At 68.1% G+C, this 47,466-nt stretch carries 30 protein-coding genes (1 of these 30 only partly in view); 22 read left to right on the plus strand and 8 right to left on the minus strand.

The genetic code is table 11. The features are described from left to right. From AC1DKN_RS18090 to AC1DKN_RS18150, 13 genes are all read left to right on the plus strand, one after another. Positions 1 to 678 carry the 3' portion of a 2,3-butanediol dehydrogenase gene (locus AC1DKN_RS18090; RefSeq protein WP_476872092.1) on the plus strand. Its footprint begins 378 nt before the window's first position, so the window shows 678 of its 1,056 coding nt (coding positions 379-1,056); its start codon lies beyond the left edge, outside the window; the stop codon is at positions 676 to 678. 82 nt (positions 679 to 760) lie between these two features. Further along, complete coding sequence (locus AC1DKN_RS18095) at positions 761 to 1,831, plus strand: alkene reductase (RefSeq protein ID WP_230008495.1); 1,071 nt, start codon at positions 761 to 763, stop codon at positions 1,829 to 1,831. A 594-nt stretch (positions 1,832 to 2,425) separates the two neighbouring features. Further along, the gene (locus AC1DKN_RS18100; protein WP_476872093.1) at positions 2,426 to 3,136 is read left to right on the plus strand and encodes a GntR family transcriptional regulator; all 711 of its coding nucleotides are present in this window, start codon (positions 2,426 to 2,428) and stop codon (positions 3,134 to 3,136) included. 170 nt (positions 3,137 to 3,306) lie between these two features. Further along, entirely contained in the window at positions 3,307 to 4,647 is a 1,341-nt protein-coding gene (locus tag AC1DKN_RS18105; RefSeq protein WP_476851393.1) for an MFS transporter, read from the plus strand. Then, complete coding sequence (locus AC1DKN_RS18110) at positions 4,644 to 5,753, plus strand: 2-hydroxyacid dehydrogenase (protein WP_476872094.1); 1,110 nt, start codon at positions 4,644 to 4,646, stop codon at positions 5,751 to 5,753. Before AC1DKN_RS18105 ends, AC1DKN_RS18110 begins: the two co-directional genes overlap by 4 nt. A 78-nt stretch (positions 5,754 to 5,831) precedes the next feature. Further along, a complete protein-coding gene (locus tag AC1DKN_RS18115) occupies positions 5,832 to 6,836 on the plus strand; it encodes a sugar phosphate isomerase/epimerase family protein (RefSeq protein ID WP_476872095.1) in 1,005 nt (334 codons plus the stop codon). A gap of 114 nt (positions 6,837 to 6,950) precedes the next feature. After that, on the plus strand, positions 6,951 to 8,723 hold the full coding sequence (gene dhaL / locus AC1DKN_RS18120) for a dihydroxyacetone kinase subunit DhaL (protein WP_476872096.1): 1,773 nt from the start codon (positions 6,951 to 6,953) through the stop codon (positions 8,721 to 8,723). Next, a complete protein-coding gene (locus tag AC1DKN_RS18125; RefSeq protein ID WP_018775886.1) occupies positions 8,720 to 9,202 on the plus strand; it encodes a ribose-5-phosphate isomerase in 483 nt (160 codons plus the stop codon). The genes dhaL and AC1DKN_RS18125 overlap by 4 nt, the downstream gene beginning before the upstream one ends. 2 nt (positions 9,203 to 9,204) lie before the next feature. Next, positions 9,205 to 10,191 (plus strand): 3-hydroxyacyl-CoA dehydrogenase family protein, encoded by a 987-nt coding sequence (locus AC1DKN_RS18130; protein WP_476851397.1) that lies wholly within the window; start codon positions 9,205 to 9,207, stop codon positions 10,189 to 10,191. A gap of 36 nt (positions 10,192 to 10,227) precedes the next feature. Beyond that, on the plus strand, positions 10,228 to 10,995 hold the full coding sequence (locus tag AC1DKN_RS18135) for an SDR family NAD(P)-dependent oxidoreductase (protein ID WP_476872097.1): 768 nt from the start codon (positions 10,228 to 10,230) through the stop codon (positions 10,993 to 10,995). Between the two features lie 12 nt (positions 10,996 to 11,007). Beyond that, the gene (locus AC1DKN_RS18140) at positions 11,008 to 11,133 is read left to right on the plus strand and encodes a hypothetical protein (RefSeq protein WP_290370395.1); all 126 of its coding nucleotides are present in this window, start codon (positions 11,008 to 11,010) and stop codon (positions 11,131 to 11,133) included. 116 nt (positions 11,134 to 11,249) lie between these two features. Further along, positions 11,250 to 12,599 (plus strand): MFS transporter, encoded by a 1,350-nt coding sequence (locus tag AC1DKN_RS18145; protein WP_476851399.1) that lies wholly within the window; start codon positions 11,250 to 11,252, stop codon positions 12,597 to 12,599. Positions 12,600 to 12,669: 70 nt separating this feature from the next. Next, positions 12,670 to 13,497: a triose-phosphate isomerase family protein gene (locus AC1DKN_RS18150; RefSeq protein WP_476872098.1), complete on the plus strand. Its 828-nt coding sequence runs from the start codon at positions 12,670 to 12,672 to the stop codon at positions 13,495 to 13,497. 732 nt (positions 13,498 to 14,229) lie between these two features. On the opposite strand, the gene AC1DKN_RS18155 is transcribed toward AC1DKN_RS18150, so the two are convergent. Further along, positions 14,230 to 17,847 (minus strand): TM0106 family RecB-like putative nuclease, encoded by a 3,618-nt coding sequence (locus AC1DKN_RS18155; RefSeq protein WP_476872099.1) that lies wholly within the window; start codon positions 17,845 to 17,847, stop codon positions 14,230 to 14,232. A 140-nt stretch (positions 17,848 to 17,987) separates the two neighbouring features. On the opposite strand from AC1DKN_RS18155, the gene AC1DKN_RS18160 reads away from it, so the two are divergent. The 5 genes from AC1DKN_RS18160 to AC1DKN_RS18180 all read left to right on the plus strand — a co-directional run bounded on the left by AC1DKN_RS18160 (position 17,988) and on the right by AC1DKN_RS18180 (position 24,761). Beyond that, entirely contained in the window at positions 17,988 to 18,593 is a 606-nt protein-coding gene (locus AC1DKN_RS18160; protein ID WP_476857137.1) for an SOUL family heme-binding protein, read from the plus strand. 23 nt (positions 18,594 to 18,616) lie between these two features. Then, positions 18,617 to 21,175, plus strand: coding sequence for a helix-hairpin-helix domain-containing protein (locus tag AC1DKN_RS18165; RefSeq protein ID WP_476872100.1), 2,559 nt, complete (start codon positions 18,617 to 18,619; stop codon positions 21,173 to 21,175). A gap of 200 nt (positions 21,176 to 21,375) precedes the next feature. After that, positions 21,376 to 22,770 (plus strand): OFA family MFS transporter, encoded by a 1,395-nt coding sequence (locus tag AC1DKN_RS18170; RefSeq protein ID WP_223915547.1) that lies wholly within the window; start codon positions 21,376 to 21,378, stop codon positions 22,768 to 22,770. A gap of 1 nt (position 22,771) precedes the next feature. Further along, positions 22,772 to 22,900, plus strand: coding sequence for an MFS transporter small subunit (locus AC1DKN_RS18175; protein WP_263407449.1), 129 nt, complete (start codon positions 22,772 to 22,774; stop codon positions 22,898 to 22,900). A gap of 106 nt (positions 22,901 to 23,006) precedes the next feature. Then, on the plus strand, positions 23,007 to 24,761 hold the full coding sequence (locus AC1DKN_RS18180; protein WP_476872111.1) for a gamma-glutamyltransferase family protein: 1,755 nt from the start codon (positions 23,007 to 23,009) through the stop codon (positions 24,759 to 24,761). A gap of 43 nt (positions 24,762 to 24,804) precedes the next feature. Here AC1DKN_RS18180 and AC1DKN_RS18185 read toward each other — a convergent pair whose 3' ends face one another. The 6 genes from AC1DKN_RS18185 to AC1DKN_RS18210 form a co-directional block, all read right to left on the minus strand. Continuing rightward, positions 24,805 to 25,857, minus strand: coding sequence for an alpha/beta hydrolase (locus tag AC1DKN_RS18185; RefSeq protein WP_476872101.1), 1,053 nt, complete (start codon positions 25,855 to 25,857; stop codon positions 24,805 to 24,807). 70 nt (positions 25,858 to 25,927) lie between these two features. After that, positions 25,928 to 27,637, minus strand: a complete 1,710-nt coding sequence (locus AC1DKN_RS18190; RefSeq protein ID WP_476872102.1) for an ABC1 kinase family protein — start codon at positions 27,635 to 27,637, stop codon at positions 25,928 to 25,930. Positions 27,638 to 27,645: 8 nt separating this feature from the next. Next, a complete protein-coding gene (locus tag AC1DKN_RS18195) occupies positions 27,646 to 28,188 on the minus strand; it encodes a PadR family transcriptional regulator (RefSeq protein ID WP_223915556.1) in 543 nt (180 codons plus the stop codon). Positions 28,189 to 28,841: 653 nt separating this feature from the next. Next, positions 28,842 to 29,612 (minus strand): hypothetical protein, encoded by a 771-nt coding sequence (locus AC1DKN_RS18200; RefSeq protein WP_476872112.1) that lies wholly within the window; start codon positions 29,610 to 29,612, stop codon positions 28,842 to 28,844. Positions 29,613 to 29,642: 30 nt separating this feature from the next. Continuing rightward, on the minus strand, positions 29,643 to 35,246 hold the full coding sequence (locus tag AC1DKN_RS18205; RefSeq protein ID WP_476872103.1) for a DUF6531 domain-containing protein: 5,604 nt from the start codon (positions 35,244 to 35,246) through the stop codon (positions 29,643 to 29,645). A 126-nt stretch (positions 35,247 to 35,372) separates the two neighbouring features. Continuing rightward, positions 35,373 to 35,654: a hypothetical protein gene (locus AC1DKN_RS18210; RefSeq protein ID WP_028275663.1), complete on the minus strand. Its 282-nt coding sequence runs from the start codon at positions 35,652 to 35,654 to the stop codon at positions 35,373 to 35,375. Positions 35,655 to 35,885: 231 nt separating this feature from the next. Here AC1DKN_RS18210 and AC1DKN_RS18215 point away from each other — a divergent pair, with 231 nt between their 5' ends. The 4 genes from AC1DKN_RS18215 to AC1DKN_RS18230 all read left to right on the plus strand — a co-directional run bounded on the left by AC1DKN_RS18215 (position 35,886) and on the right by AC1DKN_RS18230 (position 46,525). Then, positions 35,886 to 38,744 (plus strand): hypothetical protein, encoded by a 2,859-nt coding sequence (locus AC1DKN_RS18215; protein ID WP_476872104.1) that lies wholly within the window; start codon positions 35,886 to 35,888, stop codon positions 38,742 to 38,744. Further along, positions 38,741 to 40,087 carry a hypothetical protein gene (locus AC1DKN_RS18220; protein ID WP_476872105.1) on the plus strand — a complete coding sequence of 449 codons (1,347 nt, stop codon included), beginning with the start codon at positions 38,741 to 38,743 and terminating at the stop codon, positions 40,085 to 40,087. The genes AC1DKN_RS18215 and AC1DKN_RS18220 overlap by 4 nt, the downstream gene beginning before the upstream one ends. Positions 40,088 to 40,149: 62 nt before the next feature. After that, entirely contained in the window at positions 40,150 to 44,469 is a 4,320-nt protein-coding gene (locus AC1DKN_RS18225) for an FtsK/SpoIIIE domain-containing protein (protein WP_476872106.1), read from the plus strand. A gap of 82 nt (positions 44,470 to 44,551) precedes the next feature. Then, positions 44,552 to 46,525 (plus strand): serine/threonine-protein kinase, encoded by a 1,974-nt coding sequence (locus AC1DKN_RS18230; protein ID WP_476872107.1) that lies wholly within the window; start codon positions 44,552 to 44,554, stop codon positions 46,523 to 46,525. Positions 46,526 to 47,037: 512 nt separating this feature from the next. Here AC1DKN_RS18230 and AC1DKN_RS18235 read toward each other — a convergent pair. Further along, on the minus strand, positions 47,038 to 47,466 hold a 429-nt coding region (locus AC1DKN_RS18235), incomplete at its 5' end, for an HNH endonuclease (RefSeq protein WP_476870533.1).

The following is a 47,466-nucleotide window of genomic DNA, read 5'->3' on the forward strand; positions in this document are numbered from 1 at the left end:
GGTGGCGGCTTGAGCGAGAAGATCGTCGTCGACACCCGGTGGGTGCACCCTGTCGGCGACATCCCCCTGGACGAGGCCGCACTGATCGAACCCCTTGCGGTGGCGTATCACGCCGTCGGCCGGAGCGGCGTCAAAGCCGGGGACGTCGCCGTCGTCGGGGGTGCCGGACCCATCGGCCTGCTGACCGCCGCGGTCCTCAAAGGCATCGGCGTCACCACGATCGTTACCGAGCTGTCTGCAGCCCGCAAAGACAAGGCGACTTCGTCCGGGGTCGCGGATCACGTGCTCGATCCGAGTGCTCAGGACGTCAAGGCGCGCGTGCTGGAACTGACCAACGGTGCCGGGGCCGATGCGGCGTTTGAATGTGCCGGTGTGAATGCGGTGCTGGACACTATGCTCGACGTCGTGAGGCCCGCCGGCGTCGTCGTCAACGTCTCGATCTGGGGGCACCCGGCCACGGTCGACATGCAGAAAGTGGTGCTGAAGGAAATCGACCTGCGCGGCACCATCGCCTACTGCGGCGACCACGAAGCCGCCATCAAGCTCGTCCAGGAAGGAAAAGTCGACCTGAAACCCTTCATTACGGGGCGGATCGCCTTGGACGACTTGGTGGACAAGGGGTTCGACACGCTGATCAACCACAACGACACCGCGGTGAAGATCATCGTCCACCCGTAGTGATCCGAGTCTCACGCGGGAATAGTTGCAGACGCCTCGCAGTTGCCGCCAATGAACCAACCCCTTGCGAAAGGAACTGCGCATGCTGTTTTCCCCGATGACCCTAGGCGAGCTGGAACTACCCAACCGGCTCGTCATGGCGCCGCTTACCCGCGTCCGCTCCGGCAAAGAAGGAATCCCCGGCCCGTTGGTGGTCGAACACTACCGTCAGCGCGCCTCGCTCGGCCTGATCGTCAGTGAAGGCACATACCCCAGCCACACAGGCCGCGGCTTCCCGGGCCAGCCCGGCCTCGTGACCGACGAGCAGCTCGCGGGCTGGGCCAACGTCACAGCCGCCGTGCACGCCGAGGGCGGCCGCATTTTCGCCCAGGTCATGCACGCCGGCCGCGTCACTCACCAGGACACTACCGGTGGCTACGAAGTAGTCGCACCCAGCGCCATTGCCATCGACGGCGAGACCCGCACGTATGAGGGCAAGCAGGCGTTCCCCGTCCCGCGCGCCCTGACCACAGAGGAACTGCCGGGCATTGTCGACGAATTCGTGACGGCATCCCGCAAGGCGGTTGAGGCAGGATTCGACGGCGTCGAACTTCACTCGGCCAACGGTTACCTGCTGCACGAATTCCTCACTCCGGCCGCCAACCAGCGCGACGACGTCTACGGCGGCTCTCCGGAGAACCGGGCTCGTTTCGTGATTGAAGTTACCCAGGCAGTGGTGGACGCCGTCGGCGCGGACCGTGTTGGCATCCGCATCTCGCCGGAGCACAATGTCCAGGGTGCCCTCGAACTCGATGCGGCTGACGTCCGGGCCACCTACGCCCACCTCGTGGACGCGCTGGCTCCGCTGAAGCTGGCCTACCTCAGCATCCTGCACAAGGACCCCACCAGCGAGCTTGTCCAGGACCTGCGCGCACGGTTCAACGGGACATTCCTGATCAACACGGGCTTCGGCATCGTCACCACGCGCGACGAAGCCAAGGCGCTGGTCGCGGACGGCCACGCTGACGCCGTCGTCGTCGGACGCCCCGCCATCGCCAACCCGGACCTGGTCCGCCGCTGGCGCGAAGGCCTGCCGGTCAACGAGGCGAATCCGGCCACGTTCTACACCGACGGCGCCGAGGGCTACACCGACTACCCGGCCTACCAGAACTAGGACCAACTGCGGTGCGGTGACTCCCGCGGCGCCGCACGCGCCGCGCAGGTCACGCTCGGTTGGACATGCTCAGCCGCAGCCACGATCAGTGGGCAGAATGCCATTCTGCCCACTGATCGCATTTAACAATGAGCATGTCCCTCGCAGGGCAGGTCCGAGACCGGGTGCGCGAGTCACAGGGCCGCACCCGCTGCCGGACATGTGCCGCGATGATCTGCACGAGAGAGCATGTTCCTCGCGGCGCATCATGGCCATGGGACATGCCCAGCGGCCGCCACGACCAGTGGGCAGAATGCCATTCTGCCCACTGGTCGCATCTAACAATGAGCATGTCCCTCGCAGGGCAGGTCCGAGACTGAACATGCTCCGCGGTGACATGTGTGGCTGGGCATGTCCCGTCCTGCACATCGGAGCCGCCGGGACATGTTCCCTCTACGAATTGGCCACTGGACATGTCCCGTGGCTGGCGCCGGGATTGGGCATGTCCCCCGTGGGCCCATGGTGCGGAGCGAGGTGCATGTCCAGCGGTGGGGGCGGCAAATGGGCATGTCCCGGAGGGGGGCCTCGCCGTGCCTAGTCCTATAGGATCTGAAGATGCAATTAGCTTCCACCGGCAGCCATTCTGAGGGGCGCCCCGCCGGCCGCGCAGTCAGCCGGCAGGTCCTGGCGGACCACGTTTATGAAGAACTTCTGGCGTCGCTGATGGATGGCCGGCTGGAACCCGGAACCGCGGTCAGCATCGACGGGACCGCCCGTGAACTCGACGTCTCGCCCACCCCCGTGCGGGAGGCGCTCGCCAGGCTGGAACACACCGGGATGGTGCGCCGCGTGGCCCTCAAGGGCTACCGGGTTGCTCCGGTGTTCACCCGGGAAGACTTCGCCGAGCTCATGGAAGCCCGGCTCGCGATCGAGCCCGTGAACGCCCGCCTGGCGTGTGCACGGCTGACGCCCGGCCACCTGGCCGAACTGGAACGGGCAGTCGCCGATCTCAAGGACGCGCCGCGCGGGCCCTCCTTCGCCGAGTTCCGCGGCTACCTCGAGGCCGACGAGCGGTTCCACCGGCTGATCGCGGAGCAGACGGGCAACCAGTTCATGGTGGCCGCCTACGCCGCCCTCGGCGGACAGATTCAGCGCTTCCGCCTGTTCGGGGGAGTGGGGATCACCGACGCCGACCACGCGATCGCCGAACATCAGGCCGTCCTGGATGCCTTGGCGACGGGCGATCCGGAGAAGGCCGCAGCCGCCATGGCCGAGCACGTGCAAAAGGTGCGCGGCCGCGCCATCGCGGACGCTCCCGCGGAATGAGGCTCACTTCCCAGGCTGACGCACGCGGGCCCAACACCGCGTAACAGCGCGCCACGCCCGGCTTCTGAGCCCTCTTTTTGTGACCCCCTTCACAGCTGATCGAAGACCCTATAGGATCTTCGATTGTGACGGCTACGGTGCCGGCATGGGGAGTCACAAGGGAGTGAAGAGTGCAAACAGAAACTTTGGCCGCAGGGCCCAAGGAGTCCGCAACACGCCGCACCATCAAAAATCTGCGGTGGTGGATTCTCGGCTGGGCGCTGGCCGCCGGCATCATCAACTACATGGACCGCAGTGCGATCTCCATCGCCGCGCCGCAACTGATCAAAGACTTCGGCATGACCCGGACGGACATTGGCCTCCTGGGCACCGTGTTCTCCTGGACCTACGCTTTTGCCCAGCTGCCCGCTGGCTGGCTCGTGGACAAGCTGGGCGCCCGACGGATGTACTTCCTCGCAATCGCGGGCTGGAGCATCGCGACCGCGCTGATGGCCGTCGGCACCAAGATGTGGCAATTCGTCACCTTCCGCGTCCTGCTCGGCATCACCGAGGCCCCCAACGGGCCGGCGTCGGCAAAGCTCACCGCTGACTGGTTCCCCCGGGCCGAGCGCGGACAGGCCACCGCCATCTGGGACAGCGGTTCCAAGTGGGGACCCGCCATCGCGCCGCCCGTCCTGACCGCCATCATGCTCGCGTTCGGCTGGCAGGCCATCTTCCTCTTCCTCGGCGTCGCAGGCATCGTGCTGGCATTGGCCTTCTTCCTTTACTACCGCGCTCCCGAAGAGCACAAGCGCATCAGCGCGAAGGAACTGGATTACATTGAAAGCCAGCGCACCACCCAGCTCCTGACTGCCAAGAAGGTTTCGTGGCTCGGACTCTTTAAGCACCGCCAAATCTGGGGCATGATGGCCGGATTCTTCTGCGTCATCTGGATCTGGAACATCTTCATCGTCTTCCTGCCGCTCTACCTGCAGGAAGAACGCGGTGCCAGCATCGCCAGCTCCGGCTGGCTTGCGGCTGTTCCGTACCTCGGCGCAGCCATCCTCGGCATCACCGGCGGCTGGGTCATGACGCGCTACGCGAAGAAGGCCGGCCGCGATCCGTTGCTGGCCAAGCGCCACGTGATGTCCATTGCAGCGATTGCCGCCGGCATCTTGATCTGCCTCATCCCGTTCGTAGATTCCCTCCCGCTCGCCATCGCTGTCATGACCGTGGCACTGGGCTTCGTCGCCACCATGCAGGCGGCCGCGTGGGCCATGCCCGGCGACATCGTGGACAACTCACAGGTTGCCTCCGTCGGTGCCATCCAGAACTTCGGCGGCTACTTCGGCGGCGCCTTTGCCCCTCTGCTGACCGGTGTGATCGCCGATGCCACCGGCTCCTACGCGCCGTCGTTCGTGATCGGCGGCGTCATCGCCGCCCTGGCCGCAGTGGCATACACCGTGCTGGTCCGCGAACCCATCAAGGACAAGGCCGCAGCAACGCAGACAGAAAGCCGAACCGACGCATGAGCACAGCAACAAATGCATTGACGACGACGGCGGTCGCCCTCACGGCGGCCGCCCCGGCGGCGGGAACCACCACTGCGGGCACCGCCCGCTCGCCGTTCACCGTGGCCGTCACGGCCGACGCCGCGCGGCCGGACGGAAGCTCCATTCACGGGGATCTGGGGCTGCAGCGGCTCAGCGAGCATGGCATCAGCTGGAGCGTCCTGCCCAGTTACACAGACCCGGTTCCGCTGGCCGACCTCGCCGGGGTCCGGGCCGTGCTGTCCCTGGGGCACATCGCCTTCGATTCACGCACCGTGGACCACGCCCCGGACCTGAGGCTGATTGCCCGGTTCGGGGCCGGCTACGAAACCATCGACTTGGACGCCTGCACCCGCGCCGGCATCGTTGTCACCAACACCCCGGATGCCATCCGGCGGCCGTTGGCGGTGGCGGGACTGACGCTGCTCCTGGCGCTCTCGCACAAGCTCCTGGCCAAGGACAGGCTGACCAGGACCTCTGACTGGGCGCAGCGCGAGCATTACCGCGGCGCGCCGCTGGTGGGCCAGACGGTCGGCATCGTGGGCTTCGGCAGCGTGGGCGCTGAGCTCGCCCGCCTCCTGGCCCCGCTCGGGGTGAAGGTCGTGGGCAACAACCGCAGCGGCCGCCACGCGGAGGCCGCCGGACTCGGCGTCAAGCTGCTGGGCCTGAACGAGCTCCTGGAGCGCTCGGATTACGTTGTGCTCTGCGCCGCGCTGACACCGGCGACCGAAAAATTGATCGGCGCGGCCGCGTTGGCGCGGATGAAGCCAAGCGCCTACCTGATCAATATCGGCCGCGGAAAGCTCGTGGACACGGATGCCCTCCGGGACGCCCTGCGGGACGCCCGGATCGCCGGTGCCGGCCTGGACGTCTTTGAGCCGGAACCCCTGCTTCCCGACGACGAGCTCCTGACCTTGGACAACGTGGTGCTTTCCCCGCATTCCCTGTGCTGGACCGAGGACTTCACGCGGGACGTCGCTGCCAGCGCCATTGGGTCAATCCTGGCGGTCGCGGCAGGGGAGCGCCCTGCCAACGTCCTGAATCCGGAGGTCTTCGCGACCGCGGCCTTCGCCGCGAAGCGCCCGTAACCCGGGGGTGTGACCTTGACAACATCCCTATAGATAGTAAATCCTATAGGAAACAGGATTCCACGAAGGAGTGAACCCATGGCCTATACAGCCGAAAACTGGCCCATCACCGCAGCGCTCCTGCAGTTCCCGGGGACCGACGCGCAGGGCAGCCACATCAACGACGCCGACGCCTCCGCCTGGGCCGAGGTCCTCAGTGAGGTCAAGGACGCCGGCTTTGCCAATGCCGACCTCACGGACAGCTGGGTCCGCCCCGGCGACCTGAGCTCTCCGCGGCTTGCCGAGTTCAAGCAGACCGCGGACAACGTCGGCATCGGCATCCCCGTCATCTCGGCCATCCGCCGCAGCGTGATCGAGGAAGGCAACTGGGAAGCCAACCTGGCGTACAGCCACCGCACCATCGACGCCGCCGCCGAGCTGGGCTGCGAGGTCGTCTCGTTCGGACTGCACCAGGCCATCACCGCCGAGCAGCAGAAGCAGCTCTGGTTCTGGACCGTCGAAGGGTACAAGGACCCGGTAGGGGACAAGGAAACGTGGGGCAAGGCTGTGAGCCGCCTGCGCGAACTCGGCCAGCACGCGGCCGAGGTCGGCGTCCTGCTCTCGCTCGAAATGTACGAGGACACGTACCTCGGCACCGCGGATTCCTCCGTTCAGCTGGTCCAGGACATCGGCCTGGCCAACGTCGGCATCAACCCGGACATCGGCAACCTCATCCGGCTGCACCGCCCGATCGAGGACTGGCGCGAGATGGTCGCCAAGACTCTCCCGTACTCCAACTACTGGCACATGAAGAACTACATCCGCGACGAGGACGTCGCCCGGGACACCTACGTGGCGATGCCGGCCCCGATGGAAAGCGGCCTCATCAACTACCGCGAGGCGTTCAAGACCGCGCTCTCCGTCGGCTTCCAGGGCATCCTGTGCACCGAGCACTACGGCGGCGACGGCCTCAGCGTCACGGCCAGCAACCAGGACTACCTCCGCCGCCAGGTCCTGCCGAAGACCGACGGCTACGCCCTCGGCAGGAGCCAGGTGGCCCAGGGCCGACAGCTGCCGGCAGCCACGGTACTCGCCAGCGCCTGACCGGGCGCCGACACCGGCGCGTGGTGCGGCCGTCAAGCCACTTGGGGGGCGGCCGCACCACCCCACCTCTCTACCCACAGCATCAGTTCTCCAACACGGATTCAATGAGGAACCATGACCCAGATCTTCGACAATCCCGCTGATTTCGCGGATGAGGCACTGGACGGCTTCGTTGCGGCCAACCGCGGCTACGTGGCCCGAGTCGACGGCGGCGTCGTCCGCTCCACCGAAGTCGCCTCCGGGCAGGTGGCCCTGGTGGTCGGCGGCGGCTCCGGGCACTACCCGGCCTTCGCCGGCCTCGTCGGGCCCGGACTGGCCACCGCCTCGGCCTGCGGCAACATGTTCGCCTCGCCCGCGGCCGGCCAGGTCTACCGCGTGGCCAAGACGGCCAACGCCGGCGGCGGCGTGCTGCTGAGCTACGGCAACTACGCCGGCGACGTCCTGCACTTCGGCCAGGCCCAGCTGCGCCTCAACGCCGAAGGCATCGAAACCCGCACTGTCCTGGTCACCGACGACATCGCCAGCGCCCCGCTGGAGCAGATCGAGAAGCGCCGCGGCATCGCCGGGGACCTGACGGTCTTCAAGATCGCCGGCGCCGCCGCAGAGGCGGGACTGAGCCTGGACGACGTCGAACGGCTGGCCATCCGGACCAACTACCGCACCCGGTCCCTCGGCGTGGCCTTCGACGGCTGCACGCTGCCCGGCGCGGAGGCCCCGCTGTTCTCTGTCCCCGCGGGGCACATGTCCCTGGGCCTGGGCATCCACGGCGAACCGGGCATCTCCGACCACCCCATGCCCACCGCCTCCGAACTGGCCGAACTCCTGGTCAGCCGGCTCCTGGCCGACAAACCGGACGACGCCGGCACCCGCGTGGTCGCAATCGTCAACGGCCTTGGCACGGTCAAGTACGACGAACTCTTCCTGCTGTTCGGCAAGATCGAGAAGCTCCTCACCGCCGCCGGGCTCACCGTCGTCGAACCCGAATGCGGCGAGCTCGTCACGAGCCTGGACATGTCCGGCCTGTCCCTGACCCTGCTGTGGCTGGACGAGGAACTCGAGCAGTACTGGGCCGCCCCGGCCGACACCCCGGCGTTCCGCAAGGGAAACCTGGCACCCCGTGCCCGCCGCGAACTCGCCGGTCCGGACGCCGAAGAGACCGCCGACGTCGAACGGCCCACCGCCGCGGCGGCAGCCCTCGGCCGGATGGCCGCCGACTTCCTCGGCCAGGCGCGGGACGTGGTGGTCGAGCATGAGGAAGAACTGGGCCGCCTGGACGCCGTCGCCGGCGACGGCGACCACGGGATCGGCATGCGCCGCGGCGTGGACGCGGCAGTCACCGCGGCCGAACAGGCTGCCGCGAACGACGGCGGCGCCTCGCCGTCGCGGGTCCTGACCGCTGCGGGGGAGGCCTGGAGCGAACGCGCCGGCGGCACCTCGGGTGCGCTCTGGGGCTCGGCGATCATCGCCGCCGGACAGGCCCTGGGCAACCAGGACAGCTACAGCGGCGAGGACGCGGCCGCCGCGGTCACGGCCTTCGTGGATGCCATCACCGCGCTCGGCAAGGCCGAGCCGGGGGACAAGACCATGGTGGACGCACTCTTGCCGTTCCAGGACGCTTTCCTCACCGCGTTCGACGCCGGCACACCAGTGGCCGGTTCCCTCGCGGCGGCGGCGGCCGCCGCCACAGCCGCCGCAGAGCGGACCGCCGGGCTGCGTCCGCTCAAAGGCCGGGCCCGCCCGCTCGCCGAGAAGAGCCTCGGCCACCCCGACCCCGGAGCGGTGTCCTTCGCCCTCATCGCGACCCGGATATCCACCCACACCGACACCGCAGACACAGGATCCCGGCCCGGCACCCCCGAGCCGGCGGAACAAGGAGCACAAGCATGAGCACAGCAACAGGCTGGCGCGTGGTCATCGGCAACGATGAGGCCGGCGTCGAATACAAGAACGCGCTGAAGGCGCTCCTCGAAGCCGACCCCCGCGTGGCGTCCGTGCAGGACGTGGGAGTCGGCGCCAATGACTCCACCGCCTATCCGCACGTCGCCGTCGACGCGGCCCGCAAGATCGCCGACGGCGACGCCGACCGGGCGCTGCTGATCTGCGGCACCGGCCTGGGCGTGGCGATCGCGGCCAATAAGGTCCCCGGCATCCGCGCCGTCACGGCCCACGACAGCTACTCGGTGGAGCGGTCTGTCCTGAGCAACAACGCCCAGGTGCTCACGCTGGGGCAGCGCGTCATCGGGCTGGAACTGGCCAAGAAGCTCGTGGGCGAATGGCTGAGCCACCGCTTCGACGAAAACTCCTCCTCCGCCGCGAAGGTGGACGCCATCTGCTCGTACGAACCCGAATACACGAAGGCAGTCTGAACATGACCGAATCAACAGCAACCGCAGCCGCCATCAACGCCGCCCGCAAGATCGCCGTCGTCGGCTCCGGCTACATGGGTGGCGGGATCGCACAGGTCCTGGCACTCGGTGGCGCCCGGGTGGCGCTCGCGGATGTGTCAGCGGAAGTGGCCCAGAAGAATTACGAGCGGCTCCTGGCCGAATCCGACGAATTCGTTGCCGCCGGGCTCTTCCCGGAAGGCGCCACCGCAATCCTGAAGGAAAACCTCTGGCCCGCCAAGGACATCGAGGAGGCCGTGGCGGACGCCGACTTCATCGAAGAAGCCGTCCCCGAGGTCATCGAGATCAAGCACCAGACCCTCGCCCGCATCAGCGCGGCCGCCCGCCCGGACGCCATCATCGGGTCCAACACGTCTACGATCTCCATCGCGGACCTGTCCGAGCCGGTCACCAACCCGGAACGCTTCCTGGGCGTGCACTTCTCCAACCCGTCCCCGTTCATCCCGGGCGTGGAAATCATCCCCCATGCCGGCACCTCGGCCGCGACGGTCGGCACCGTCCGCGACCTCGTGCACGCGGCCAACAAGCAGACCGCCGTCGTCAAGGACGTCACCGGCTTCGTGCTCAACCGGCTCCAGTACGCGCTGTTCCACGAGGCCGCCCAGCTGGTGGAGCAGGAGATCGCGACCGCGGAGGACGTCGACACCCTGGTCCGCACCACATTCGGCTTCCGGCTGCCGTTCTTCGGGCCCTTCGCGATCGCCGACATGGCAGGGTTGGACGTCTACAACTTCTGCTACAAGTCCCTCCAGACCGATTTCCCGGAACGGTTCGCCACCCCGAAGATCCTCACCGACCTGGTGGAGGCCGGAAAGCTGGGCACCAAGACCGGAGCTGGCTTCCTGAACGTCCCGGCGGAGCGCACGCCGGAACTGATCGCCTACCGGAACAAGGCGTACGTGGCCATGCAGAAGCTCATCGACGAGCTCGGCCCCGCCCCCATCAGCTGATTCCGCATCTTCCTCTTTCACTTCAGGAGCCTTCCCATGAGCACTTTCCCCACAGAACGCACCGCCATCATCACCGGCGCCGTGTCCGAGCGCGGCATCGGCCGCGCCACCGCCAGCTACCTGGCCGCACAGGGCTGGAACATCGGCATCATCGACCTCGATGACGCACTCTGCAAGGCGGCGGCCAAGGAACTGGCAGCCGAGCACGGCGTCAAGGCCTTCGGCGCCGGCGCCAACGTTTCCGACGAAGGCTCGGTCCGCGCGGCAATCGACGCCATCGAGGCGGAACTGCCGCAGATCGTTGCCCTCGCCAACGTGGCCGGCGTCAGCTCTCCGGTGCCCTACCTGGAACTCGACGCCGCCGAATGGGACCGGGTGCTGAACATCAACCTCAACGGCGTCCACTACGCCACCCGCCGCGTCGCGGAATCCATGGTGAAGAACAGGATCGGGCGCATCGTGAACATCTCCTCTGTCTCCGCGCAGCGTGGCGGCGGCACCTTCTCCAAGACGCCGTACTCCGTGGCGAAAGCCGGCGTGATCGGCCTGACCCGGGCCACGGCCCGTGAACTGGGCGAATACGACATCACGGTCAACGCCATCTCACCCGGGCCAATCGACACCGACATCATGGGCGGCACCCTCAGCAAGGAACGCAAGGACGAACTCACCAAAGACCTCGTGGTCAACCGGGTCGGCTCCACCCGGGACATCGCAGCAGCCATCGCCTTCCTCATCAGCGAGGACGCCGGCTACATCTCCGGCCAGACGCTGAATGTGGATGGCGGACTCTACATGCACTAAGGAAGAAGCCTCGTGGCACAACACAGCCAAACCCGCGCGTCCGGATTCGCAGCCTGGAGCAAAGGACGGAAGATCTACCTCGCCGTCGGGATCCTGGCCTGCGTGGCCGGCGTCCTGATGATGGTTTTTTCGCGCTAGTTTTCTCCGGCCGGAGCCGGCCTGGCTCGTTTTGGACTGGCCTTATCCGGCCACTTTCATGCAACTGATTCACCCCCCTGAGTTACACCACTGATTGCTCGACGAGGAGTTTTTTGATGACCGTAACAACAACGTCCACCCGGGACCTACTGGAGACACCGGTCCTAAAATCGGCCATCTCCAAGGCCTCCCGCCGGCTGATGCCCATGCTGGTGATCCTGTATGTGGTGGCCTTCCTGGACCGCACCAACGTCGGCTTCTCCGAAGCTGCCCTGGGTGTGGACAAGGGCATTAGCGCCGGCGCCTTCGCCCTGGGCGCCGGGATCTTCTTCATCGGCTACGCCCTGTTCGAGATCCCGAGCAACCTGCTCCTGACCAAATTCGGCGCCAAGGTATGGCTGGCCCGCATCGCCATCACGTGGGGCATCGTCTCGGCCTGCTTCGCGTTCGTGCAGGGTGAGACGTCCTTCATCATCCTGCGGTTCCTGCTGGGTGTCACCGAAGCCGGGCTGTTCCCCGGCGTCATCATGTTCCTGGCCGCGTGGTTCCCCAACAAGGTCCGCGTCAAGATGTTCGCCATCTTCTACCTGGCCCAGCCGTTCTCCCAGATGCTGGGCGCCCCGCTGTCCGGCTGGCTGATCAACATCGGCGACCAGGTCCCCGGCGTCCAGGGCTGGCAGGTCATGTTCTTCGTCGAGGGAATGCTGGCGGTCGTCGCCGGCGTCGCCGCGTACTTCTTCCTGATCAACAGCCCGCAGGACGCCAAGTTCCTGGACAAGGACGAGAAGAACGCGCTCCTGGAGGTCATGGCGCTCGAGGACACCGTCAAGGAAGAGTCCGGGCCGCGCGGCGTCCTGGCGGCCATGAAGAACGGCAAGGTCTGGTACTTCACCGTCATCTACTTCTGCCTGCAGATCGCCGTCTACGGCGTCACGTTCTACCTGCCGCAGCAGGTCGCCCAGCTGACCGGCCAGAAGGTGGGCATCGCCGTCGGCCTGATGGCAGCCATCCCGTGGTTCTTCGGCATCTTCGCCTGCTACTTCATCGGCAAGGCCGCGAACACCGTGATCCGCCGCCGGGTCTGGGGCACCGGGCTGTTCATCTCCACCGGACTCTGCATCTTCGGCTCCGCGTGGGCCGGCGCCAACCACATTCCGGCGCTCGGCATCATCTTCATCACCCTCGCCGTGTGCTCGTTCCTCTCCATCGGCCCCATCGCGTGGTCCTACCCGACGGCGTTCCTCACCGGAACCGCCGCGGCCGCGGGGATCGGCCTGATCAACTCGCTCGGAAACCTCGGCGGCTTCGTCGCGCCGATCCTGCGCACCTCGGTCAACCAGATGACCGCCTCGGAGACCGGGACCATGGGCGTCTATGCCCTCGGCGTGCTCCCGTTCCTGGCAGCGGCCATGATGTTCGCGACCCGCCGCTTCAAGAACAAGGCCGACGAGCTGCTGGAGCAGTAAAGGCCCCCGGCCTCACTTCCAGCGCGACGTCCAGCGCCCATCCACTGGATCCAGCAGAAAGCACCAACACATGCAGCAGCGCCCCGGCAGCCAGACCTCCAACACCCGCATCCTGGTGGGGGTCAGCACGAAGATGTACCTCGGCTACCGGGACAGCCTGGACTGGCTCGAGCGGCTGCAACACGAAGTGGACACCCGCCCGGCCCTCGCGGCCGGGCGGGTTGTCCCGTTTGTCATCCCGTCCTTCCCAGTCCTGCCCGCGGCGGCCCGGCTCCTGGCGGGTTCACCGCTGCTGCTCGGTGCGCAGAACTGCGGCTGGTCGGACGGGCCATGGACCGGGGAAGTAGCCCCGTCCATGCTCGCGGAACTCGGCGTCCGGCTCGTGGAGATCGGCCATGCCGAACGCCGGCAGCACTTCGGCGAGGACGACGCCATGGTGGCCCTCAAGGTCCGGGCCGCGGACGACGCCGGGCTCACCCCGCTGCTGTGCGTGGGGGAGCGCGACGGCGGGCAGGCGGCGGCCGCGGCGGACTTTGTGTTCCGCCAGATCGAGTCGGCCGTCGACGGCGACTGGGACCTCGCCGGCCGCCTGGTGGTGGCCTACGAACCGGTCTGGGCCATCGGCGCGGCCGAGCCCGCCGCCGCCGCGTACGTGTCCGACGTCGTCAGCCGGCTCCGGGACCAGCTCACCGCCGCCGGCGTGCCGGGGTTGCCGGTCATTTACGGCGGATCGGCGAAGCCCGGACTGCTGCCCACGCTTGAGGGTCTCTCGGGCCTGTTCCTGGGCCGGTTTGCACACGAGCCCGTGAATTTCGGCGCCGTGCTGGATGAGGCACTCCTGCTGGCCGAGGGCCTCACTGCACCGGACCCCGCCACCGCGGGACATGTCCAGCCCTGACCGCGTGCGACGGGCATGATGCCTAGATGTCCCTTGGTCGAGGGCAAGAATGAGCATGTCCCGTGGGGTGGCTGGCGAGGAATGGACATGTTCCGTTGGGTGGGTGGCGAAGAGTGGACATGTCCGGCCTTGGCCGCGTGCGACGGGCATGATGCCTAGATGTCCCTTGGTCGAGGGCAAGAATGAGCATGTCCCGTGGGGTGGCCAGCGAAGAATGGGCATGTTCCGTGGAGTGGGCAGCGAAGAGTGGACATGTCCGGCCTTGGCCGCGTGCGACGGGCATGATGYCTAGATGTCCCTTGGTCGARGGCAAGAATGAGCATGTCCCGTGGGGTGGCTGGCGAGGAATGGACATGTTCCGTTGGGTGGGTGGAGAAGAGTGGACATGTCCGGCCTTGGCCGCGTGCGACGGGCATGATGTCTAGATGTCCCTTGGTCGAAGGCAAGAATGAGCATGTCCCATGCTGTGGCCATCGAAGAATGGGCATGTTCCGTGGGGTGGCTGGCGAGGAATGGGCATGTTCCGTGGGGTGGCTGGCGAGGAATGGGCATGTTCCGTGGAGTGGTCAGCGAAGAGTGGACATGTCCGGCCTTGGCAGCGTGCGACGGGCATGATGCCTAGATGTCCGCTGGTCGAGGCGAAGAATGAGCATGTCCCGCGTGCCACGGAAGAATGAGCATGTCCCGCATGCCACGGAAGAATGAGCACTTCCCCTTACTCGGCAAGGAAAGCTAGGCGCGGACTGACCTCTGGCACAGGCCGATGAAGCCGCCCAGCTGCTCCAGACCCTCGGGGTGGGCGGGGAGGTAGTTGGTCAGTTCGGGCGCGCGGACGATCACGGCACGCCATTGGCCGCGGGACACCGCCACATTGATCCGGTTCCGCGAGAGCAGGAACTCCGTACCCCGCGGAGCCTCGGCCACCGCAGAACATGCCATGGACACAATCACGACCGCGGCCTCCTGTCCCTGGAACTTATCCACGGTCCCCACCCGCACGCCGGAGAGATTCGCGGCGTCCAGCGCATCGCGGATGACGTTGACCTGTGCGTTGTAGGCAGCCACCACCAGGATGTCGGCCGCCTCCAATGGCCGGGCTCCGTCTGCGGTGTGCCAGGAAAGGCCCAAATGGCGGCGCACCTGCCCGACGACCTCGGCAGCCTCCTCGGCCGACGACGTCGTGTTCCCGCTGTGCGGCACCATCACCGTCTCAATCCCCGCGGGCACACCCTCCAGACGGCGCAGATCCGCGGGCGGGGCGGAACGTAACCGGCCTTCGTAGGACAACTCCGAGACGGCCAGGCACAGCTCTGAGTTCATCCGCCACGAGTCGGCCAAGAAGTAGCCAAGCTCGGGCGGCAACGTGGCGTGGCCTGCGGAAATCCAGCCCAGGGCAGAGTCGTCGACCGGCTCGGGGTGCCTGCCCTGGCTGACCTGCGGCAGCTGCTGCGGGTCGCCGAGCAAGAGCAGCCGGCTGCTGGCCTGGGCCACGGCAAGGGTGTTGGCCAGCGAGAACTGGCCGGCCTCGTCAATCACCAGGAGGTCCAGGGAGCCGGCCGGGACGGTGGCGCCGGTCATGGTCCACGCCGTGCCACCGACGAGGGCGCCTCCAGGCGCACCCAACAGCTCCGCAACGTCCTTGCCGGTGCGCCGGGCCCACGGCAGGGCGTCGTTGTGCTTCACGTCTTTGGCCACCCGCGCCGGTTCGACCCCGGCCTTCGTGACAGCGGTCTTCAGCAGGTTCTCCACCACCGCATGCGACTGGCCGACGACGCCGACTTTCCAGCCGCGGGCCACGAGCCGGGCGATGACGTGGGACCCCACATGGGTCTTGCCCGTTCCGGGCGGACCCTGCACCGCCAGGTAGGAGTGGTCAAGGGCCAGCACGGCCGCCGTGATGGCTTCAATGAAGCGGTCCGGTCCGGCACCAGGCTGCGGCAGTGAAGCTCCGGCGGCCAGCCTCGGCGGCTGACGCCGGACGAGGTCAAGCGCAGGATGGCGGGGGAGGGAACCGGACCCCAGGCCGGCGACCACCGTGTCAGCGAGGGCTGCCAGTGCTTGCTCGAGGCTCTTGGTCGCGAGGGGCTGGTCTTCCGTCAGCGCAATGGGGAGGTCATTGTAGGGCGGTATCTTCCGGTGCAGCCGGTCCCGGATGATGACGGTGTCCTTGCCGTCCTCACGCCCCAGCTCCAGGACCTCCGTGCCGAACCATCCGCTCCGCCCGGTTCCGTTCTTGCCGGTACCCTCCAGCCCGGCGGGAAGAGGCAGCTCGTACATGCGGAACCACTTGCTGCCCTCGCGGAGGTCCGACCCGGGACTCACGGAGCCGGTCAGCTTGACCCGCCGCTCCGGAAGTTTGGTCCCCGTCTGTTGCCAGTCGTCGAGGAGTTCCGCGGATTCGACGAGGAAAACGTTCCGGTCCCGTTCGTGCGTGTCGGGACCGTGCTCACACCGGTCGAAGTGCGACCACCAGAACGACTTGCGCTCCCGGCGGTGGTAGCTCACGGCCGCGGCCAGCATGGCGACGGCCTTACGGTCGTCCTCGGACAAGCCGCTGCCCGGCTCAGCAAATTCCATCAGTGCCAGCTCAGCCGGGGCCAGCGCGGCATCGGCTCGTGCCGAGCCGTCGTCGTCGGGGCCGTCCTCTAAGCCCGCCTCCGCGCCGGACGCCGCGCCCGCCTCCGCGCCGTGCGGCTCCAGCCGGCGTTCCTTGGCCAGCCCGAGCAGCCAGTTCCGGAGCTCCAGCGTGGAGAGGCAGTCGTATTCGTTGTAGTCGGAGATCCCGGCGAGGATTGTGGCCGCTTCGTCGGGCCGCTCATTGTCCCTCGCGTCGCAGAACCGTGCATAGGCAATCACGGAGGCGCCGGCATCCTTCACTTCGCCAGTTCGAAGGTTCGCCCCCATGTAGAGCGGCTCGAGCTTCTTGATGCTGTAAGAGTTCTCGGAGATCCTGATGCTGTTCCGGACCGTTTGGTACAGGTCCACCAGCAGGCCTTCGCGGAGCCACTCGTCCACGATGTCCTCCCCGGCAACGTGCATCACCGAGAGTTTCCGAAGCGCCGTTTTTTCATACGGTGCGTAGTGGTAGACGTGCATGTCCGGGTGGTCCCGCCGGCGTTTCTCGACATAGTCAAGGAAATCGAGGAACGCCTGCTTCTCCGCCTCCCGGCTGTGGGCCCAGAATGGCCGGAAAATCCCCGGACTGCCGGGCTCGGTGGGCGCCTCAATCACGCCGAACAGGTACTCGAGCCCCCACACTCCCGTGGCGCGGTCCTGCCACAGCGGATCGCCTTCGAAGTCGAAGAAAATATCGCCCCGGCTCGGTGGGGGCAGCTCGGCCAAGGTGTTCCCGGGCAGGACGCCGTAGCGGATGGTGTGCTCTTCGCCGTCCTTGCGGTAGCAGACTTCGCCGTCGGCAGGGCCAACGCCGCTCTGCATCCGCGCCTGTTCCTGCAGGCGCAGGAGCGTAGGGGTGGGCTTGGTGAGGGTCGCTTGCGCCAGGTCAGTGACTGAACGAATCCCACGTTCGTGGAGGTTCTTGCGCTGCACGGAGTTCATCCGGGCCACGAGGAGGAGATCGTCGGTGGCTTTGACTTGCTCCTGGCAGTAATCGCAGCGGCCACAGGCGGTGAGCCCGGGGGCGCCCCAGCCCACTGGTCCCGGCTGTGCGATGTGCGCGGCGGTCAGCGCGAGGAAACGCTCGCGGCGCTCGCGGAAAACCGGCAGGATCTCGGAGAGTTTGTGGTGGCTTCGCACGTAGTCGAATCCGCCGCCGGGCAGCTGCACCGTCGAGCCGAGGACGAGTGTCACCGCCGGGTCCACCGGGATCCCGGCCTTCAGCAGCTGGTCGCCGTAGGCGGCCAGCTGGAGCAGGGCCGTCACTTTTGCGTGGCGGGCGAGTTTGGTGTCGAACACGGCGTAGCTACCGTCGGCGTGCCGCACGAGGAAGTCGGAGCGGCCGTGGAACTGGCCGTCGAAGAAGGCGGCCTGGAAGACGACGTCGGCTCCCTCACGCAGCGCGCCAATGGACTCGGCGTGCTTGGCCGCCAGCGTGGCACGGTCCATGGCCTCGGCCGGGACGACGTCGTACACGCCGTGCCCGGTGGCCGGATCCCAGTGGCCAAACTCCGCCACGAAACCGCCGAGGACCTTGCGCTCGTGGAGGTCACCCAACACCGCTGCATGCTTGAGCATCTCGTCGTCTTCGAACGTAGCCCTGGGGGACCGGCCCAGCTTCTCGTCGAGTTTGCGCAGCAGCTGATACTCGCAACTCGCTGCCACCACGAGGTCGCTCGCGGAGTAGACCAGATCCGGTGATGAGCCCGGTACCTCTGGTTCAAGAAAAAACACTGTGCCCCCGTTGCTGGTGCCCCGTTGTTGGTGCCTCCGCTATTCAAGCTATCAAAGCCCTCTGACAGTCAAACACGGGACAGGAACCAGGCAATGCCCCTCTGGTTCCTGTCGCAGGACCGGCGTAGGGTCTGAGGACTATGACCGAACAGCAACCGTATGAGCTGGTCCAGCGCTACGCGCACTTCGAGCTGCGCCGCTATCCCGCGTACGCTGTGGCGGAAATAGAGGTCAAAGCGACCTTCGACCGCGCCGGGAATGCTGCCTTCCGGCACCTGTTCAACTACATCAGCGGCAGCAACACGGCGCAACGGAAGCTGGCGATGACGGCCCCGGTGATCCAGGGGCCCGGGCCGTCGCAAAAGCTGGCGATGACCGCGCCGGTATTGCAAAGCGGCCCGCTGCCGGGAAGCGCAGAGCCCGCTGATTTCATCGTGGCCTTTGTGCTCCCCGCTGGGGTGACGGCGGAGACGGCGCCGGTCCCGGCGAACCCAGACGTTAGAGTCCGGGCCCAGCCAGGTTCCCTGGCAGCCGCCCTTCGGTTCTCCGGCAGCGGGTCGGAGGCGGCCTTTGTACGGCGAAACGATGGCCTCCAGGAGGCACTGAAGCTAGCCGGGCTGAAGCCTGTGGGGCCGCCACGATTCGCCCGTTTTGATCCGCCGTTCAAGCCGTGGTTCCTGCGCCGCAACGAGGTTGTTCAGGACGTGCAGGAGCCCTTTACTCCTCCGGGCGAGCCCGGCCGCTGACCGGGGTAAGGCAAAATGGTTTGGTGACCCAACACCCGCAGCGCCCCGCCTCACCCGCCTCGCCCGCCTCCGGCCCGTCCGCGAAGACCGGCTCACCACAGACCGGCACGCCGCACACCCAGGAGTCCGGCATCGCCGCCCAGATCGCCGGCGAGCTCGGCGTTCTGCCGTGGCAGGTCAAGGCCGCCGTGGATCTGCTCGACGCCGGGTCCACCGTGCCCTTCATCGCCCGCTACCGGAAGGAAGCGACCGGCACCCTGGACGATACCCAGCTCCGCGAGCTGGAGGAGCGGCTGCGCTACCTGCGCGAGCTTGAGGACCGCCGCCGGAGTATCCTCGAGGCGATTGCCGCCCAGGGCGCGCTGACCCCGGAACTGCAGGCCGCCGTCGTCGGCGCCGACACGAAATCGCGGCTGGAGGACATCTACCTCCCGTTCAAAACCAAGCGGCGCACCAAGGCGCAGATCGCCCGCGAAGCCGGACTGGAGCCGCTCGCCGACGCCCTGCTCAAGCGCCCCGAACTGGACCCGGAGCGCGAGGCGGCCAAGTACCTCAACGCCGAACACTCGATCGGGGACCCGGCCGCGGCGCTCGCCGGTGCCCGCTCCATCCTGGTGGAACGCGTAGCGCAGGACGCCGACCTGGCCGCCACGCTCCGGGAACGGCTATGGACCCAGGGCCGGATGGTGTCCCGGGTGAAGAAAGGCAAGGAATCCGAGGGCCAGAAATTCAAGGACTACTTCGAGTTCTCCCAGCAGCCGGCCGGAATGCCCTCGCACCGTGTCCTGGCGCTGCTGCGCGGAGAAAAGGACGGCGCGCTGGAGCTGGACCTCGCCGAGGCTGATCCGAACGACGACGCCGCCCTCACCGCCGCCCGCGGCCGGTACGAGGCAGCCGTCGCCAGGTTCCTCGGGGTTGCCGACCGCGGCCGGCCCGCCGATGCCTGGCTGCTGCAGACCGCGCAGCTGGCCTGGCGCTCGCGCGTCCTGGCGCGGCTGACGGCAGACCTGCGCAGCCGGATGTTCGCCGCCGCCGAGGACGAGGCCGTGCGTGTGTTCGCCGCGAACCTGCGCGATGTGCTGCTCGCCGCGCCGGCGGGGAACCGCGCCACCCTGGGCCTGGACCCGGGACTGCGCACCGGCGTCAAGGTCGCCGTGGTGGATGGCACCGGCAAGGTGGTCGCGACGGACACCGTCTACCCGCACGCCCCGGCCCGGAAATGGGACGAGGCGCTGCGGACCCTCGTGGGCCTCGCCACGAAGCACGGGGTCGAACTCGTCGCGATCGGCAACGGCACCGCGTCGAGGGAGACGGACAAGCTCGCCGCCGAACTGCTCAAGCAGCTCTCCTCCGGGCCGGAAAACAAGCCGCAGAAAATTGTGGTGTCCGAGGCCGGGGCGTCGGTGTATTCGGCGTCGGCGCTCGCCGCGGCGGAGCTGCCCGGCATGGATGTGTCCCTGCGCGGCGCCGTCTCGATCGCCCGGCGGCTGCAGGACCCGCTCGCGGAGCTGGTGAAGATTGAGCCGAAGTCGATCGGCGTCGGACAGTACCAGCACGACGTCACGGCCGCGAAGCTGGACCGCAGCCTGGACGCGGTGGTCGAGGACTGCGTGAACGCGGTGGGCGTGGACGTCAACACCGCCTCGCCCGCACTGTTGAGCCGGGTGGCCGGGGTCGGGCCGCTGCTGAGCGAGAACATTGTGGCGTACCGGAACGAGCACGGGCCCTTCGCCAAGCGCAGCGAGCTGAAGAAGGTCCCGCGGCTGGGCGCCAAGGCGTTTGAGCAGTGCGCCGGCTTCCTGCGGATCACCGGGGGAGCGGAGCCGCTGGACGCCTCCAGCGTGCATCCGGAGGCCTACCCCGTGGCCCGGAAAATCAAGGCGGCCGCCGGTAAAGCGCCCGCTGCGGGAAGCTTTGCGGCGCTGAACCCGCAGGACTTCGTGGACGGCTCCTTCGGCCTGCCCACCGTGCAGGACATCATCGCCGAGCTCGAGAAGCCCGGCCGTGACCCGCGTCCGGCCTTCGCGGCGGCAGCGTTTTCTGAAGGCATCGAGAAGATCTCGGACCTCAGGCCCGGCATGGTGCTGGAGGGAACGGTGACCAACGTGGCCGCGTTCGGCGCGTTCGTCGACGTCGGGGTGCACCAGGACGGGCTTGTGCACGTCTCGGCCCTGGCCAACCGCTTTGTCTCCGATCCCCGTGAGGTGGTGAAGTCCGGGCAGGTGGTCCGGGTCAAGGTGCTGGAGGCGGATCCGGAGCGGAAGCGCATCTCGCTCACCCTCAGGCTCGACGACGAACCGGCCTCCGGCGGTCGTGCGGCGGGCGGCCGCAGTGCCGGAGATCGCCCGGCTGGCGGTCGTGCGGACTCGCGGCCGGAACGTCCGCGGCAGCCGGCGTCGCAGCCTGCCTCGCAGGCGCCGTCGACCCAGCCGTCGGATCAACCGTCCGGAAGGCAGCCGTCCGGGAAACCGGCAGCCGACCGGCGGACGCCGGGTAGGCAACCGCAGAAGCCGGCCCCCACGCCGTCGCCGGTCAACACCGCGATGGCCGAGGCACTCCGGAAGGCCGGCCTGGGCAAGTAGCGCCCGGTGCGGCTGCCGCACCACCGTTCGTCGCGGATTCCCTACCGCTTGGCGCATAACTAGTACGTTTGCTGACGATCTGCACCATGATTGCCGGAGGCAACGGCCCTCTACCGGAAGCTCGGTCAGAGGCCCTGGCAGAGGGCCGTTTCCGCAATGTGCTGGACACCGATGTCCGTTGACGAGCAGGGGGAGTACTTATGGGTTGGCTGGACCGCGAACGAACCATCGCCCCGCCGGGATTTAACCGGTGGCTCGTCCCCCCGGCAGCCCTCGCGGTGCACTTGTGCATCGGCCAGGCCTACGCGACGAGCGTCTACAAGACCGCGCTGGTGAAGCACTTCGGCGCGAGCCTGACCGAGATCGGCGTGATCTTCTCCGTTGCGATCGTGATGCTGGGCCTCTCGGCCGCCATCATGGGCACCTGGGTGGACAGGAACGGGCCCCGCAAGGCGATGTTCACCTCCGCCGCGTTCTGGGCGAGCGGCTTCCTGATCGGCTCCCTGGGCATCTTCAGCCACCAGCTCTGGCTCGTCTACCTCGGCTACGGCGTCGTCGGCGGCATCGGACTGGGGATCGGTTACATCTCCCCGGTCTCCACCCTGATCAAATGGTTCCCGGACCGGCCCGGACTGGCCACGGGCATGGCGATCATGGGGTTCGGCGGCGGCGCCCTGATCGCCAGCCCGGTCTCCACGGCCCTGCTGAAAATGTACGATCCCAACTCCGGGGCCAAGGGCTGGGTGGCCAGTGGTGAGTCGGTGGGCAAGCTCTTCCTGACCCTCGCCGTCGTCTATCTGGCCTACATGATGTTCGGCGCGTTCACCATCAGAGTTCCGGCCGAGGGCTGGAAACCGGCAGGTTTCGACCCCGCAAAGGTCAAGGCCGCCTCGCTGGTCACCACGGACAACGTCTCCGCCCGGAACGCGGTCAAGACCAGGCAGTTCTGGCTCGTCTGGATCGCCCTGTTCTGCAATGTCACGGCAGGGATCGGCATCCTTGAGCAGGCCGCTCCGATGATCCAGGACTTCTTCCGCCAGCCCGACGGCACGTCCCTGGCCAGCGCCGCAGTGGCCGCGGGCTTCGTGGGGCTGCTCTCGATCGGCAACATGTCCGGCCGCTTTGCCTGGTCCGCCACCTCCGATGTCACAGGCCGCAAGCGCATCTACATGGTCTACCTCGGCGTCGGCGCCGTGCTCTACACCGTGCTGGCGCTGGCCGGCTCTACGTCCACCGTCCTCTACGTGGCCCTCGCGTTCGTCATCATCTCCTTCTACGGCGGCGGGTTCGCGACGGCCCCCGCCTACCTGCGCGACCTCTTCGGCACGTTCCAGGTCGGAGCCATCCACGGCCGGCTCCTGACGGCCTGGTCCGCGGCGGGCATCGCCGGGCCGCTGATCGTCAACGCTTTCCTGGACGCGCAGGGCAAGCCCGGCGCGCTCAACGCCGCGTCCTACCAGCCCGCCTTGCTGACCATGGTGGGGCTGCTGGTGATCGGTTTCGTGGCGAACCTCTTGGTCACGCCGGTGGACGCACGATTCCACGAACCACGTCCTGGCCGCGTCCGGGCCGAAGAACCTGCCTTGGAGGGCTGAAATGAGTACTGCACAGAGTTCGGTCACACCGTCCACTGGGAGGTTGGTCATCGCTTGGGGGCTTGTCGGCGTGCCGCTCGCGTATGGCGTCTATGAGACCCTCACCCGCGTGGCGGCCCTGTTTGGCTGACACCGTGGTGGCAGAAGTCTTCGGTGGTAGTTCGCGCGCGGTGAGTGTGCCGTTCACACGCCCGGAGGCGTTCACCACCCGCCCCACGCTGCAGGGCACGTTCGGGATGAGCGCGTCCACGCATTGGCTTGCGACGGCGGCGGCCCAGTCCGTGTTGGAGCGCGGCGGGAACGCCTTCGACGCCGCGGTGGCGGGAGCGTTCGTGCTCCATGTGGTGGAGCCGCACCTCAACGGGCCCGGCGGAGATATGACCGGGATCTTCGTCACCGCGGACCGGCCGGAGCAGCCCATAGTCCTGATGGGGCAGGGCCCGGCGCCGGCCGGGGCCACCGTGCAGCACTACGTGGCCGAAGGCCTGGACCTCGTTCCGGGATCGGGTGCCCTGGCCGCCGCGGTGCCTGCCGCCGTCGACGCCTGGCTCCTGCTGCTGCGTGACCACGGGACGTGGGAGCTGGACGCGGTCCTGGACTTCGCGATCGGCTACGCGCGGGACGGGCACCCGATGCTCGGCCGGGTCGGAACCACCATCGCGGCCGTGTCCGCGCTGTTCGAGGCGCACTGGCCCACGTCCGCTGAGCTGTGGATGCCGGGCGGCCGAATCCCGGTTGAGGGCGAGCTGGTGTGGAACCCGGCCTATGCCCGCACCCTGGAACGGCTCGTGCAGGCCGGAGTCAGGGAATCCACCCGCGAGGCGGGAATTGAGGCGGCCCGCCGCGAGTGGCGGGAGGGGTTCGTGGCCCGCGCCATGGTGGAGTCGGTTCAGTCCCTGCACCGGCATTCCTCGGGCACGGATCACCGCGGAGTGCTCGCCCTGGACGATCTCGCGGGATTCGAAGCCGGGTATGAGGCGGCCGCCACTGTGGAGTTCCGGGGCCACACGATCGCCAAGACCGGGCCGTGGGGCCAGGGACCGGCGCTGCTGCAGACCCTGGCCATCCTGTCCGGCTTCGAGGACCGGTTCCTTGATCCGTCCACCGAGCTGGGGGCGCACACCATCCTGGAGGCGCAGAAGCTCGCGCTCGCGGACCGGGAGGCGTACTACGGCGACACGGACGTGCCGCTCGATTACCTGCTCTCGGAGGACTACTGCGCCGGCCGCCGTGCCTTGATCACGGAGCGGGCGTCCCACGACTTCCGGCCTGGCACCGTGCCCGGGCGGGAGCCGTACAGGCCACCACTGCGCACCAATTACACGCCGCCGGCGCTCGCGGGCCATGCCTCCGCGGCCGGACTCGGCGTCGGCGAGCCCACCGTGACACCCGCGGGGGTGACCCGCGGCGATACCTGCCATATCGACGTCGTGGACCGCTGGGGCAACATGGTCTCCGCCACACCGTCCGGCGGCTGGCTGCAGTCCTCCCCGGCGATCCCGGAGCTGGGCTTCTGCCTGGGCACCCGGCTGCAGATGACCTGGCTGGAGCCCGGCACGCCGTCCACGCTGACGCCAGGCAAACGCCCGCGCACCACCTTGACGCCCACGCTCGTGCTGCGGGACGGCCACGCCGTGACCGCGCTGGGGTCGCCCGGCGGCGACCAGCAGGACCAGTGGCAGCTGCCGTACCTGCTGCGGACCATCGTGGGCGGGTACTCGCCGCAGCAGGCCATCGACGCACCGACGTTCCATACGACGTCGGTGCCCGGGTCCTTCTGGCCGCGCACCTGGGAGCCCGGTGGCGCCGTCGTCGAGGACCGGCTCGGTGAGGACGTCATCGCGGGGCTGGAACGCCGCGGGCATGTGGTCAGCCGGGCTGGTGACTGGGCGCTGGGGCGGTTGTCCGCCGTCGTGCGGGATCCTGAGACCGGGATCCTGCAGGCTGCCGCAAATCCGCGCGGTGCGCAAGGGTACGCCGCGGGCCGGTAGCGGTTGGCGGTGCGTAGCGGTGGAGCTGAGGAATGCTCGCTTCCTAGCCGGAAGCCTTGAGCCGGTCCATGAAGCGGAGCGACTCGGCAACTATCTGCTGCTGCGCCTCGTTGCGGCTGATGCCCGGCTCGCCGTCCCCGGGCTGCCCACCGTAGTCACCGAAGAACGCGTGCACGCCGCCCACAACCGTTGCGTAGGTGGTGGTTGGCGGGAGCAGGGACCTTGACGCCGCGATCTTGTCCGGCGTGCTCAGGCCATCGTTTGAGCCGGAGATGGAGAGCACCGAGAGGCCCTGCGCGTCCGCCATGTTCTCTGCGGGGTACGAAGCAAAGAGCAGCAGCCCGGCGACGTCGTGATTCGCCGCCGCGAAGGATGATGCGCTCACGCCGCCCAACGAATGACCACCGACGGCCCAGGAAGTGATTTCGGGATGCCGGTCCATGGCTGCACGGGACTGGGTGGTGTCCAGCAGGGAGACGCCAAGGGGTGGTTTCAGGATGACGACTAGATGACCCGCGTCCGCGAGCGGCTGCAGCAGCTCCTGATAGGCGTGCGCGTCGACCCTGGCGCCGGGGTAGAAGACGAGACCCGTGGTGGCTTTGCCCGCCGGGGCAAGGGTGATCGAAGTGGCGTCTTCTGCAGCCTTTGGCCCGGCTGGCGCGGTCGCGGTGGGTCCATTGGCCGGGACCGCCTTCTCCCGGTCGGGTTGGTGGGGGAACGGGCTAAGCCACATCAGCGCCGCCACGAAACCGAGGACCGTGAGCCTGCCTGCGATCCCGCGGACCAACTGCCAGGTGGAAATGTCACCGCTACGCTGCTGTTTGCCGCCGAACCACCAGCGTCTGACCAGAATCAGCGCCCAAAGTATCCCCAGTGCGACGGCGGCCACCAGGAGAGTTGGCAGGGCGGGGTGGCCGCCGAGGACGGCCGGGTTGCTGAGCAGCATCCAGAGCGGGACCACTATCAGGGCGGCCGCCGCGAGAGCGCCGCTCCCGTTCAGGATCGAGGACTTCCAGGAAGTGGGGTGGGGCTCTGTGGGGCCGGGGCCGGGGGTTTCGGTGGGGTTCGCAGGACGAAAAGGCTGGCCTTCCTTCACGGTTTGATGATAACCCCCGGCAGCGGAACCCATAGGGGTCCGGCGCGACAAAACCCCGTCACCGGCTCGATCAGCGGCCGCTGCGCCCCACCCAGAGCCCATGCAGCAGCGGAAGCACCGATGCGATCATCAGGACATTGCCGAGCACCATGTCATCCGCGCGGACCACGGAGCCGGATACCAGCAGGGCGCCGAAGATCAGCGCCGATGCCGATCGCTGCGCCGTGCGGTCAAGCCGTCCCAGCTGCCGCTCAAGGCGCGGATTTGCTACCGACAGTGAACCGTCCTCGAGCCGGGTTAGCAGCCCATCAAGACGCTTCGGCAGACCCAGCGCCATCCCGGCGGCATCGAGCGCCTGCTGGGCAACGTCCTGCACGATGTTGCCGCGCTCGTCGCGCAGCAGCTGCGCCGCATAGGGTTCGACCGAGTCCCACAGATTGAACCGGGCGTCCAGCGAGCTGCACACCCCCGACGTCAGTGACATCGCCCGGATAATGAGCAGGAAGTTCTCCGGCATCTGGAACGGCAACGAGCGGACCACGTCACCGAACTCCACCGCAAAATCACGGAACTCCCGGGGGTCAACCTCGCGAAGCTCGGCGAAGCCCATCCCGCCAAAGCGGGCAAAGAGGTGCGTCATCGCCCGCTCAAGCTCGACCGTGTCGGCTGAAGGCACCAACACCCCCACGTCGCTGATCGCGGTCATCAACCCCTTGCCGTCACGCGAAGCGGCAGCGATGAGCAGCTTCCGCAGACCGCTGCGTGTGCTCGCCGGAACCTCGCCCATCATGCCGAAGTCGATGAATGTCAGCTTCCATGGGTGCTCCGTGGATGGATCGGTAACCGGCGTGACAAAGATGTTCCCAGGGTGCGGATCGGCATGAAAAAAGCCGCTCGTAAAAATCTGGTCGAACATGACCGAGGCAAAAACAGGGGCGACCTGGGCCGGATCGATGCCCGCCGCCAGCAGTGCCTCCGAGTCCGTGATCTTGATCGCCGTGACGTCTTCGAGGGTGAGCACGCGGCGGGTGCTCCGTTCCCAGACGACGTCGGGCACCTCCACCCGGACGTCGTCGGCGAAATCGGCGGCGAACCGCCCCGAATTCGCCGCCTCATTCAGGTAGTCGATCTCCTCAAGACTGGTCTGCGCAAACTCCTCGACCAGGGCGGGCATGTCGGCACGATCGGACACCAGGCGCACGTGGCTGAGCCAGCCGCCCACTTTGCGCAGTGCCGCCAGGTCGACGTCGACAATGGCCTTGATGCCCGGCCGCTGCACCTTCAGCACCACGCGGTCGAGCCCGGTGTCGGCGGCGTCGCCCGGGCCAAGCCTCGCCCGGTGCGCCTGCCCGAGGGACGCTGCTGCGATCGGTGTCTCCTCGACCGAGGCGAACAACTGCTCCAGCGGCGCGCCCAGCTCAGCTTCGGCGAGGGCGCGGATCGCGGGGAACGAAACCGGAGGCACCTCGTCCTGCAGCCCCTCGAGTTCCTTGGTGATCTCGGGCGGCAGCACGTCGAGCCTGGAGGACAGGAACTGTCCGACTTTGATCATGAGGCCGCCGAGGTCCACCGCCAGCGCATGGAAGCGTTGCGCGAAGCGCCGCATCCTCTTCGCCCTGGTGCGCTCGGCAATCCGCACCAGCCCGATGCGGGGGAGGAACAGCTCGAACCACCAGGTCACCGCGAGATGCCATGCGGCGAAGCGCAGGATGCGGCGGTAACGGGCCCGGTGGCCCCGGGCGCCGGGTCCCGGAGCTGCCCGGTCCCGGCGAACCGACATCACCCCGGTCAGCCCTGGGCGAGGATCGCGTACAGCCGGCGGCGCGCGTCATCGAGCACCGCCACGGCTTCCTGCACCTGCTCCGGCGTGCCGGTACGTCCCACCTGGGAGGCGGCCTGCGCGAGCTCGACGCCCGCCTTGGGCAGCGCCGCGAATCCCGAGCCCGACGCCGGACCCGTCGACTCCCAGGGCGCTGACGTACCGGCACCCGCCATCTCCTCGCGGCCCGCGTCCGTCAGGGAATAGATCTTGCGGCCGTTGGATTCCTCAGCACGGATAAGGCCCTCGTCGGCCAGCAGCTGGAGGGTCGGATAGACGGAGCCGGCGCTGGGCTTCCAGGTGCCGCCGCTGCGCTCCTCGATTTCACGAATAATCTGATAGCCGTGCATCGGCCGCTCGGCGAGCAGTGCCAGCACAGCCGAGCGCACCTCGCCACGCCCCGCCCGGGAACCCGAGCGCTTCTCGAACCTCGAACGCAACTCCTCTACGGCCTGCCACATGCCGTCGACATTGTTGCCGCGAAATCCGCCTGCCGGGTAAGAACTGCGCATCATGCTCTCCTCTGGACGACCGTGAACGATATACAACGATAGCCAACGATACACGCGCAAATTTGCGAAACCAAGAGCGCCGACGATCCACATCTTGCATCGTGATCCGACAGCCGTCAGCGTTCCTTTTTTGCGGTTTCCCGGGCCTGCTGAGCGGGCTCACGGCGCTTACTTGCATGCTGCCAGGCTAGTCCTGCCTGAGTGCCCAAAATAAATCCGCCGAACCATACGCTTTTCCTACTTCAGGATTGGTCGCCACGGTCGATCTGGAGATTTCGCGACGTGCAAATCACTAGCGCCGTTGAGCGCGGCGGCCGGCCTTTTGTCCTCGGAGCATTGCTGAGTATTCCCCCAACGCCTAACCCGGCACGACGATGGCCGTTGAGTACTCAACCTGATCCTCCCTCCGGCCCTCCCGAAAAAGGCGATCGGCAATCCGCTGATACTCCTGCAAGTCGCTCCAGGGGCTCCACTGATTCAGCATTGTGGTCAAAGGCCCATGTGGTTCAGAACGACTCCAACTTATGTCTGTAACTCGGAATCGCTGATTACTAATCCAGTGGGATACTCGACCCATTTTTCCAACTCGCCGTCCCGGAACAAGCGGGCCGCGACGATCTCACATTCCTGCCAATCGCGACACCATTTAGTGGTTAGAAAGTGGTCAGGCGAGTGGCTTCTGCGTCGTTACCCGTCATCCATTCCGGGCCCAACGACGCTGATCCCGGGTTCCCGAGGAAATCTGTCAGTGCCGCCTCGACAGGTCCGAGGTCGTTGACGAACCGAGAAGGAATGAAGCCCGTCGCATCACCCATCGGCACATCCACCGATTCATCCTTCGCTTGTCCGGGCCGCAACAACACCGCCCAGGAACTCTCCTGGTCAGCATCAGCATTCCGGTGACAGACCATCCCCAGCCCAACATCACCGGCCACCTCAAAACGTGCCGACCCATGCTCAACAGCCAGCCGTCCACGCAACTTCCCGTCCAAGGAATGCAGCGCAGCACCAGCCGCCTCACGTGCCTCCGCGACGGTGCTAAGGCCCCGCCCATCAACAAGCCACTCCGCCTTATTTGTGGTTTCCCGGCTCGGCTTAGCGGGCTGACGGCTCCGCTTATTCGCATGCTGCCAGGCCAGTCCTGCCTGAGTGCCCGAAATAAACCCACCGAACCACGCGATACCGGCTGGGCCCAACACCAAACAGAGAACGAGGGAAAGCACCAAAACCAACATGGCTAGCCATCGCCAGGGCGGCGAGAAACGCAGCAACCACACACCCACGGCCAGGCCGGCGAGTAGTGCCACGACCTCCTGTGACACGTGGTCCTGAGGTCCTGCCAGGATCACCGCGACCGTTGCGCTCAATAACACGCCACTAAGGATCAGAGCATTCCTTACCGGATGTTCAGCTTTTCTTCCCACAACAACCAACCCTTTCTAGGCCTGTTTTGCTCACCATCCGAGTGCGCTCTGGAGTTGGTCGCCACCGAAGCCGACAGTGCCACCTCCAAAGGCGCCTCCCCACAGTCCCACGGTATTCGTCTGGTTGTAGTTAAACATGCCGTTCACAGTCCGAGGCGCAAAGTACGGCATCTGGCTTAGCGTGCTAACGCCTGTCTGGTTGAACGCCGGTATGCGCCCCACAGGTATCGCGGCAGCACCCGCTCCAAACAGGCCTGTTGCCCCGGCCTTCGCGGGGTCAATGGGATCCCCGGCGACGACGTTCTCCAGCATCGAACCTGTTCCCGCACCAACGCCACTGATGGCCATCGTTCCGGCCTTGGCAACCACGCCGGTCGACGACAATGACATCCCTCTGGCGAGGCTGCCACCGGCCGGCCCCGCGAGGCCGCCTACGGCACCGGCGAAGCCACCACCAGCGATCTTGCCCGCAAAGTCCCAGCCGTTATTGATGCGCCCGCCTTTCTGATAAAGGTAGCTCGCGGCGCTTGCACCCGCACCGACGACCCCGTTGGCGCCAGCACTTACTCCGAGCGCTGCTGCAGCCTGTCCGGCCGGCGCACCCGCGAGGACGCCCCTAGTCCACATGGCCGCGCCGCCACCTGCAGCACCGGTAGCCGCGCCTATCGCGGTGTTGCCGAGGACCGACCACCAGTCGACCGAACCCTTCTGCGATTTCTGGGAAAAGACCGAGAGGCCACCCGAGCTCAATGCCCCAGCGATAGCTCCTGCCGCGATGATGTTGAGCCCCGGCACGAACAATGCAGCAACGCCAGCGGCCACGGCGAGTCCCGCAACGACGTACTCCCAGTGGCTCCCGGCCGATTTGTCGTAGGCCTTCAGCTCCTCATCAGTGAGCGGACGCAGCCCGGAGGGGTCGGTGGTGTTGAGGGGGTTATTGCCGGCGTAGGCGTAGGGGTTGCCGTCCCAGCCCGCGCCGAGGACGGGGGAGAGAGGATCGGTGGAGAGGAAACCACGAGTAGCGGGGTCGTACGCACGTGCCCCGAGCCACTCCAGGCCAGCGATGTCCAGGCCGCCGTTGCCGGTCAGAGTGATCCCGGCGGGCAGCACACCGGCCAGCCCGGACACCGAACCCAAACCAGCGGCACCACCAACGGCAGTGCCACCCGGACCCGGGCCAGGGACTGCCGGCGCGCCGATGACGGCCCAGGGGTCGGACTGGTCGGTGGGGCGGGCGGCCCGCCAGCCCGGCGCGATCCAGGCGTCCTCGATACCGGTGACACCACCAGGCAACGAAAGGACCTGTTCACCGCCGAAGCCGGCCAGGGTGGGGATGGGGGTGGCGGTGTCCCACCACAGCTCCGACCCATCGATAGCAGCCAGCTCGCCGAGGGCGTCCACCCACAGCTCATGCCGGGAGGTTTCCATGCCGTCGGGCGTGCGGTCGGCAACGCTCTTCAGCTGGCCGCTCTGACCCCACGAGTACTCGGTCCAGGACCCGTCCGGGTGGATCAGCCGGGTACGGCGGCCCAGGCCGTCATGAGCATACTCAGTCCGTGAATCGTCAGCGTCCGTGACGGCGAGGAGCTGTCCAGCGGCGTCGTACTCATAGACCCGGGAGCCACCCGGCGTGGATTCCCGGATAAGGCGCCCGCCGACGTCGTACATCCACTCGGAGGCCGCAGAGGGAAGCCACGGCTCCCCGTTCCGGGTGGTGGCGGCCGAGACCATTTGGCCGGCCCCGTCATACCCGTACTGGGTCACAGTACCGGCGCGGGTCAGGGCCGTGATCCGGCCGTCCTCGTCCCGGCCGATCAGGGTGACATCGGTCGAAAGCGGGTCAGAACGGTCCGTGCGGCTGTGCTCGGACAGGCTCCCGTAGCGGTAGGCCCATTCCTGGACCAGGTTCCCGGCAGTGGCTGCGGTGATACGCCCCGACGCATCGTGGGAGAACACGGCCTCCCCGAGCCGGGGGTTGCTGACAGCGGTCACCCGGCCTGCGGCATCCCGGACATAAGTGGTGGTGGTTCCGTGCGCGTCGGTGAAACCGGTGCGGTTCCCGTCGGCGTCGTACTTCCACGACATTCCCCGGCCGCCGCGGGTGCGGGACGCCAGCCGCCCGCAGCGGTCATACGCGAGCTCGTGCTCGACTGCCAGCCCGTCAGCGCCCGTGTAATCGGTAATGATTACGCGGCGGCGGATCAGGTCGCGTTCGACGCCGGCAATGAGCTTCCCGTCGAACGAGGTGGAGGATTCCCGGCCGGCCCGGTCATACGTCCAGGTTGTGGTGTGTCCGTCCGGGTCGGTCTGGGACAGTTGCCGCCCGGCGGGATCGTAGGTGGCGGTGCTCATCCGCCCGAGCGGATCGGTGACGGAATCAACTTGGTCCGTGGCCGTGTAGGTGCGGGTGGTCACCCCGCCCAGGGGATCGGTGATCCGGACCAGGCGCCCGCGGACGTCGTACTCGAACAGGGTCCGGCCGCCCACGCCGTTGACGGTCTCGGTCAGTTCCCCGGCGGTGTTGTATTTGAACCGGCGCGTGCCGTACCAGGAGTCCTGGCTGAACGTCAGCCGCCCGGCCTTGTCGTAGCCGTACCGGGAAACGCCCTGGCCGGGGGTGCGGCGCAGCACAAGCCGTCCGCACGGGTCGTACTCGAAGGTCTCGACCTCGCCCGTGGGCAGCGTCCGGGAAGTGACGCGCTGATCGGCGTCGTAGGCCAGTTCCGTGACCGCGCCGAGCGGGTCCGTGGTTTTCCAAGGCCGCCCGCACACGTCGTACTCGTACCGGGTAACGGCACCGCTGGGGGAGGTGATCGACGTGATCTTCCCGGCCACGTCCCGGCCCAGGACCGTCAGGCCGCCGTCGCCGTCGACGAGCTCCACCGGGTTGCCCGCCGCGTCATAGGAGATGAGCTCCGCGGAGCCGTCCACCCCCTGGACCTGCCTGGGGCGCCCGTACGCGTCAAAGCTGTACGTCGAGGATGCGAACGCGTCCGTCAGCGTCGCCGTCCCGGCCTTGCGGTCCGCGGTCGCGTCTGTGCGGACCCCGGTGGGGTCGACGACGGCGGTCAGGGCGCCGATCTTGTCGTACTCCCGTACCCAGTCATGGCCGGCGGGGTCCGTGATCCCGACCAGCCGGGAAAGCGTGTCATGGACGAAGCCCCAGCGGGCACCGTCGGGCAGCACCGCGGCGGTGACGTTGCCGAGCTCATCGAAGGCCCGCTCAATGGCCCGGCCCAACGGATCGATTGTCCGGACCAGTTCACCGTTGACGGCGTATTCGAGTTCGGTCCGCCCGCCGTCCGGGGCGACGAACGCCGTCGTCCGCCCCGCCGAATCGTGTTCGAAGGCCCAGGCGGCGCCGTCCGGGTCCTCGCGCCGCACCAGCAGGCCCGCGGCGTCGTAGCTGAAACGGGTCTCAGCGCCCGACGGGCTGATGGCCGTGACCGGGCGGCCCGCATGGTCACGGACGATCCTTGCGATGTCTCCTACAGCGTTCCGGGTCGCGACCAGGTCCCCGAACCCGTCGTACTCAAAGCCGACCGTCACTCCGGCCGGATCCACTACTTGGGCCAGTTGCCCGTTCCGCCACTGAAGCTCGGTGCGCCCGCCCAGCGGGTCCAGGATCGCCGAGGGATCCCGCGACACCTCATCGGCATACTCATACGAGACGACCGACCCGGACTCCGTCACCAGCGTGGTGATGCGGTCTTGCTCATCCCAGCCGTAGGTGAGGTCCGCGCCTTCCGGGGTCACGGTCCGGGTCTTCCGGCCCCGCCCGTCGTAGGCGTGCACCGTGACCGTCCCGTCGCGCTCCGTGAACGACACCAGATTTCCGTGGCCGTCATACGCCATGGACTGACGCTGGTCATGGGAATCAAGCACCCCGACCAGGCGGCCCTTCGCATCGGCGATCCACGAGTTTGAGCGGGTACCGTCCTCATCCGAAACCACCGTGACCCGGCCCGGCAGATACGCGAACCTGGTCCGGCGCCCATGCTGGGAGGTCTGCAGGACAACCCTGCCGTGTTCGTCGTAGGTGTTCTCTGCCTCGAGAACGCCCGCAGCCGAGACCACGGCCTCGATCAGGCCCTGCTCATTCCACCGGTAGGTGCGCGTCCCCAGCCCGGTCTCCACACGCGTCAGCCTGCCAGCGGCGTCGTACGCGTACTCCACCCGGCGCCCGTCCGAGGCCCTCACCACGGCAACAAGCCCGTCCACGTACTCGACGTCGAGGAAACGGCCCCGCACATGCGCCAGCCGGGTCACCAGTCCGGCACTGCCGGCGTCAGCTGGCCCTTCCCGGAGAACGGACGCCGTCCGGCCAGGCCCGGACCCGGCACCGAGCCACACGCCGGCCAGGCTGTAAGCCCACCACGCGCCCTGGTTGTCCCGGACTACCAGGAGCTCGACCGTACCGTCAGGCAGGGAGCCCAGCTCCGCCAGGTCAGCAGCTTTTGCATGCTCGCGGGCCAGCCAGTAATTCTCTCCCACACCCCTGCCCCAGCCGGTGCCCTCCCGGGGGAAGTCCACGGCGCGGCCGTCGGCCATCACCCACCGGCAGCCCTCATCCGAGACCGCGAGGTACTGATCCAGAACCGAGGCCCACCCAGGACCAAACACCCCGGGCATCTCCAAACCTGACGCCAGCGAGTTGTACATCCGAGACAGCACCACGTTTGAGGCAACCCCGGCGAACCCCAGATCCGTTTCCGGCTCGATGAAGTTTCCCGTTGAGGTGTTCACGGGATCATTGGCGTACCCGCTGGTCGGCATCGCACCGGCCGCCGTGGGCGGATCAATCGCCAACGAGGACCGGGTCGCACTCACCCCCGCCGCAGCGAGCGCCTCGTTCACCGCCGCGTCTGAAACACTCGACACGGCCCCCTCGCCGCCGGCGGCGGCAAATGCATCCGCAACCGTCACCGCCCATTTCGCGTCGTTCTCGTTCGCCTGCAAGTACCGCCGGTATGCGGTGATCACTCCGGACGCGTCTATTGAACCCCAGTAGCAAGCAGACGCGAACGAGGACATTTGCCCGTGCAACGAGCCCGGCTCGGCCGCCAAACCGTCGTCCAGGCCCCGCGACCCTGCCGCGAAGGACCGCAGATCAGCCGGCCGCGCCGAGGACGTCCCGCCTCCATACCCGCCACCGGGCGCCGGGGTTTCCCGTGAGCCCAGGGCCGCCGAGGCCGGAGCAAACGACGGGGCCGGACCCGGATCCGCTTTCGGCCGCTCCGACTCACCAAAAAACCAGTCCCTGGCCTGTTCGAAGCCGTTCCGGTCGTTGTGCTCCCGGACCCACTCGTTGTTCCGCCGGCGCCGATCATCCTCATCACGCCCGGCCTCGATCATCTGCCCCACATAGCCGGCGACCGTCCGCAATGCTGAGGCCAGGGCCTCCGCGTCGCCCGCAGCCGTTACTGCGTTCGCCGCGAACAGGTCCGAGAAATGGCCCTGGAAGTCCGTCTTCGCCGTGGAAACATACGAAGCCCGCGACCCCGCCTGCCCCTCAACCCGCGACGCCGCCGATTCAAATACCGACTGCACCGCCTCGGCCACGGCATAACTGAACCGCCCGCCATGAGAAGCATCCGACGCCGGCAACAGCGGCACCTCAACGAAATCGGTCACAACCAAAGCCCCCCACAGAACAAGAACTGGAACAGAAAGACAAACCACCAAACGTGCATCGGCCAGGTAACCGCCCACTCACCAGAGCGGCGCGACTACCTGGCCCTCACGCAATCACATACAGGCTCAGGCGCCGCCGCCAGCAGAGAAGATGTCCTGCGAAATCTTCTGCAGCTGCCCCCGCAACTGCTCGAGTTCCTCCTTGGCCTTGTCCAAAGCAGCCTTCGTCTCCGGCCACGTAGAACCTCGGAACTGCGCAGCCAGGGGACCATCCCAAATATTCGGATCTGACAAAACTCGTCCCTGCGCATCCAGCGCCGAGATCTGATCCGTGAAACCACCGTTAATGATCGACTGCACCTGCCCAATCGCAGCCTTCGCTTGCTCAGTAGACAACACACGCGACATAGAAATTCCTCCCAAGAGACAAGCGCTTCTCCGCCGGACACGTAACCGCCGACGACCAGACGGTGCCGACGCTACCAACACACGTCAATAAATCCAACAAAAAGAAAAACTAGGACGGCGGGACATGACCGCCCAAGTCATGCGCATGACACAGGCAAACCGCGATTAGTCCATTCGTGAGTGAAACCCCGTATCATGCTGAAGGCACCATGAACGGAAGAGGGGACGATCATGTCCAGACGGACTACCACGCACCAGCACATCCCGGGGCGCCGCATCGCGCCCGGCCGGGCGCTGGGCGCTTTCCTTGCCGGCCTGGGGCTGATCGCGACGACGTCGTGCGGCCCGGCCCCCGAGCCGGAGTCGGTGTCCAATCCGGTCAAGCTCCTGCAGAGCGTGCGCGTGGGCATGTCCCCGGCCGCCGGGGTCGAGACGATCGAAGGCACCACCATCTCTGTGTCCGCGGCCGGCGACTCTTCTGCAGCGGACACGAAGTACGACGCCGCCCAGGCGGTGGGCGAACTGCCGGTGCGAGTGAGCCTGCAGTACCGGGCCGGCGACAAGTCCGGCTCCGACCTCACCGAGCTTCAAGGCCACACCGGGCCGGTCGAGATCGACCTGACACTGGAGAACCTCACGGTTAAGCCGCGGGTCATCGAATACGATGCCGCGGGCCAAACCCGCTCCGATACCGCCCTCGTGGGCGCCCCGCTGACTATCGCCGCCTCAACGAAGCTCACCGGTGTACGGGCCGACGACGTCACCGCCGGCTCTGCGGACGGCGGAACGGGCACCAACGGCGTCTTGAGCAGCACCGAGGACGGTGCCACCGTGGTGCAGTGGGCCACCGTGCTGGCCCCACCCCGTTCGGGTGCGAGCACCACGCTGCGCCTCGTTGCTGAGGTCAAGGACTTTCAGGTCCCTGCTTTCGACGTGGCGGTCCAGCCGGGCCTTAACACCGACCTCAGCGCGGACGGCGTGCTCGCTGGCGCGTTCTCCTCCGGTGCGGGCTCCGAGATGGGGCTGCAACGCCGCACCATCTCGCTGGTCTCGGACGTCAACACCGTGTTGACCAAGGCCGGATCCACCATCACCGAGGTCCGGCAGAACCTGCAGGAGACCTCTCAGACCCTGGGTGCGAAGACCGCGGGCGAGCTGCGCGATAACTCCACGGCCCTGGCCGCAACCATGGTGGACCTGAAGGAGCAACTGAAGACTCTCGGCGCGGACCTGGAGGCCGCGACGAAGTCAACGCAGTCCACCACCGCGTCCCAGCTGAAGCTGACCGTCGCCGCCGTGGACGCGATGCTGGGCGACACCTCGGCCGTGCCCGCGACGGCTCCCATCAACGGTGACGGCTGCACCGCGGAGGTGCCCAAATCGGGGAAGGCGGCCACGGTCTATTCCAGCATCCAGACCATGGCCTCGCAGCTCGACGCCTACGCGAAGGTGAGTGCGGGCTGCCGGGATATCGTGGCGGGCGCCATCAAGGCCACCATGGGCCCCGAGGACCCCACCGCGGAGGAATGCGCGGAGCAGGGCTCGATGACATGCTCCCTTTACGGCTCTGCCGTGACCGTCACCGGCGCGTTGCTGGGCCTGGTGAAGAAGGGCGACGAGCTCGTGGCGGACCTGCAGCCGCAGATGGTCGAGGGCGCGATCAAGGATCAGGAGGCTGCCGCCGTCACGCTGGAGAAGGTGCGCGCCGATTTCGTTGCGGTCCTCGACGGCGCCGAGACCACGGAAGACTACAAGACTGCCCTCGCAAACGTGGAAGAAGCGATCAAGTCCGCCCGGGGCTCCGTCGCCGCGACCCGGGACGCGGCCGCTGCGGTCCGCGGCAGCATCGACGGCCTGCGGCAGAAGCTGGGCGACATCAAGAAGACTGCGCAGGACGCCCGGGGCGAGTTGGGTGACCGCTCGCTGCTGAACGGCTCGATGACGCAGCAAACGCAGCGGCTCGCCGACGAGTTGTGCAAGATGGCCGACGGGGCCTTGCCCCGCGAGGGCCGACTGTCCGCCGAGCAAGCGGAGCGGCTGCGTTCCTACCTGACGTCCGCACCGTGCGAGCCCACGGATGAAAGCGGAAACCCGGCGCAGGAACTGCGCCCGCCGCTGGGGTTCAAGGACCCTCTGGACGATCGGATCCAGGCCCAGACGGCCGCCTGGGACGCGGTCCTGGCGGCCACCGACACCACCGCCCCGGACGAGGAGATCGGCCAGGCGTTCACCACTTTGGGGACGACGATCGACGACATCGACGCCAAGCTGGACGCCATCAAAGAAGCCACGAAGGCGCTCGACGGCGCCGCCACGGGCGACGTCAACAGCAACAAGCGCGAACTCGTTGCCCTGGACGCCGCGCTTGGTAAGGCGATCGACTCCTCCGGCCGGGTCGGCTCGACGCTCGCGAAGCTCAAGGAGCAGCAGGACGGGCTCGGCGACAAGATCAAGAAGTCCCTCCGCGAGGTTTCGGCGGAGACCGCCGCCGAGGTCTACAAGACCGTGGACGAGCAAGTGCGCCGGGTCGCCGAGATCGGCGACGCGGGCTCCGACGCCGTGATCACGGCCTTCAACCGCTCTATCTCCGGTTTGAAGTCCACCTCGGACGAGGTGGTGAACGACGCCGAGGGCACGGTGAATAAGCAGCGGGACGAACTGCGCGGGCAGAGCGACGCGCTGGCCGCATCCCTGGACAAGGGCACGCAGTCCTCGCTCGCGAACATCGCCTCCAGCACGTCCGGCTCAACCCGTGACGTCGAGGGCGCCAGCGCCCTCCTGTCCTCAAGCCTCACCAAGGTGATGCTCGACCTGGGCGACCGTTCGGTGAACGGATCCGGCCTGCTCGGCTCCATGGCCACAAGCGCCGCCAAAGCCGACACCGCTGACTATCAGCTGGCACTGGCATCGCAGAACGCTGAGGGCTATGCCAATATCCGCTCCAGGGACGTGGCGGGACTGCTCCTGCGCCAGGCGCAGTTCAAGGCTTCACTCACCGCGGTCGACGAACTGCCACCGTTCCACCTCGAGGTGCCGGCCGGCGCCACGTCGCAGACCCTGTACACACTGAAGATCGGCGGCACCGCATGAGCTCCCGCACCGGGCTCACGACCCTGATCGTCGCGGGCATCACTGTCGTCCTCGCGGCTGCGATCGCCCTGACGACCGTGGCGCTGAGCCGTCCCAAGGAGGCTTCACGGCCCGATCCGGTAGCCGCGACGGTTCCCGTTGCGCTGCAGGCCGAGGGCCTGCCGAAGGACTTCTCCATCGGCGTCGTCCTCACCCTGGGCCAGTCCGGCGAGCCCGGCTCCGAGTACAACCGGGCGGCACAGGGCGCAATCGTCGCCGCACAGCGCTTTGCCAAGGGCGGCGCCACCGTCGCCCTCGCAGCCCAGAACGACCGCGGCACGGAGGATGGCGCCCGCGCCGCCGTCCACGCGCTCGCCGCGCAGGGAGCATCGGGTGTCGTCGTGGCGACTACGGGTGCGCCGGCCCGGGCCGCGGCAAAGACCGCCGAGGAGCTCGGCCTCCCGGCGATCCTGCCCTACGCCGAACCATCGGACCCCGCGCAGACCACCTGGACAACGAGGCCGTCGGGCGCATCCGTCGCGGCCGCCCTTCGCACCGCGCTGAACGGCAAAAACAGGGTGCTGCTCGTCGGGGACGGCGGCGAGGTCCCTGCCTCCGTCGGGATCTCACAGACGCTGAATCTCGATGGCTTCGACGCGGTGACGGACCTGGCCCAGGAGGCCGCCATCCGAACAGGGGACCAGCTGCGCCCTCCTGCCGAGGACGCCCCAGCAGGCGCCGGGTCCACGAGGATCGCCGAGCCCGCGGACGCCGTGGTTGTCTCGGCCGCCACCCCGCAGCGGCTGGCCCGGCTGGTCCAGGCCCTGCAGGCCCGCGACGTGTCCGTCCCCGTCGTCATACCGGACGGCGCCACCGCCCCGGCCTTCGCCTCCACGCTCGCCGAACTCGACGGCGCCGCCTCCGGGCAGCTGGTCAGCGTTGCCCCGGCCGGCGGCGATGCCACGGCGCTCCAGCAGGACGCCCAGGGGCGCGGGATGTCCGCATTCCTGTCCGCCGTGCGCCTGGCCTCCGGCGACCCGAAGGTCAAGAACCTGACGGGCGATGCCGCGTTCTCCGCCGACGCATGGGCGGCGGACTCTCGCAGCCACGACGCTGTCGTCGCCCTCGTACGGGCGGCCGCGTCGGCTGGAAGCGGCGAGCCGTCCAAGGTCGGCGCGGCGTTGCGCACCATGTCCTTCGGTCCTGGTGAGGGCCTCGCCGGGCCGGCGCTGGATTTCTCGCGCTCCGCGGCGCTGACCGCGGGGGCAATCCCGGTCTACGCTTCCCCTCAGGACCTGGGCCTGCGCCCGCCGGATGAGGCCGCTCCGCGGCTCGTCTGGGTGCCGGCGCCGGCAAACCCCTGACCACCTGCCCCCGGCTCGCCCCTGAGCGGGCGGGAACCATCCACCACTGAAGGAGCGCCCCGGTGCGTGTGCTGATCGACCTGGACGAGCGTCGCTTTGAGTGCGACGTGGCTCACGCCGCGCCCGCCACGACGCTGACAGACCTCGTAGAGGCCGCCGGTGGCCCGCGCCTGGCACCCGATGAGGCGGTGTTCGTGAACGAGGCCGAGGTGCGTGGTTCCACCCCCGTCTCAGAGCTGATCTTCCTGGAGGGCAGCCGCATCTCGCGGGCGCCGTGGCAGATTCCGCAGCGCGTGGGCGGCTGGAGCGTGACGCTCGCCGGCGGCCAGAGCACCGGCGGCGTGATTGACGTTCCGCACGGGCGAGAGATGCTCATCGGCCGGTCCCCTCACGCCGATCTGAGCCTTCCTACCGAAAGCGCGTCATGGGACCACTGCCGCCTGCGCCGGGAGGAGGACGGGCTGCGGGTGTTCGATGGCGGGTCCACGAACGGCACCCTCGTCAATGGCGAGCCGGTGGGGGAGGAAGGGGTCCTGGTGACAGAAACCGCCACGATCACGGCGGGCGGCGCCGTGCTCCTCCTGCGCCGGTCCCTGGACGAGACGCCCGCCCCGCCGCCTGGCAGCCTGCACAACCTCACGCCGGCGGCGACAGCGCCCTTCAACCGGCCTCCCCGCCCCGGGCAGGCCCCGGCGGGCGAGCCCCTGGTCCCGCCGGGCCGCAAGGACGTGCCGCCGGCCAGCAAATTCAGCTACATCACGGTGCTCGCGCCCCTCGTGATGGCGGCGGCGATGGTGTTGATCCTGCGGGACTTGCGCTTCGCGATGTTCGCCATGCTCAGCCCGGTCATGGCCGTCGGCATGTGGTTCGAACAAAAGCGTCGTCACGCCCGGGGCCTCAAAGAAGAGGACGAGCGCTTCGCCGGGGCGCTCCAGGGATTCGAGCGGCAGATCCGCGAAGCCGCAGCGACGGAGACCGCACGACGCCATCGGATGATCCCCGATCCCGCGACCGTAGTCCGGCGCCCCGCACTCCCCGCCACGTCCTTGTGGCAGCGCCGCGCCGACGCGGACGACTTCCTGGCCCTGCACGCCGGCACAGGTGACGTCCCCTGGAAGCCCGAGGTGGACCGCACAGCCGGGTCGCGGCTGGATGAGAAGGTGAAGGACTCCCTCGCGGCCGCGCGCCTTCAGGCCGCGCCCGTGCTCGTGGACCTGACCGACGCCGGTGTGGTGGGTATCGTCGGGCCGCGGGAGGGGACTCTGGCGCTCGCGCGATCCCTCCTGGCCCAGGCCGCGGTGCACGTCGGCCCAGCCGACCTGACCATCGGCGTCTTCTGCGACGCCGGACGCGCTGACGAGTGGGAGTGGGCTTCATGGCTGCCGCACACGCGCCAGGCCGGCAGCAGCACGGGCGAGCGGTGGATGTCCGCGGACCGCGAGGCGAGCCTGGCCATGCTGCGCACGCTCAAGGACGCTGTGCAGGAGCTGCCCACACCAGCGATGCTGGTGGTCCTGGACTCCGAGGTCCTCACGGAGGGCAGGGACTCACCGGCACGCGCGCTGCTCGGCACGGGCCGCTCCGTGCCCGGGGCCCATGGGAGCCCGCAGCAGCGCCCGTCCCGGGTGGCGGGCATCGTCATCGCGACTTCTGAGGAACAGTTGCCGGCCTCCTGCACCACGATCATCAGGGTCGGTTCGGACGCAGCGGCCACTGTGGACCAGCCGGAGGACCTGACCCGCGTGGAGGACGTCATCCTGGCGGGCCTGGACCAGGAGGAGGCCCTGCGCTGCGCAATGCGCGTGGCGCACTTCGACGATCCGGAGCTGAGCGTGCCCGGGGCCTCGCTGCCCCCGCTTGTGCGGCTGCCCGGGCTCCTCGGCTACGACCGCCCGGACTCGACCACGATCCGTCGCATGTGGCAGGCTCCCACCGGAGTCTCCACGCCGATCGGCACAGGGGAGAACGGCACCCTGACCCTGGACCTGGTCAAGGACGGCCCGCACGGCCTGGTGGGCGGCACCACCGGCTCCGGCAAGTCCGAGTTCCTCCGCTCGCTTGTGGCCGGCCTCGCGGCACGCAACGATCCGACGCGCCTGAACTTTATCCTCGTCGACTTCAAAGGCGGGGCCGCCTTCAAGGCATGCGAACGCCTTCCGCACACCATCGGCACGATCTCCAATCTGGACGAGCAGCTCGCCGACCGGGCCCTCCGCGCCCTGGAGGCGGAGATGGAACGCCGCCAGCGGGTCTTCGCGGAGGCCGGCGAGGGCATCGACAACCTGAACGCCTACCTGGCCACGAACCCGGCCGAGCCCATGCCCCGGCTGCTGCTCGTGATCGACGAGTTCGCCATGCTGGCCAAGGACTTCCCGGACGTGCTCAAAGCTCTCGTCAGCGTGGGGGCAGTGGGCCGCACCCTTGGTGTGCACATGATCCTGGCGACGCAGCGCCCGGCGGGCGTCGTCAGCGACGACATCCTCGCGAACACCAACCTTCGGGTGGCGCTGCGGGTGCAGAGCCGCGACGACTCCAACAACGTCATCGGTGTGCCCGCCGCCTCGGCGATCGGCCGGGCCCAGATGGGCCGGGCATTTGTGAAACTGGGCCAGGACGACATCACCCCCGTGCAGACGGCCCTCGTGACCGGGCGGGCGCAGCTCGGCGCCGGGCCTGCCGTGGACGTGCGCGAGATCCGCCAGTTCGGCGTCCCCGTGCCCGCGGCGGCGCCGCCACGGTCTGCGGCCGTGGACGAGAACGACCTCGAACTGCTCATCGACGCCGTAGTCGCAGCCAACGCCGAGGCAGGGTACGCCGAGCCGCGGCAGGTCTGGCCGGAGGCCCTGGGCGAGCGTGTGGAGCTGGAGGGTTACCTTCCTCAGCCGAACGGCGGCCGTCGCGCCGCGCCGTCCGACACTTCCACCGATCCCGCACGCCGGCCGCTGCCGATGGTGGGCGCCGTCCGAGGCTCCACGGTCCAGGTGGCAATCGTCGACGAGCCGGAGCTGCAGCGCCAGTCCGCGGCGGGATGGGACATGTCCGTGGGGAACCTGATGCTCATGGGCGTGGCCGGCTCCGGCACGAGCACCACACTGGCCTCGATCGCGCTGACACTGGCGAAGGACGCCGATCCGGCCGAACTGGACCTGATGATCCTCGACATGGGCTCCCGTGAACTCGAAGCCCTGGAACGCCTGCCGCACACCGTGGCGTATGTGGGAACCGGGGCCGGTGCCAAGGAGCAGCAGGCCCGTTTCCTGCGGCACCTGCACTCGGAGCTCGAGAGCCGCCGCGCCGAGCCTGGCAGGCACCGCCGCACCGTGGTGCTGCTGGACGGCCTGGCCTCGCTGCGGGACGAGTTCCAGGATTTCGAAGGGCAGCAGCTGCTGGCGCTGCTGTATCGGGCGTACGCGGACGGCCCGGCGCTGGGACTGTCCTTCGCGGTCTCCACCACACGCGCCAAGGCGGTGCCCTCGGCCATGAACGAGGTGACGCTGCAGAAGTGGCTCTTCCGGCTGGCGGACGACTACGACTACTCCTCGCTCGGCGTCCGGGGCAAGGAAATCCCCGCTGCGCTTCCTGGGCGCTGCGTGGATCCCCGCACCTCGCTCCAGATGCATGTGGCCACGCCCGGTATCGGGGTCGAGGCTGCGGTGGATCGCATGCGGCAAAGCTGGGCACACGCACCCGCGAAGACCCCGGCGATCCGGCGCCTGCCCTCCAACGTCACCATGCTGGAGCTAGGGGTGGAACCCCGGCTGGAGGCCGAACCCTGGCTCATCCCGGTAGGAATAAAGGAGGCTGACCTCTCGCCGGCTTTCCTGGAAATCTACGAGGGCGAGCACGCGCTTGTCGCCGGGCCTGCCCGGTCGGGAAAGTCCACGCTGCTGCTGGCCCTGGCCGCAGCCCTGCGTGGCGCGACCACCTCACGCGGGCCGGCTCAGGTGTGGGGCATCTGCGATCGCCGCTCGCCCCTGGCCCTCGCCGATCTGGATCGCGTGGCCGTCGGCACGGATGAAGTGCCGGCCCTGCTGGCCTCCCTGCGCCTCGAGCGCGGCCCAGTGTTCCTGCTCATTGACGACGCAGAGCGCTTCGAGGACACCGATCAATCCATCGCGGGGGCTGTGACATCCGGGCAGCCGGGGCTGTGCGTCATCGCGGCCGGACGGGCCACGGATCTCCGCGGGCTGTACAGTCACTGGACCAAGACGCTCCGCAAATCCCGCCTTGGCGTGCTGTTGCAACCGGATGCAGATTACGACGGCGAACTGCTGGGCACCGCACTCCCGCGCAGGGCGCCGGTGGCGCTGAGTGCGGGGCGTGGATATATCGGCGTCGGCGGGCAATTGGCACTGATCCAGTCGATGAGCGCCGAGGGCTGAGCCCGGCTACGAGCGCCTACGACGAACGAGTGGACGGCCGGGGGCCTTGAGGAATCAGATCGATAGCGTTGGGGAGTACGGTATGAAATTCGCACAGACGGGTCAGGCTCTGGGAGCGTCCTACCGCTTCGGCGAACGGGTGGGCTCCGGCGCCGTTGGCGAGGTCTGGACCGTCACCTCGGCCGACGGCCGGACGCTTGCCGCCAAAGTCCTGCGCCCGGAGCACGCCGACGATCCCTCGCTCGTAGAGCGGTTCGTCCGCGAGCGATCCGTCCTGCTTGGCCTGCAGGACCCGCACATCGTCACGGTGCGCGACATGGTGGTGGAGGGCGCCCGGTTGGCCATCGTCATGGACTACGTCGCGGGAGGCTCGCTGCGCGACGCGCTCAAGGAGGCGGGACCGCTGCGTCCTCTGGACGCGTTCAACGTCGCCGCCGAAGTGTTCGACGCACTGGCTTTCGCGCACTCACGAGGCGTGACCCATCGCGACATTAAGCCGGACAACGTGCTCCTCGCCCGCCCCTGGCCCGAGTGCGCCGCGGGCGACGTACGGGTCTCCGACTTCGGCATCTCCGACGTCGTGGGCGAGAAGATCCGCCAGACGACCGGTCTCATCGGCACCCCGCACTACATGCCTCCCGAGCTCATCAGCCAGGGCCGGTCCGGCCCGCCGGGCGATGTGTACTCAACGGGCATCATGCTCTACGAGCTCCTCGCCGGGCGCACTCCTTTCGCCGGGCCGGGGACGGACTTCAGCGTCGCGTACCGCCATGTTTCCTCGCGCCCGCCACGGATCCCCGTGGACGACGCGGTATGGAACATACTCGACTCGCTGCTGTCCAAAGACCCCGCCCAACGCCCGACGGCGAGTGAGGCCGCGGCGACGCTCCGGCGTCTCGCACCCCGCCTTGCCGGCAGCAGCCCGATCACGCGTACCGAGGCCCCGGAGGACTTCGACGCCGTCGAACGCTCGGCCACCGTCGTCCGGGGCGCCTTCACGGACGAGGACCTCGCGGCCTTCGCGTCAGGCTCGCCAGATGACCACGCCGGGAAGGCTCCCGAGCTCGGGGAGGCCGACAGCGCCACCATCGCCCGGCCAATCCCGCGTCGCGAAGTGCGGCCCCGGGCGGAGGCCCGGCTCGAGGAACAGGTCGCCACCCCGTTCTGGCGCACTCGCAAAGCGTTACTGCTTGCGGGCGCCGCCACCCTGCTCGTCGTCGCGATGGTCGTGGGGTTCGTTGTCCTCGCCCCTGCAGGTCAGCAAATGCGGCCCACCGCGGAAGGCCAGGTGTCCAAGCAACTTCAGGACGCGGCGCTGCCAACCGGCCTGACAATCTCGCGGGAGGCCTCCTATGAGCCGTCCTCCGGTCAGGTCCGCTTGACTGTCGCGTACGCGGCGCAGAAGGCGCCGTTGTCCGGTGATTTCCTTGAGGTGATCCCGGGCCTGGCCGATGGGGAAGCGTGCCCGACGGTCACGTGGGACGGGGCTTCGGTGAGCAGGAATCAGGCCTCGATCACCGGCCTTGACGTCGAGTGCGGCTGGAAGGTCTCGGGGTTGGAGGTCCCGGCCGGAGGGGCAGCCCAGGTCACTGCCAAGGTGTCAGTGTCACCGGCGGACCAGCAGGCCCTCGACGCATGGCTGCGGGCTGGGTCCGAGGCGACGACGGCCGCGACGCAGGACCCTGCCGTCAAGGGCACCGCATATACCGTCCAGCGGCTGAAGGGCGTGGAGGTGCGTACTCCGGCGCGCGTCGTGACGCCCAGCCCGCTAAAGATCACCCTCGTGCCTGTCTGGGCCGGCGGCGCCGACGAGCTGAACCCGCTCTACGTCAGTCCCGCGTCGGGCAAGCCCTCGCAGATGCTCGCCGCCGTGAGCGGCGGCGAGAAAGGAGTACGGTTCTCCGACGGCTGCGGCGGGGCGCTCGCGGTGGACAGCGCGGGGCTTACCGTGACGGCCCTGCAGATCACGCCCCAGTGCACCGTGCGTGCCAGCGTCGGGAACTTCACCGAGCTGCAGTCTCCGAGCTTTGGTATCACGTCCCGGGAAAACTCGTAAGACGGAGGGCTCCCGGGGCTCCCAGGACTGAGGACTCGGGGTTGCCCCCCGCGCGGCCATGACCTTGGCCTGGACGTGCGAGCCGCTCAGCCCGCCCGGCAGTCCTGGCTTCTGTTCACGGGGCGGCCAGCCCGCCGTCCGTCCGGGCCGCTGTTCACGGGGCGGCCAGCCCGCTGCCGTCCGAACCGCATGGCTCGCCTCCGTCCAAGCTTCTGTCACGCGGCCACCCGGCCGCCGTCCGAACCGCATGGCTCGCCTCCGTCCAAGCTTCTGTCACGCGGCCACCCGGCCGCCGTCCGAACCGCATGGCTCGCCTCCGTCCAAGCTTCTGTCACGCGGCCACTCGGCCGTCCGGGCCGCTGCCCGGGGCGGCCAGCCCGCTGACGTCCGACGCGCACGGCTCGCCTCCGTCCGGGCTTCTGTCACCCGGCCACCCGGCCGTCCGGGCCGCTGCCGTTCGAGCCACGCGGTCACCCGGCCGTCAGGGCTTCTGTCACGCGGCGGCCACGGGGTCACTCCAGGCGGAAGTAGGTGTTCCGGCGGGGTGTCTGGGCGGGGTCGAGGTGGGGTGGCGGGATGAACCAGGGGATGCCGGTGCGCATCTGGATGCTCCAGTGTTCCTTGTGGATCACGTGGTGGTGATGGGAGCAGAGCAGGGTGCCGTTGCCGGTTCCGGTGGTTCCGCCGCGGGACCAGTAGGTGATGTGGTGGGCCTCGCACCAGGGGGCCGGGATGGTGCATTGCGGGAAGGCGCAGCCCCGGTCCCGGGCCGTGATGGCCTTGCGGATGTGGGGCGGGAAGATGCGGGAGGCGCGGCCGATGTCCAGGACCTGGCCCTCGCCGCCGAGGACGACCGGGATGATGTCGGCGTCGCAGGCGAGCTTGCGGATGGTGCCTGTGGTGACGGGGCCGGTGAACAGCAGCGTCCCGGTGCCGTGCCT

The organism is Arthrobacter sp. 01N444, from assembly GCF_056399305.1.

Bases quoted from the DNA above. Each gene is read 5' to 3' on its own strand.
- AC1DKN_RS18230 (WP_476872107.1), top strand. From the start codon at position 44,552: ATGAAATTCGCACAGACGGGTCAGGCTCTGGGAGCGTCCTACCGCTTC.
- AC1DKN_RS18100 (WP_476872093.1), top strand. From the start codon at position 2,426: ATGCAATTAGCTTCCACCGGCAGCCATTCTGAGGGGCGCCCCGCCGGC.
- AC1DKN_RS18175 (WP_263407449.1), top strand. From the start codon at position 22,772: ATGAGTACTGCACAGAGTTCGGTCACACCGTCCACTGGGAGGTTGGTC.
- AC1DKN_RS18125 (WP_018775886.1), top strand. From the start codon at position 8,720: ATGAGCACAGCAACAGGCTGGCGCGTGGTCATCGGCAACGATGAGGCC.
- AC1DKN_RS18220 (WP_476872105.1), top strand. From the start codon at position 38,741: ATGAGCTCCCGCACCGGGCTCACGACCCTGATCGTCGCGGGCATCACT.
- AC1DKN_RS18130 (WP_476851397.1), top strand. From the start codon at position 9,205: ATGACCGAATCAACAGCAACCGCAGCCGCCATCAACGCCGCCCGCAAG.
- AC1DKN_RS18150 (WP_476872098.1), top strand. From the start codon at position 12,670: ATGCAGCAGCGCCCCGGCAGCCAGACCTCCAACACCCGCATCCTGGTG.
- AC1DKN_RS18095 (WP_230008495.1), top strand. From the start codon at position 761: ATGCTGTTTTCCCCGATGACCCTAGGCGAGCTGGAACTACCCAACCGG.
- AC1DKN_RS18210 (WP_028275663.1), bottom strand. From the start codon at position 35,654: ATGTCGCGTGTGTTGTCTACTGAGCAAGCGAAGGCTGCGATTGGGCAG.
- AC1DKN_RS18195 (WP_223915556.1), bottom strand. From the start codon at position 28,188: ATGCGCAGTTCTTACCCGGCAGGCGGATTTCGCGGCAACAATGTCGAC.
- AC1DKN_RS18115 (WP_476872095.1), top strand. From the start codon at position 5,832: ATGGCCTATACAGCCGAAAACTGGCCCATCACCGCAGCGCTCCTGCAG.
- dhaL (WP_476872096.1), top strand. From the start codon at position 6,951: ATGACCCAGATCTTCGACAATCCCGCTGATTTCGCGGATGAGGCACTG.
- AC1DKN_RS18110 (WP_476872094.1), top strand. From the start codon at position 4,644: ATGAGCACAGCAACAAATGCATTGACGACGACGGCGGTCGCCCTCACG.
- AC1DKN_RS18190 (WP_476872102.1), bottom strand. From the start codon at position 27,637: ATGTCGGTTCGCCGGGACCGGGCAGCTCCGGGACCCGGCGCCCGGGGC.
- AC1DKN_RS18160 (WP_476857137.1), top strand. From the start codon at position 17,988: ATGACCGAACAGCAACCGTATGAGCTGGTCCAGCGCTACGCGCACTTC.
- AC1DKN_RS18180 (WP_476872111.1), top strand. From the start codon at position 23,007: ATGAGCGCGTCCACGCATTGGCTTGCGACGGCGGCGGCCCAGTCCGTG.
- AC1DKN_RS18135 (WP_476872097.1), top strand. From the start codon at position 10,228: ATGAGCACTTTCCCCACAGAACGCACCGCCATCATCACCGGCGCCGTG.
- AC1DKN_RS18215 (WP_476872104.1), top strand. From the start codon at position 35,886: ATGTCCAGACGGACTACCACGCACCAGCACATCCCGGGGCGCCGCATC.
- AC1DKN_RS18145 (WP_476851399.1), top strand. From the start codon at position 11,250: ATGACCGTAACAACAACGTCCACCCGGGACCTACTGGAGACACCGGTC.
- AC1DKN_RS18170 (WP_223915547.1), top strand. From the start codon at position 21,376: ATGGGTTGGCTGGACCGCGAACGAACCATCGCCCCGCCGGGATTTAAC.